This window comes from Streptomyces sp. NPDC002851 (assembly GCF_053591935.1).
Window position 1 is genome coordinate 1 of sequence record NZ_JBSFUT010000013.1, and the last position, 57308, is coordinate 57308.

Sequence of the window (57308 nt, forward strand, 5' to 3'; positions counted from 1 at the left end):
ACGAGCGCGATCAGGCTCGCCGGTATCGACTTGATCACCCGTCCCGCTACGAGCATGAGCACGATCGTGGCTGCTACCACCAGGAAACTGCTCTGTACCTGGTCGAGTTCGCCCAGGATGATGATGAGCGCGATGCCGCCCATGAACCCCGATACCACGGGGTGGGGTATGTAGCGGATGAGCGATCCGATGCGGCAGAGACCGAACAGGATCTGGAACGCGCCCGCCATGATGAACGCCAGGAACGCGCCTTCCAGGCCGTGTGCGGCGATCACTCCGGTGGACACGACCGTGATGGGGCCCGTGGGCCCGGTCACCTGTGCCGGCGTACCGCCGAACACGGCCGCGAAGAACCCCGCGAAGATCGCGCCGTACAGACCGACGAGCGCGCCCTCAGAAGAACCGGTCGCGGCTATACCGAAGGCTATGGCCAGCGGCAATGCCACGATGGCCACGGTGAGTCCGGACAGGATTTCGCTCGCAAAGCGCCGGTACATGGCTCCCATTTCGGTCGAAGGCATGGCGAACTTGCCCCGCTGGGGCATGCCGACCAGACTTCCCGGCGCTCCGGTCCGTAAAGATGCCGTATGGGTTACCTAAAGACAAGGCCAAGGCTCACGATGTGAGATCTGTCGCGTGCTGCCGGTAGTCGGCCTGCGCCCTCCTCTGGCGCTTGTCACGGCTATGACCTGGCATCACGTCGAGATCGTGAAGGGGTGATCCTGGGTCCCGAGGGCGGGTTCGATGCCGCGACACCTCGGCGCATGCTTGCGGTTGGGGCCCCAAGAAGGGTTTGATTCAAGGGAAGGCAAACGAAGGTAAACGGGTAGGTAAATCAGGTGCCGCGGGGACGCGGCCGTGACCATCTGCCATCGCACATCGGGAAGAGGGCCATGACCGCCATTGACGAACTGCTGCAGCGCAACGCCGAGTCGCCGCTGAGCGGTACGCCGACCATCGACACCGCTGTGCCCAGCCTGGGCTTGACGATCGTCACCTGCATGGACGCGCGCATCAAGGTGTTCGACGTCTTCGGCTTGAAGCACGGTGAAGCACACATCCTGCGAAATGCCGGTGGTGTTGTGACGGACGACATCATCCGCTCGCTCTCCATCAGCCAACGCAAGCTGCAGACCCGCGAGGTGATCGTCATGCAGCACACCCGGTGCGGCATGGCGACCTTTACCGAAGACGAATTCAAGGACGAGCTGGAACACGACACCGGCCTCAGGCCCACGTGGTCGGTGGAGAGCTTCCGAGACGTGGCGGCCAGTGTGCGAACCTCGGTGGCCAGGGTGCGGCACGCCCCGTTCCTCCTGCACACCGACCGGGTCCGTGGGTTCGTCTACGACGTGCGCGACGGATCCCTGTCCGAAGTTGCCGACGCCCCGCACGCCCTCTCCGCCTGATCCGTAGCGGCCCGTCCCATCGGGCCGGGCCGCTACAGGAACGTCCACAGGAGCACGCCGCTGAGCAGCAGTGCCGCCCACCAGAACATGGAGTGGGTCGACCACGGCCGGGCCCACCGTGCCTCGGGGCGTAGCTCCGAGGCGGCCCGGCCTCGCAGGTCGGCGGCGCCGCGCTGCATCGGGGCGCCCAGACTCCGGCCAAGGTGGGGTACGGCACGCGACAGCGCGAGCCACGCGGAGGGAAGGACCCGGCGGTAGACCGCGTCGGCGTCGACGTTGACCGAGCGGATCTCCGGCGGGTAGAGGCCGGTACGGACCAGGAGCGTGAAGGCCAGCGAGGCGAGGAGGAGCAGCTGCAGCTGGTTGATGACGTGCGGCGCTGTATAGGGCGCGTACTCAGTGGCGTACGGCAGTAGCTCGTACAGCAGGCCGGGCGCCACTCCGATGCCTACACAGATCAGCGCGGCCATCGTCATGGCGACGCGCATGTTCAGCGGGGCCTCGGCCACGCGATGGCCGCGGTCGTGGGCGAAGAAGGCGAAGTACGGAATCTTGATCCCGGCGTGGTGGAACACGCCTGCGGAGGCGAAGAGCAACAGGAGCCACACCGCGGTCAGATGCTCCTGCGCGACGGCCTCCATGATCAGTGATTTGGTGGCGAACCCGGAGAAGAGTGGAAAGGCGGAGATGGACGCCGCGCCGACCATGCACAGGGCAGCCGTCTGCGGCATGGACTTGTAGAGGCCGCCGAGTTCGGAGCCCTTGGCGGTGCCGGTGCGCAGCAGTACCGCGCCCATGGCCATGAACAGCAGGCTCTTGAACACCATGTCCGCCACGGCGTGCGCGCTCGCCCCGTTGATCCCGAGAGCGCCGCCGATGCCGACGCCCGCGACCATGAACCCGAGCTGATTGATCATGCTGTACGCGAGCACGCGGCGCAGGTCGTTCTCGATCACGGCGTAGAAGATCGGGAAGACGGTCATGGCCGCGCCGACCCAGATCAGCGCTTCGGTGCCGGGGAAGCCGCGGGCCAGCGTGGCGATCGCGAGTTTGGTGGTGAACGGCGAGAGCGCCACGGTCCCGACGATCGTCGCCTCCGGGTAGGTGTCGATCAGCCATGCGTGCAGCAGCGGGAAGGCGCACTTGATGCCGATGGCCGCGAGGATCAGCGCGTCCCCGGCACTGCCCAGACCGAGGTAGTCGAATGCGATGCCCTCACCGGCCCGCACCCGCAGCGCGATTCCAGCCAGCATCAGGAGCCCGGAGAGGAGTTGCGCGACCAGATACCGCATTCCGGCCCGGTAGCTGCGCTCGGTACGGCCCGCCCAGATCAGGAAGGCCGACGAGAGCCCGGCGAGTTCCCAGCACACGAACAGCGTCACGAGGTCCCCGGCCATCGCCCCGCCGACCGCCGCACCCGCGTAGAACAGGACGACCGCCTGCTGCAGCCGGTCGGACAGGTGCAGGGCGTAGACCGTGATCAGCAGCGCGGCGACCAGGAAGCCGGTGGCGAACAGGCGGGACATCGCGTCCACCCGAACCGGCGTCAACTCCAGGCCGAGCATGGTGAATCCGGCACTCGTGCCCTCGGGCAGCAGCCACAGCACGACCAGGCCCGCCACGGGCACCGTCAGCATCAGGACGGCCCGGAGCCGTCCGCGCAGCAAGGGCACGCCGACCGCGCCGAGCATCAGGAGCAGGGCGGGGCTGAGAGCAGGGCTAGTCGTCATCGCGCCTCCGCTCCGAGGGCGTACCGGAGTCCGCGTGCGGCTCGTGCGGCTCGCGCGGTTCGGACGCGTCGTCGTACGGCTCGTAGTAGTCCTCGTCGCGCCGCAGCCAGCGCCGCAGCCCCTTGGCCGTCAGGACCAGGGCCACACTGCCCGTGAAGCCGTAGAGGGCGTAGAACCCGGGCCACCGCTCGACCGAGAAGTGCGGGTGCTTGGTGTAGAAGAAGTCGGCCAGCAGAGCGAGTGCGCACAGCACGGCCAGGCCGTACACGAGGCGGGTCACGTTGCGCGGCTCGTCCAGCCAGCGGCGGTCCTCCCGGCCGGGGTCCTCCCGGCCGGGGTCCTGTCGGCCGGGGTCCTCCGGTCGGCGAGGCCGTCGGTGGTCGTCTGTCACGGCAACTCCAGGATCCCGGCGAGCGGTTCGAGCACGGCATCCGCGCCGAAGAACAGCGCGACGCAGCCGAGCGCGGTCAGGAGCAAAGGACCGGTCATGACCGCCGGGGCTTCGCCGCCCCCCGATGGCTCAGTGGGCGGCCGCAGGAACGCGCGCACCGCGACCGGCAGCAGGTATGCCATGGCAAGCAGGGAGCCCGCGAGCAGCACCACGAGCGGCACGACCTGGCCGGACTCGGCCGTGCCGAGGAGCATCAGCCACTTGCTCCAGGTGCCGCCCGTCGGCGGCAGCCCGATGATCGAGACCGTCGCCGCCAGGAACGCGGCGAACGTCCACGGCATGGCGCGGCCGAGCCCGTCGAGCTCGCTGACGCGGGCCTTCCCGGCGGTGACGGCGATCGCGCCCGCGCACAGGAACAGGGTGATCTTGGCGACCGCGTGGGTGACCAGGTGCAGACCGCCCCCGGCGACCGCGACCTCGTCGGCGAGCGTCACCGCCAGGACGATGTAGGCGAGTTGACTGACCGTGGAGTACGCCAGGCGGCGCTTGAGGTTGTCCGACCGTACGGCGACCACCCCGGCGGCGATCAGCGTGAACGCCGCCACCCACATCATCGGCCACGCCGCCCCGCTCGCCCGCAGCGTGTCCAGGCCGAACACGTACACGGCGATCTTGAGGACCGCGAACACCCCGGCCTTGACCACGGCCACCGCGTGCAGCAGCGCCGACACCGGAGCGGGTGCCACCATGGCCGCGGGCAGCCAGCGGTGCACCGGCATCAGCGCCGCCTTGCCGATGCCGAACAGGTAGAGCGCGAAAAGGAGCGTGAGCACCCCGGTCCCGGTTTCCCCGGACAGGAGCCCACCGGGACGGAAGTCGGTGCTTCCGGTCAGCGCCCACGTCCACACGATGGCGGGGAGCAGCAGCCCGATGGAGGTGGCGAGCAGCACCACCGCATAGGTCCGCGCCCCGCGCCGCGCCGCCGCGTCGCCGTGATGCGCCACCAGGGGCCAGGTCGCCAGGGTCATCAACTCGTACCCGATGAGCAGGGTGACGAGGTTGGCCGAGAACGCGATCCACATCGCGGACGCGATGGTCAGCGCGAAGAAGGCGAAGAACCGGGCCAGGGCGGGCTCCCGCGCGGCACGCAGATATCCGGCGGCGTAGACGGTGGTGACCGGCCAGAGCACGGCGGCCACCGAGGCGAACAGCAGCCCGAGCGGCTCGAGTTGGAATTCCAGGGACAGTCCGGGCAGCCACGCCCACAGCTCGAAGCGCAGCCCGCGCCCGGCCACCGGCCACAGCGCCAGCACCACCCCGGCGAGGGCGAGCCCGCCGACCACCGAGACGGTCTCACGCAGGACCGGCCGGTGCCGCAGCAGCAGCACGCCGCCGCAGACAAGCAGCGGAAGGGCCACCGCGACCGGCAGGGCGATGGCCCGCTCGGGAGTGGCCCAGGAGACGCTCACCTCACTCACCCCCGCTTCCGAGCAGGGCCGCGGCGGCGGCATCGACGAGGTGGGCGGGGAGCGTCGGGTCGATCCCGAAGTAGAGCGAGAGCAGGACGAGGAACCAGACCGCCACGACCATCGACGGCGGCGGACGGCGCACGGGCACGGCATCGGTCGGCGGCTCGCGGAACCAGCCGACCTCGACGACCCGGCCGACGTACACCAGGGCGAGCAGCGAGCCGCCGAGGAGCGCCGCGAGCACGAGCCACCGGCCCTCCTCCACCAGCGCCGTCACCAGCGCCCACTTGCTGACGAATCCCGCAGCGGGCGGCACGCCGACCAGACCGAGCCCGGCGAGGACGAAGGCGCCGAACGTCCACGGCATCCGGCGGCCGAACCCGGCCAGCGCGGTCAGCCGCACCGAGCCGAGCCGGAGCAGCAGCAGCCCGGCCGTCGCGAACAGCGCCGCCTTGGTGACCGCGTGCATGATCATGTGCAGATACGCGGCAGACACCCCGGCCGCGGTGGCCAGGCCGATCCCGGCCATGATGTAGCCGACCTGCGCGACACTCGACCAGGCGAGGACGTACCGCAGATCGTCCTGGAAACACGCGAACGCCGAGCCCACGAGCATGCCCAGGACCGCGAGCAGCAGCACGACCCGGCCGAGCGACATCGCCCCGAACACCAGGGACGCCCCGAAGACGGTGAACGCGAACCGGCAGAACACATAGACCGCGACCTTGGTGCCCGTGGCCGCGACGAACATGCTCACCACGGACGGCGCCTCCCCGTACGCCGCAGGAAGCCACGCGTGCAGCGGGACCACGGCGATCTTCACGGCCAGGCCGACGAACACGAGGGCCACCGCCGCCTGCAGCGCCCGGTTGTGGTGACTGTCCGTCAGGCGCTCTGCTAGATCTGCCATGTTCAGGGTGCCCGTCACCGCGTACGCCAGGCCGATGCCGGTCAGTACGAACAGCGCACCGACCGTGCCGATCACCAGATAGCGGAAGGAGGCGAGCAGCGCCTCCCGACGGCGCCCCATGGCGATCATCGTGTACGTCGCCAGGGAGCTGATCTCCAGGAACACGAAGGCGTTGAACACGTCCCCGGTCACCGCCAGACCCAGGAGCCCGGCCAGGGTCAGGCACAGGCACGCGTACAGCAGTGGGGCCCGCCGGTCGTCGAGCTCGGCCGCGACACTGCCCCGGCCGTAGACCGCCGCGGCCACGGCGCTGAGCGAAACGATCAGCAGGATCGGGGTGTTGAAGCCGTTCACCACGAACTCGATGCCGTACGGCGCGGGCCAGCCGCCCATCGCGTACCGCAACGCACCCTCCTGCGCCACGTGGTCCGCGAGGAGCGCGGCGCAGCCGAGCGAGGCCACAGAGGCGGTGAGGAACAGCAGCCACGCCCCCAGCCGGGACCGCAGCAGCGCGCACAGCGGTGCGCACACCAGCGGCAAGGCCACCTGCAGCACCGGCAGTTGAGCCGTCATGAGCCGCTGCCGTCGCGGTCGGTGGCGGCGTGGTCGGCGGTGTCGTGGTCGGTGGTGTCACGGTCGGTGGTGGCGGAGGTGCTGCTCTCGCCGGTCTCGATCTCGTCCTCCTCGACGGTGCCGTACGCCTCGAAGATGCGCACGGCCAGGGCGAGTCCGACGGCGAGCGTGGCGACGCCGACCACGATGGCGGTGAGGATCAGCACCTGCGGCAGCGGATGGGAGTAGGACTCGACGTCGTCCGAAATGATCGGCGCACTGCCCCCGTCCTTCTTGCCGAGCCCGATGTAGAAGAGGAAGACGCCCACCTGGAACAGGGTCAGGCCGATCAGCTTCTTGAGCAGGTTGCCGTGGCTGATGACGACGTAGAGCCCGATCAGCATCAGGGCGAAGAACGTCCAGTAGACGTACGGGGACGAGATCACCGCGACACCCCCCGGTCGGCGAAGACGAAGAAGATCGTCGTCATGACGGCCGCGACGGTGACGCCGATGGCCGTCTCGACCAGCAGGATGCCGATGTGCTGCCCCGTCTCCGGGTGGCTCGGGTCGAGCACGCTGTAGTCCAGGAACGAGCCCCCGAGCAGCATGGTCGTCACCCCGAGCCCGAGGTAGACGAGCAGCCCGAGCGAGATCAGGAACCACAGGGCGGCGCGCGGTACCACCTGCTGCGCCCGGTTGAGCCCGAAGACGAGCCCGTACAGGACGGAACCCGAAGCGAAGATCACCCCGGCCTGGAAGCCGCCGCCCGGGCCGTAGTCGCCGTGGAAGAGGACGTAGAGCGCGAACAGCAGGATGAGCGGCATCAATGCGCCGCTGACGATGCGGATGATGCGGTAGTCGGTGAGGTGGAAGTCCGCGGGCGGCCTGGTCCGTTCCGGCCGGGCGGGTGGTCCGAGGAGCGACAGGACGGCGAGGCCGGCGGTGAAGACGACAACCAGCTCGCCCAGGGTGTCGAGTCCCCGGTAGCTCGCGAGGACGGCGGTGACGGTGTTGGGGATGCCGATGTCCTCTTGGGACCGGTGCAGGTAGACGTCGGTGACGGGGTGGCGCTGCACGGGGCTGTCGGCGGCGCCGAACTCGGGCAGGTCGAGGGCCGCGTAGCCGAGGGTGGCGCCGAGCAGGACGACGGCGACCGCTCCGGGCAGGCGCCGCCGACGCGGCGTGACCGCCTCCCGCGAGCGCGTCAGGGCGAGCACGCTGAGGAGCAGCACGGTGCTGATGCCGACGCCGACGGCGGCCTCGGTGAACGCCACGTCCACGGCGTCGAGGAGCACGAAGAGGCTCGCGGTGACCAGGCTGAAAAGGGCCGCCAGCATCGTCGCTTCGTAGAGCGCGCGGAGCCGCGTGATGGCCACTGCGGTGGCGGTGAGCATGGCGAGCAGCGAGACGTTGATCAGAGTGAAGGTCATCAGCGACGCCGGTCACCCTCCTGCCAGATGCGCAGCCCGTCCCGTCGCGCGGCGTGCGCCAGGACGTGCGTCGCGGTCGGGCTGGTCAGCGTCAGGAACAGCAGAATGATCATCAGGCGGACCGCGGTGCTCCAGTCAGGCGACCGCAGCAGCAGGCCGAGCAGGATCAGTCCGGCCCCGGCGGACTCGGTGACGCCGACGGCGTGGATACGGGTGTAGAAGTCCGGGAAGCGCAGCAGGCCCACGCCGCCGGACAGCACGGCCAGGGCCCCGGCGGCGAGGAGGATTCCACTGACCACGTCGAGGGCGCTCATTCCCGCTCACCTCCGTTCGTCCCGCCGAGGAGTTCCTGATAGTGGGTCAGGCGCAGTACGGCGATGGTCGCGACGAAGTTGACCAACGCGTAGAGGATGCCGATGTCGAGGAACGCGGGCCGGCCGAAGAGGAATCCGGCGATCGCGATGAACAGCACGGTCTTGGTGCCGAACATGTTGACCGCGAGGATGCGGTTGTAGCGGCCGGGGCCCACGAACGCGCGCAGCAGCGCGAGCACCATGGTGACCAGGAGCGCCGCCATGACCGCGAAGATCATCGTCGGGCCTCCGTCCGCCGGACCCGGGCGAGCATGCCTCCCTCGCGGAGCTCCTTGATGTCGGCCAGCTCCAGGCTGTGCACCTCGATGCGGTCCTCGCCGACGTCAAGGGAGAGCGTGCCCGGCGTCAGCGTGATCGAGTTCGCGTAGATCACCTGTGCCAGCTCCGAGAGCTGCGGTGCCGGGGTCGACTCCACCACGGGCCGCAGGTACTGCCGCGGCGCCCAGACCTTCCGTATCACCGCCCACGCCGCGACGAGCACTTGGGCACTCAGCCACAGCAAGTACCCCGGCAGACGCAGCACGAACGGAAGCGTCACGACGTGCCGGTCGAGTCCGGCCCGCCGCGTGATCCAGCAGACGACGGCGACGGAAACAGCACCAAGGGCCAGCGGCAACGGCTCGTAGTGCCCGGAGAGAACCAGCCAGAACACAGCGGCGAACAGCGCGGTGCGCAGCACATAGCCCTCGCTGCGCACACCTATCCGCATCAGGAAGCACCCTCCACCTTGGCGGCGAGCAGAGCGAGCAGGCGGTTTGCGGTGACGACTCCGACTATCGCGCCCCCCTCCTGCTCGACGAGCGCGAACGGGCACTGTCTTCGGGCCATCGCCACGCCGAGCTCGACGACCGTCGCCGTCGGCCGGACCCTCGGGATCCGGTCGGTCACCCGGCCGAGAAGGTCGCGCACGCTCGTGCCGACCAGTGCGGTGGCGATCCGGTCGGCATGGTTCTCGTCGATCACCTGGGTCAGGCCAGGGTCGTCGAAGAAGTAGTGCGGAAGCGCCGCCTTCAGCAGATGGATCGACGACATACAGCCCAGAACCTGACCCTGCTCGTCGGTGACGACGAGCCCCGGCAGACCGAGCCGGGATACCATCTGGATGGCGGTCAGAGCATCGTCGTCCGGTAGTGCGGTCGGCAAGGTCTCGACAACATCGGCAGCATGCATGAGTGTCTCCCGCCATCGAACCGCTGGTGCGGGCAACGCGATTACCTCGATTGTCTGGCAGCGCGCAGAACAGGCCAACGTTCGAGGCGGCCCATCAACGGTCCGCATTCCTTGCCGACGACCGGCAAAGAGGTAGCCACCGAGTTCGGCCGGTAGCCGGTGTTCCCTACAGCAGGTAGTGGATTCGGCACACGGCATAGCAAGCTGTCCTGTGTGCCGCCGCATAAGAAGAGGATCGATCTCGCCATGACACGGCAGACGACCCCGGATTCCCCTGCCGTGCAGCAGCCCGACCTGACGGAGCTCGCCGCGCGCGCGAGCGACGAGGCACGTGGCGTGCCCGCGGAACTCCTGGACGGCTACCTGTCCGTGCTCGCTGAGGTCAGCACGGGAAGTCGACTCGGCCAGGACGAGATCCGCCGCCGCCGAGCCATCGGCGCCAGGGCCGCCGAGCAGAACGTACCGATGCGCGGTGTCATGGACCTCTACCTGAGCGCTACGTGGCTCGCCTGGCCCGCGCTCCCCGGAGTACGGGCCGCCACCGGCGCGAGCGAACTGCGCCGGATCGGCGAGGAGGTCTTCCACGCGGCCGACACCGCGATCACAGCGGTGGCGGAAGGCTATGAGGAAGCACAGCGCTGGTCGCTGCGCCAAGAGGAGTCGTTCCGCCGCGAGTTCGTCGACGACCTCCTCGACGGCCGCAACGTGGAGACTCTGGTGGGCCGCGCCGAACGGTACGGCCTGCGCCTCGCCGGCAGCTACGTGGTCGTCGTCGCGGCCGGAGCGGAGCCCTTCGTCGACGGGGGACCGGCGACCCGCCAGGTGGAGTCCACCATCGGCCTCGACCCGGCGAGCCGGGACATCCTCGTGACGACCAAGGATGGCTTCCTCGTCTGCATTGCGCCCGATGTACGCGGCACGGTGCAGGAGTTCGTCGTGCGGGTCACGGAGAGCCTGCGCCCGGACGGCTCCTGGCGGGTCGGCATCGGACGCCCGCAGCGCGGCCCCGGCGGCGCCGTACGCTCCTTCGAACAGGCCCGGCAGGCTCTGCACATCGGGCAGAGCCTGCAGCTGCCGGGGCAGGTGCACTGGGCCGCCGACCTGCTTGTCTACCAGGTCCTGATTCGAGACAGGGCCGCGCTCGCCGACCTCGTCGACGTCGTCCTCGAACCCCTGCGCAAGTCCAGGACCAGTGCGGGAACCCTGCTGCACACCCTGGCCACCTACTTCGCCGCAGGGCGGGTGGCGACCGCCGCGGCGCACGAATTGCACGTCGGGGTGCGGACGGTGACCTACCGACTCGACCGGGTCCAGGAACTCACCGGTTACTCGGTCCACGACCCTCAGCAGTGCTTCACCCTTCAGGTAGCCGTCCTGGGCGCACAGCTGCTCGGCTGGCCCGGGGACCCGTGACCGGCCAGTACGCTGGGTGACTTTGTCGCGCACTTGCTACAAGCGGCGAGTGACCGTCAACGGTCACTCGGGCTAGGGTTTGACTGATTTTGGCCCATGAGGGCCGCTGCGACGGCGAAGACAAGGGGGCGGCTGTGGGCCAGGACGAGCGCGACGGCTCGAAGCGCGAGCGGGCCCACCAGGACATGGCGGAGGCGCGCGGCTTCCTCGAACCGGGGCGGCGACCACCGGTGTCGGCCTGATCATCACCGGTGGTGCCGCCGCGCTCGTTGCCCGGACGGCGGCGAAGATGATCGCCAAGTGGTCCGACATCATCAATGCCCTCACGGCCCTCTACACCGCCGTCAATCTGGCCTTCGGCCTCGGCAAGGCGGCGATCGACAGCAACCTCAACGCCGTGAATTCGTTCCCCAAGCCGGGCGGAGCCTATGACCATCAGGCCGTCTGACGTCGGCCGCGCGCTGCGGTGGGGCGGCCTCGCAGGGGTCGCGGGCTTGCTGCTCTTCCGGTATGTGGAGCCCGCGCCGCGCTGGGACGTGCTCGGCTGCATGGGGGTGGCCCTGCTCGGAGTCCTCGTCTCCTGGGCCGCTGCCGTGCGGCAGGGGAGGGCCCCGGCGGAGACCGAGCTTCCGGAGTCCGCCGCGCCGATCGAGCCCACGGGATTCCGGCTGCGCGGGAGATGGCAGCCCGACCGAACGCAGCGGCAGCAGGTGGGCGTACTGCTCGTGCTGATCGCCGTGGCGCTGCTGCTGTTCGGATCGGCCTCGCATGTGACGCCCCAGCTGGCCGATGCCAGGGCCGGGGCGGCGCGGATCGACCCGGTGACGGTGAAGCAGGTCCTGTCGCACAGCTCCCGTGCGGTGCGGGGCGGCGGGATGTCGCACACCTCCAAGCTGGCCGTCGTCGTGGACCGTACGGATGCGGCGGGTACGAACGGCGCAGCCGCTGAGGAGCTGAGCGGGACCATCAAGACGGACAGTTCGGTCGGCCACGGCGACCGGCTGTGGGCGCTCCACAACCCGGACGAACCGGGTCGGCAAGCGCAACTCGCCGAAAATAGTGAAGAGTTGGCGGCCCTGCGCGACGGCATCATCCGGCCGTCCGGAACGCTGCTCGGCCTCTGCGGCGCCGCGGCCGCCGGGGGACTCGTCCTGTTGCTCCGACGCCGTTTCGAACCGCTCGACGACAGCGCGGCGGCCGTGGCCGAGGCACTGCGGAACGGGCGAGCGCAGGCCCTGGCGGTCACCTTGGCGGGCACCGCGCCGGAGGGTCGGCGGGACCTCGGGGTCGGGCTGCGACTCAGCGCGACGGACGGCGAACGGCGGCTCTACCTCAGCCGGTTCGTGGACGTCGAGCGCCTCGCGGACGCCCTCGACGGCCGCGCGGCCTGGCTGTATTGGGAGCGCCCCGGGGACGGGGAGGTACCGCGGGGTCGGCCCGGCCGCGGCGGTGAGCTGCTGCCTGCTGTGCTGGTGGTCGGCAGCGGTGCCGCTACCCGCGGTGTGCGGGGCTGGATGCCGCGGAAGCCCGACTGGCCGGTCGCCCAGGGGCGGCGGCTTGCGGCTATGGCCCCCGAGGCGGGCCCGGAGGCCGAGCCGTTGGGCACCCGGATGCTGCGCCGGCCGCGGCCGCGCGTCGGCGCGGCGGTGTGGCTTGGGCTCGCGGCGCTCACCTCGGCGGCCGCGGCGGCGTTCCCGCTCGGTGGGGGCGACCAGTTGCTGGTGCAGAGCGCCGTCTTCGTAGCCGTACTCTGCACCGTCGTCGGCATGCGGATGACCACTGCCAAGTGGCGCCCCTCCGCGCGGCGCCAGGTGCGCAGGGAGATGGCCGGGGCGCGGTAGGCGGGCAGGGGTCGGGCGACGGGCGACGGGCCGACGAGCGGCATGCGGGTGCCGTCCCTTCGACGGCGGCAGCATCGTGCGGTGCTTTTCCCCTCTCGCCGCAGAGGCTGGGCTGCTCGTGGCTGCATTCCGCGTCGCTCGAGGCCGCCGCCCCGGCAGGCCGCCAGTGGCTGGCCCGCTGCCCCGGCAGGCCGCCCCCGGCAGGCCGCCCTCGGCTGGCCGCTCACGGTCGGGCCACGTGATCCGGGTATGGCGAGATATCGTGAAATGTGCCTTTCTTTGGGCGCGTGGCGATCCAGGGCACGTGGCGATGCAGGGGGTGAGCTGAGCCGTCGCAGGCTCCCCGTCCGGGAAGGAGGTAATCCCGGTGACGGACATCTGGGGTGACCGAGACGCCCTCGCTCACAGTCGCGAGCGCCTCCTGGGCGGTGAGTCGGCCGTGCGGGGCCTGAGAACCCCCATCCTCCGCTCATGGCAGCGCTGCCAGTCCCTCGGACTCGCGCAGGACGTGATCGAGCCGCCGCACCAGCCGGAAGTGGACCTGGAGGGCCGCCTTGGCCGGGCGGCCGAGCCCGTGCTCACGCGGCTCGAATCCGAGGTCGCCGGGACACGTGTCGGCGTGATCCTTGCCGATGGGCAAGGGGTGATCCTTCAATGCCGCGTCGGCGACAAGGCACTGTACAAACACCTCGACGCGGTCAGCATCGCACCCGGATTCAACTACTCCGAGCAGTACGTCGGCACGAACGGCATCGGCACGGCGCTGGAGGAGCGGCGGGACTTCCACGTCTTCGGCGCCGAGCACTTCCTGACGCCCCTGCGGCCCTTCGTGTCGATGGGCGCCGTCATCCGGGACCCGCTCAGCGGACGCGTGGCAGGCGTGGTCGGTCTCACCTGCTGGTGCTCGGACGCGCATGACGTCATGAGGAGCATGATCCGCGAGGCTGCCGAGGCCATCGAACGGCGGCTTCTGGAGCAGCACACGGAGCGTAGCCGTGTCCTGTTCCGGGAATTCCTCGGAACCGGCGGTGGCGCGCAGGAGCCGATGGCGGAGTTGGAGCGGGAACTGGCCCGCTCGGGCGGCGGGACCCTCACCGACAGTGACCAGCGCGTCCTGCGGGAGAAGGCCGCGGAACTGATCTCCGCGGCCCGCAGCGCCACCGTGCAGGTGCCCCTCTCCGGAGGCCGCCTGGCCACGCTCGTGTGTCAGCCGATGACGGGGCCGAGGAAGGACGCTGTTGCCATCAAGCTCAGCTTGCCCAAGGTCAGCCTGCCCGAGGACCTGCCGCGGGACCGCGCGGCCGCCACCGCTCCTGGCCCGACCGCGGGTGCGGACCTGCTGAGGGCCGAGAGGAAGACGTCGGCCGAGGTGACGAGCGCCCCCGCCGAGTGGCTGCTGTCCGTGGGCGACGCGGAGGTGGGGCAGCTCGCGATGGCGGCACGGGAGCGCCTGGGGCTGCTGTACGACGCGGGTCTGCGCATCGGCACCACGCTGGACGTGACGCGCACCGCCGAAGAACTCGCCGAACTGGTGGTTCCGCGGTTCGCGGACTTCATCACCGTCGATTTGCTGGAGCCCGTGCTGCTGCGCGAGACGACGGTCCAGGAAACCGTCGTCCTGCGCCGGGCCGCGGTGGGCGCCCGGGAGGCCGACTCTCCGTTCCACCCGGCGGGCCAACGCGTCAGCTTCGCCTCCTCCGCTCCGCAGACGCGGTGCTTCAGCACCGGACAGGCGGTGCTCGAGCCGGACTTGAGCGATGTCTCCGAGTGGCTGGCGCAGGATCGCGTCCGCCTCGAGGAGATCCTCCAGCACGGTGTGCACTCGCTCATCACCGTCGCGCTGCGCACCCGCGGGATGGTCCTCGGCGTGGCGAGCTTCTACCGCTCGGGGCGGTCCAAGCCCTTCGAAGAGGACGACCTGCACCTGGCGGAGGAGCTCACCGCCCGTGTCGCCATGTCCATCGACAACGCCCGCCGCTTCGAACGCGAGCACGGCATCGCGCTCGCTCTCCAGCGCAGCTTGCTGCCGGACGTCTTCCCTGAGCAGACCGCCGTCGAAGTCTCCCACCGTTACCTGCCCGCCCAGGCCGGCGCGGGTGGCGACTGGTTCGACATCATCCCGCTGTCCGGAACGCGCGTCGCCTTGGTCGTCGGCGACGTGGTCGGCCACGGCCTGCACGCCACCGTCACCATGGGGCGCCTGCGCACCGCGGTGCACAACTTCGCCGCCCTCGACCTTTCCCCCGACGAACTCCTCGGGCGGGTCGACGACCTGGTGATGGACCTCGACCAGGAGGAGGCCACCAGGCCGGACGGAGGCGACGTCATGGGCGCCACCTGCCTGTACGCCATCTACGACCCGGTCTCCCAGCGCTGTACCGCGGCCCGCGCCGGGCATCCGCTGCCCGCCGTGGTCACGCCCGACGGCGCCGTGCAGTTCCCCGAACTGCCCGCGGGCCCGCCCCTCGGCCTGGGCGGCCTGCCTTTCGAGAGCGCCGAGTTGCGCCTGCCCGAAGGAAGCCAGCTCGTCCTCTATACCGACGGTCTCGTCGTGGACCGCGACCGGGATCTCGACGTCACCCTCGAACAGTTGCGTTCTGCCCTTGCCCACCCCGACCGACCTCCCGAGGAGACCTGTAAGGCCGTCATGGACGCCTTGCCGACGCCCCACGCCGGTGACGATGTGACGCTGCTCGTCGCCCGCACCCGTGCCCTTGCCGCCGAGAGCATCACGTCCTGGGACGTGCCCGACGACCCTGCCGCTGTCGCCGACGTACGCGCGGCCGTCGCCGGGCAGCTGAGCGCATGGGGCCTGGAGGAGCTGGCGTTCACCACCGAAGTGGTCGTCAGCGAGCTGGTCACCAACGCCATCCGGCACGCGAGCGGCCCCATCCAGCTCCGTCTGCTCCGCGACCGCACGCTGATCTGCGAGGTCTCCGACGCCAGCAGCACCTCACCCCACCTGCGTCGTGCCACGGACACCGACGAGGGCGGGCGCGGTCTGTTCCTCGTCGCCCAGCTCGCGGGGCGCTGGGGCACCCGCTACACGGCCCGCGGCAAGGTCATTTGGACCGAGCAGCCACTCTCCCCGAGGTGATCGCATGCACGCCGAGGAACGCCAACGAGAGATCGTCGCCCTGGCCCGCCGTGAAGGGCTCGCGGACGTCGAACGGCTGGCAGCGATGTTCTCGGAGACGCGGGAGACGATTCGGCAGGATCTGGCCCTGTTGGAGCGTCAGGGTCTGCTGCGGCGCGTGCATGGCGGAGCCATCCCGCTGAGGCGACTCGGATTCGAACCGGACGTGTCCGCCCGTGGTGAGCTCATGGAGGTGGAGAAGAAGAGGATCGCGCAAGCGGCGTTGAACGAGGTTCCCGCCGAGGGTGCGATCCTCCTCGACGCCGGTTCGACGACCTTTCGCCTGGCCGAGTTGCTGCCTGCGAACCGCGAGCTGACGGTGATCACCAACAGCCTGCCCATCGCCCAGATGCTGGCCGTGCGGCCCGAGCTCACGGTCATCACCCTCGGTGGCCGAGTGCGGGCCCGTACCCTGGCCGAGGTCGACGTGATCGCCATCCGCACCCTGAGCACCTTCCTGATCGATGTGTCCTTCCTGGCGACCAACGGGGTTTCCGTGAAGCACGGCCTGACCACGCCCGACCTGGCCGAGGCAGAGGTCAAGCGGTCGATGTGCCAGCGAGCGCGGCGGCGGGTGCTGCTCGCCGACAGCAGCAAGATAGGGAACGACACGTTCTGCCGGTTCGCCGATCTACGGGACTTCGACGTCGTGATCACCGACACCGGTCTGGAGGACGAGGCCGCCGACGATTTCGCCGCGGCCGGACCACGCGTCGTGCGCGTCTGACCACGCCGATCTGCTCCGACGACCTCTACACATAACGACCTCTACACATAAAGGGCAAATAAGCGCAGAATGTCCCCAGCGGCGCTTGCCGCATCACCGCGCCAAACGCGGTCAGGCCTGCGAGTCAAAGGAGACTGGTCATGGCCAACCTGCATCCCACCAGACGGGACATAACCGCCCACCCTGATGTTTCCGAAATGCGGGATCGCTACGCCCGTATGCTCGGAGGTCACGACGTGGCGCTCGTGGACGGGCCGGTGTTCCTGCTCGGTCTGTACTGCGCCGCATCCCCTTGGATACTTCACTACACGACGAGCCAGCCCGCACTCGTGGCCCACAACCTGATCATCGGTGTCGCCATCGGACTGCTGGCTCTTGGGTTCACCCGGGCTCCGGAGCGCATGTACGGCCTCAGCTGGGCCTTCTGCGCGATGGGCGTCTGGATGATCATCGCGCCGTGGATCGTCGGCACCAACCCGGACGCCGGTGTCATCCTCAACAACGTCATCGTCGGCGCGGTGGCCGTGATCCTGGGGATGGTGTGCGCCGGTACGGCGGCGAAGAGCGTCCCCAAGGCGTAGGAGCACACCGGAGAGGAAGCCATGTCGGCCGGTCCGCACACGCGGACCGGCCTTTTCACGTCCGCTCCCGAAGCGGGCGACGTCTCCGTCACCTCCTGTACCACAAAATGTCAACGGAAGTCAGCTCTCCGTTTCCTCGGCTTGGCTGGTTATGATCGGCACCCCCACATCTCGCCAAGGCCGAACCGGACTTCCCCCGGTCCACACCCCAGGACTGCGTCCGGCTCCGGCTGTTGGGCTGTCCCCGCTGTTTCCCCCCGCTCCCGAGGACTGATGTCTCCCATAGAACCCGAAGGCCCACAAGGGCAGTCGACGATGCGTCGGCTGCGTACCGTGCGCCTGCGAACGCTGCTCATTTGGCTGGCAATCGTCCCTATTCTGGCGATGAGTGCCCAAGTGGTCCTGACCGCACAGCCGTTGCTGGACCAGTCGGAGCACCTGCGCACCGACGTGGCGGTCGGTGAGCGGGTCGGCATACCCCTGTCCAAGCTGATGGTCGAAGTGCAGGCCGAGCGGACAGCGACCGCCGCACGGTGGACGGGCGGCTCCGCGTCCAAGGACGAGCTGCGCGACCAGCGCGCGGCCACGGACCGGGCCGTGGACGAACTGCTCCGGTCGGCGGACCGAGCCCCGGCGGAGCGGCGCGAGGACCAGCGTCACATCGAGAAGCTGAAGCGCGACCTCGCGGACCTGGCCACGTACCGCGAGCGCGCCGACGCCCGCAGCGGAGGCGCGGAACGGACGATCGGCTACTACTCCGGCCTGATCGACCACATGATCCATATGTACATGGACGACTTCAGCCACACGCAGGACGTCGAGTTCGTCCAGGAGAACGGCGTGGTCGTCACGATGTTCTCGGTGTCCGAGATGCTGTCGCGCGAGACCGCCATGATCCTGTTGGCCGGGCCGTCCGGGCGGCTGAGCTCCTCCGGGTTCACCGAATTCGTCAACTCCGTCGGATCCCAGCGGTACCAGTACTCCGAGTGGGTCGAGCCGTTTCTGGCGGCCGAGGACAGAGCGGCCTACAACAAGATCTTCGGCTCGGACGCCTGGAAGACGAAGGTCCGCATCGAGAACGCGGTCATCTCCGACCACCAGAACATCGAGTCCGGCATCAGGCTGCCCGAGGAGGTCGACGACTGGCAGGCCGCGCACGAAAAGTTCGTGGACCGCCTTGACGCGCTCAACGTGAAGCAGGCGCGCGGCGTGATCGCACGCGCCGACGCCAAGGCCACGGACCTCCAGACCGAGGCCATCTGGCTGATCGTCGGAAACGGCGTAGCCGTGCTCGCGGTGGTGGCCGTCATCGTGCTCACCACCCGCTCCGTGCTCCGCCGCCTGCGCGGTCTGCACCAACGCACCGTGGTCATCGCCGAGGACACGCTGCCGGATGTCGTCTCCCGGCTCCAGCGCGGACAGCCTGTCGACGACGACGCGCTGCCCGCGGTGAGCGGGGACCAGGACGAGGTCGGACGGGTCAGCGACGCGTTCGCCCGGGTCGTATCCGTATCCGTCGAGGGGCACGCGCAACTCGCGGCCGAGCGTCATGGCTTCGGTAAGTTCGCCGCGGGCATCGCCTCGCGCACCGGAAACCTCGTCAGCCGTCAGTTGACCCTCACCGACGAACTTCAGGACACCTTCGGCCACGACAAAGAGCTTCTCGTCCAGTTGATGCGATCCGACCAGTTGACGGTGGGCATGCGGCGGCAGATCGAGAACCTGCTCATCCTGGCGGGCGGCGAGATCCCCGATCCGCACACCGAGCCCATGCGCGTCGCCGACCTGCTGCGCGAAGCCGCCGCGGAAGTCGAGGACTTCCGGCGGATCGAGCGCCAGGCCCTGGACGAGATCAGCGTGGAGCCGCGGGTGATCAGCCAGATCAGCCACCTCCTGGCGGAGCTCCTCGACAACGCCACCCGGTTCTCGCCGCCGAGGTCGAAGGTGGTCGTACGTGCCGAACTGGTCACGGACGGGCTGTTGGTGGAGGTCGAGGACCGCGGGCCTCGGGTGACCGCCGCGACGTACGAGGAGATGAACGGGCGTCTGCACTCGGCCCCGCCGTATTCCGTCCTGGCGGAGAACGCGCACCGGCTCGGACTCTTCGTGGTCGGCCACCTCGCCGAACAGCTCCGCGCCACCGTGACGCTGCGCCGCTCGGTGTACGGGGGTACGTCGGCCGTGGTCATCCTTCCCGAGAAACTCCTCGTACCGACCGAACCGGTCCGGGCAGGGAAGGAAGCGGTCCGGGCGGGAAAGGAAGCGTCGCGCGCGTCGGCGCCGTCCGCCCCGGCACCGGCCCCGGCACCGGGCCTGCTCGATGAACGCAAGCCCGAGCTGGTCCCGCACCCGAAGACCGACGGACTGCCCAGCCGGAGGACGCCCGAGCGCTCGCCCGAGCGGCCGGTGGAGTCGGTGAAGCCGGTGGAGCCAGCGGTGCCGGTGGAGAGTAAGGCTCCGGCTCCTTCCGTGACGCGGGACGCAGGCGCGAAGCCGACCCTCCCCGAGCGGGTTCCGCAGGCCCACATCGCCGAGCAGCTCCGCGCGCCACGCGCGGCGGAAACCGTCACCGATCAGGACGCGGCGACACCCGAAGAGGTGGCCGACGCCTGGGCGGACTACGAACACGGGACCCAGACAGTGGAACAAGAGCTCCGACAGGATCAGCCATGACGACGACAACGAACGACATGATCTTCAGCGTCCTGGACAACAACCTGAGCAGGATCGCCGGCATCCAGGGAGCCGTACTCCTGTCCAACGACGGGATCAAGCTCAGCTCGTACGAGCTGGAACGGGACCGGGCGGAGCGCATAGCCGCCGCGTCCTCCGGCATCGCGGCCACGATGAAGGCGATATCCAGGGAGGTCGGCGGCGGCCGGGTGATCCGCCAGCTGGTCGAGATGGACGAGAGCTATCTCTGCATCGTCGGGTGCGGGGAGGGCAGCACACTGATCGTGGTGACCTCCCGCAAGGCGCGGCTCGGGGAGCTGGGCGGCGAGGCCGTGCGGACCGCCCAGGCGCTCGGTGAGTGGCTGAGTACGCCTGAACGCGGCCAGACGCAGCCGTCGTAATGGCGGACGAGCCCGAGCCGCAACAGGGCGGCCCCGAGCCGCAACAGGGCGGCCGCCGCCGGACGCGGCTGTACGCGCTGACCGATGGACGTACGGCGGCTGCCCACACCGCCCTCACCATGGACACCACGATCACGGCGGTGGCCGTCGCGGACGGCTACGAGGGTCTGCCCACCGAGTGGCAGGCCATCCTCGCCATGTGCCCGTCGCCGGGCGGCCTGGCGGTCGCCGAGATCGCGGCGCGTATGCAGATGCGCCTCACTCCGATGACGCTTCTTCTCGGCGAACTCGCGGATCGGGGGCTGATCGAACACCGGCCGCCCCTGGAAGGGGCCGAGACCACCAATGTCCACCTGCTCATGAAAATCAGGGACAACCTTGCCCGGATATGACACCCCTGCCCAGGAAGCGGACCCCGTCAAGATCCTCATCGCCGGGGGATTCGGCGTCGGCAAGACGACCCTGGTCGAGACGGTCTCCGAGATCGAGCCCTTGCGCACCGAGGAGCGGCTGACGAGCGCGGGCGTCGGCGTCGACGACCTCGACGGCATCGAGTCCAAGGCGGTCACCACCGTCGCGATGGACTTCGGCCGCATCACCCTCACCGACGCACGGGTGGTCCTCTACCTGTTCGGCACGCCGGGCCAGGAACGCTTCTGGTTCATGTGGGACGACCTGCTGAACGGGGCACTCGGGGCGATCGTCCTGGTCGACACGCGACGCCTCGACCGCAGCTTCCCGGCCGTCGACTTCTTCGAGAACCGCGGGCTTCCGTTCGTGGTCGGCGCGAACTGCTTCCACGGCGAACAGCCGTACACCGCCGCGGAGATCAGGGCGGCTCTGCATCTGCGCGACCCGAACACCCCCATCCTCATGCTCGATGCCCGCTCCCGCGACGACGTGCGCGGTGCGCTGCTCTCGCTGCTTGACAAGCTCATTGCCCAAGCAGGGGCCGCGGTGACCGGCTGATCGGGCCGGGCGGCTGGCCCGGCTGACCGGCTGACCGGCTGACCGGCTGGGCGGCCGGGCGGCCGGGCGATCAACGATCGACGACCCCTGCCAAGGGAACCTCATGCCCAAGTGTTGACCCACATTCTGGGCCCGTGCTCATAATGCGAGTCAGGAACGGGCCCGTCCGCTTCGCGTACAGGTCACTCCACGACGAAACGGACGGTGGGCATGTCGAACAGTGTGGTTCTGCTCAACACCGCGATCACCGTGATCGCCATCGTGTTCCTGATCGTGCGATTGCGGGTGAACCCGGTGGTCGCGCTGGTTCTCGGCTCCTGCTACCTCGGTCTGGCGACGGGGCTGGGCGTCGAGAAGACGGTGGAGACGGTCAGCAAGGGATTCGGCGACATCATGGCCGAGCTCGGGCTTCTGGTCGCGTTCGGCGTGCTCATCGGGGCCCTGCTGCGTGACCTCGGGGCGATCGAGCGCCTGGTCGATACGTTGTTGCGGGTCGCGGGGCCCAAACGAGTGCCGTACGCGCTGGCCCTGACCATCGCCACGTTCCTGCAGTCGATCTATCTCGACGTACTGCTCGTGATAACCGGCCCGTTGGCCAAGGGCATCGCCGGGAAGCTCGGTCGGTTCGGCACCGCCCGCATGGCGACGGCGCTGGCCATCGGGCTCGAGTGCGGCATCGTGTTCATGGTCCCCGGAGTCGGCGCGCTGGCTCTGACGGCGCTCCTCGATGTTCCGCTGGGTGAGTACCTGCTCTTCGGACTGATCGTGGTCATTCCGACCGTCTCCCTGGCCATTGCCCTCATGAGCTTCGTCCTGACGCGCGGTTGGTGGCGGCCGGGTCTGGACGAGGAGGATGGCCCGGATGAGGGGGATGGTGCGGCCGCCGCGGAACCCGTCGGTTCCGGTGGGCGTACCGACGGTGCGGACACCCCCGCGGCGGGCGGTGCGCGTACGGCGGTGAAGCCCGCGCCACCAGGCGGTGTACGGACGGCGGTTGAGCCGGTGGTGAGCCCCCGGCCCAAGCTGCCCGTGTTGTTCTCGCCCCTGCTCGCGTCGCTGCTCCTCATCGCCGCCGGAGCGCTTGCCGATGTCGCGAAGTGGCACAACCCGGTCGTCGAGTTGGTCTCCAGCCCGGTCGTGGCCCTGCTGCTCGGTCTCGTCGCCACCTGCTTCCTGACCCGGCGCATCCTGGGACAGCCCGCCGTGGACGCTTCGCTGGCCAAGGGGCTGCGGGACAGTGGGCAGATCCTTCTCCTGAACGGTGTGGGTGGCTGCCTCGCCGCGGTGATCGCCGCCGCTGGGCTGGGGGACATCCTTGGGAGGTACTTCACGGCGAGTACGTGGGCTCCGTTGCTGATGGTGTGGCTGGTCGCCGCCGTGCTCCATGTCGCGGTCGGTTCCGTGACGATCTCCGCGATCACCGCGGCCGGGCTGCTCGCTCCCGTGGCTCCCTCCCTGGGCATCGATCCCGTACTGATCGCGCTCGCCGCGGGTGCCGGATCGCTGTTCCTCGTCCACCTCACGAGCAACACGTTCTGGCTGTTGCAGACCCTGATGGGCCAGACCACCCGGGGCACCCTCAAGACCTGCTCGGTCGGTGTCTCCGTCGCCTCCGTCGTGGCGATGGGGCCGATCCTCGCGCTCAGCGCCGTCCTCTGAACCGCCAAGCTCCCGCAACCCCAAGGACCTCATGAAGGACCTCATGACTGACCCCATGACTGCCCGGACCAAGCAGTTGCCGCTGCACGGCGTGCGCGTGCTCGAGCTCGGCAACTACATCGCGGCCCCCACCGCCGGGCGCCTGCTTGCCGACTTCGGCGCTGAAGTGATCAAGGTGGAACGACCAGGAACCGGCGACGAGTTGCGGAACTGGCGGCTCTACGCCGGTGACGTCTCCATGCTGTTCCGCACCATCAACCGGAACAAGAAGTCCGTGGTGCTCGACCTCAAGAGCGAGCGCGGCCGCGACACCGTGCTCGACCTGGTGCGTCACTGCGACGTCGTGATCGAAAACTTTCGGCCCGGCACGCTGGAGCGTTGGGGTCTTGGCCCCGCGGTTCTGGAAGAGACCAACCCCGACATCGTTCTGGTCCGTATCTCCGGGTTCGGCCAGACCGGGCCCCTCTCGGACCGCCCGGGATTCGCCGCCGTGGCAGAGGCCATGGCCGGTATGCGCCATCTCGTCGGGGAGGCCGACCGCCCGCCGTCCCGCGTCGGCGTCTCCCTCGGCGATTCGATCGCGGGCCTGTACGCCGCACTTGGCGCCGTGATGTCGCTGCTTCAGCGCGAACGCTCCGGCGTACGGCCACCGTTGGGTGAACGCACCGTCGATGTCGCCCTCCACGAAGCGGTGTTCTCCATGATGGAGTCCCTCGTGCCGGACTACCTCGCCTACGGCCTGGAACGGCAGCGGGTGGGCGGCCGTATGGAGGGCATCGCACCCACCAACGCGTACGCATGCGGCGACGGCCACAGCGTCGTGATCGCGGGAAACGGCGACTCGATCTTCCGCCGCTACATGCGCGCCATCGACCGCCCGGACCTGGCCGAGGACCCCGCGCTGCAGACCAACGCGGATCGCTGGGAGCGGCGGGACGAACTGGACGCGGCCATCAGCGCCTGGACCGGAACCCGTTCTCGTACCGAAGTCCTCAAGACCCTCGACGCGGCCGGGGTACCCGCCGGGCCGATCTACACCGCGGCCGACATCTGCGCGGACGAGCAGTTCGCCGCCCGGGACATGGTCCAACGCCTGCCGGTCACGGTTGCCGAGGGCGACATCCGCGACATCGGCTTCCCCGGAATCGTCCCGGTCCTCGGCGACCGTTCCCTGCCGGTGCGCTCCCTCGGCCCCGACCTCGGAGAACACACGAGGCAGGTGCTCGCAGGGGTTCTCGGCAGGAGCCCCCACGCCATCGACACCCTGGTCAAGGAGATGGGACAGCAGTCATGAGTACGACGATGCCCATGAGTACGACGATGCCCTCGACGCACGACGTCACGATCCGCGACGTCACCCTGCGGGACGGGCTACAGCTCACCGGCAAGCCGCTCGCCACCGAGCGGAAGGTCGCCGTCGTCCGCGAACTCCTTTCCCTCGGCTTCCCCAGCGTGGAGATCGGATCGCTCGCCCATCCCACCCTGGTGCCGCCCATGGCCAACACCCTGGAGGTCCTCCATCAGCTCGAGCCGGACGAACTCGCCCGGTCCTGGGTGTGGGTGGCCACCCCGCGGCACGTGGAGAAGGCCGCCAGGGCGGGAGCGGTGAACTTCCAGTACTGCCTGTCGGCCTCCGACCGGCACAACCAGGCCAACATCGGCCGGAGCACCGACGACAGTCTCGCCGCCATGCCCGCGGCCATCGAGCACGCACGAGCGGTCGGCGGCCGTATCCAGCTGTGCATCGCGACGGCCTTCACCTGCCCCTTCGACGGTGTCGTCGCGGAGGAACGGGTCCTTGAGATCGCGGCCGACCCGCGCACCCTCGGAGCCCACGACATCGTCCTGTGCGACACGCTCGGACAGGCCGTCCCGCAGCAGGTGTTCAGCCTGACCGCCAAGGTGGCTGACCGCTCTCCGGCACGGCGGATCGTCTACCACGGTCATGACACCTGGGGCATGGGCATCGCCAACTCGCTCGCCGCGATCGCCGCCGGGGCACGCGAGGTGGACGGCGCCCTCGGAGGGCTCGGCGGCTGCCCGTTCGCCCCCGGGGCCAGCGGTAACGCCGCCACCGAGGATCTCCTGTTCGCGCTGCGCCCCGACTGGCTCACGCCCAAGATTTTCGGCGCCGTCGTCGGCCTGGCCGACGCACTCCTCGCGGAACTCGAGGAGCCGGGCCGCTCCCGCGCGGGCCAGGCGGCCCACCTGAGCACCACCGCGTTCCCCTGGGCCACCGCACCGGACAGGGGGGCCTGCCGGTGAGGTTCCTGGTCACCACCCCCCTTCCCGAACCCGGAATGCACATCCTGCGGACCGCGGGCGACGTACACGTACCGGACCGGAAGCTGTCCGCCGAGGACCTGCGCCTGCACTGCGCTTCCGGCTCGTTCGACGTCGTCGTCGCCCAACTGACGGATACGTTCGACCAGGCGGCACTGGAGAACGCGCAGATCAAGGGCATCTCCAACTACGCCGTCGGCCACGACAACGTCGATGTCCCGACGGCGACGCGGCGCGGCATTCTCGTGGGCAACACGCCCGGTGTCCTGACCGACGCCACCGCCGACCTCGCCATGCTCCTCATCCTGGCCACGGCCCGGCGCTGCGTCGAGGCGGACGGATTCCTGCGCGCGGGCCTGTACCAGGGCTGGCAGCCCGAGCTCCTGCTCGGACAGGACGTCAGCGGCGCGACGCTCGGCCTCGTCGGCTTCGGACGGATCGCCCGGGCAACGGCCAGGCGCGCCCTGGGCTTCGGCATGACGGTCCGTTACACCGTCCGCGGCGGTCCCGTACCGGCCGAGCAACTCGGGGACCTTGCCGGGAAGGTGCAGTACGCCGACCGGGACGACCTGGTGCGTACGAGCGACTTCCTGTCGCTGCACGTCCCGCTCACCGACGAGACCCACCACCTCGTCGACGCCGAGACGTTGCGCGCGATGAAGCCGACGGCCTGCCTCATCAACACCTCCCGCGGGCCGGTGGTCGACGAGGCAGCCCTCGTCGCGGCGCTGCGCTCCGGAGAGATCGCCGGAGCGGGCCTCGATGTGTACGAGGACGAACCGGCGCTCGCGGACGGCCTCGCGAAGCTGCCGAACACCACACTGCTGCCCCACGTGGGCAGCGCGACGCGCTCCGTGCGGTCCACCATGGCCGAGCTGTGCGCCGACAACGCGGTGGCCATGGCCCGCGGCCAGGTCCCGCCCCACCTCGTGAACCCGGAGGCCCGGCGGTGAAGGTGCTCGTCGCGCCGGACAGCTTCAAAGGCACGTACACCGCACGCCAGGTGGCCGACGCGATCGGCGCGGGCCTGACCGAGAGCCGGGTGACAGCGGTACGGATGCCCGTGGCCGACGGAGGCGAGGGAACACTCGCGGTACTCGCCGAACCACTGGAACTGCGCCACCGCACCGTGCCCGCCCGGAATCCCTGGGGAACGGCGTGCGAGGGCCGCATCGCGCTCGCGCCGGACGGGACGGCGTACCTCGAACTCGCCGACGTATGCGGCATCGACGTCCCGTACGACGGCGCCCGGGATCCCGTGGCCGCCGACACCTATGGCGTAGGCATGCTCATGGCCGAAGCGGCGCGGCACGGGGCCCGCGACATTGTCGTCGCCACCGGGGGATCGGCCACCAGCGACGGTGGTATGGGCGCGCTGCGCGCGATCGACGAGCGCGGTGGTCTGCGCGGCGTCAAGGTGACGGTGCTCACCGACGTCACCACCCCCTACGTCGAAGCGGCACGGGTGTTCGGCCCGCAGAAGGGCGCCGACCCCGGACAGGTGGCGATCCTGACGCTCCGCCTGCACCACAACGCCAAGCGGCTGCCACGCGACCCGTCGTACGTTCCGCGGACCGGAGCGGCCGGTGGCTTCGCCGGGGCCATGTGGGCGCGGTACGACGCCGAACTGGTGTCAGGCGCCGACTACGTCCTCGACGCGCTGCACTTCGACGCTCACGTGGTCGGCGCGGACGCCGTGATCGTGGGGGAAGGCCGCCTCGATGCGCAGAGCAGCCAGGGAAAGATCGTGTCGGCCGTACGGGCCCGTTCCCGCGGCGTACCGTGCTTCGCGGTGGTCGGGTCGGTCGGTGCCGAACTCGGCGCCTTCCGGGGCGAGTTCGCCGACATCGTCGTAGCGGGTGACCGGACGGCGATGCGGGCCGCGGGCCGAGCCATCGGCCTGCGGCTACGGCTGCGGCTCAGCTCGGATACCGTCCGCCGATCGCGCGGGTGATCTGCTCGGCATGCTCCACGACCACATCAACCCATTCGACACACTTCTCGTACGGCATACGCAGGGTCGGGCCGTGCGCCATCAACGCGCCGACGAGGTCCCCCGCCGCGTCGAAGACCGGTGCGGCCAGGCCGGACGCGCCGTCGATGCGCTCCCCGACCGTGATGGCGTACCCCTCGGCATGGGTCTGCTTGACCAGCCTGCGCAGTTCGTCCCGGTCGGTGACGGTGCTCTCGGTCAGCTGCGGCAGCTCTTCCCGCAGCACGCGGTCGGCGAGCGCCGGGTCCCAGGCAAGCAGGACGCGCCCGGACGACCCCACGGTGACGGGCGCGATCTTTCCTACCGACATCTCGCGCCGCAGGGCGTGCGGGGTCTGAGCGACCGCGATGCACACCCGCTGGGTTCCCTCGGCACGGAAGAAGCACGCCGTTTCCCCGGTCCGGTCCCGGAGGTTCTTCAGGACCGGGTTGACCACCTTGAGGACATCCAGGTCCTTCGACGCGGCCGCCGCCCAGTAGGCCATCTTCACGCCGATGCGCACCTTGTCGTCGGCCCGGTCGAGGAATCCGTGTGCGACCAGGTTGGTCACCAGACGCTGCACGGTCGAGGAGGGCAACCCGGTCCGCTCCTGGATCTCTCGCAAGCTCAACGTCGGCCGGGCCAGCGTGAAGGCGTTGAGGATCTCGGTGATCTTTCCGAGGACGAGCAGCGGGGCCTGCTTCGATCCCTCGTTGGCCTCGCCGCCGGACGGCGTGGACTTACCTCGGGCTGCCATGTGCACAACGATACGACAGGCGGAGTCCACGCCGATGGCAGGCTGTCGTCAGCGCTTGTTCCACTCCTTCGCGCAGGTCGTCAGGTCGGCCTTGACGCGCTCGCCGCGGTCGACGACGACGGGGACCTGTTCCAGGACCCGGCCGTCCTTCTCGCAGGAGAGCGTCCAGTTCTCGATGAGCCCGCCGACCTCGCGCTCGGACGCCTCGTGGAGGGAGGCGGTGAGCTGCCAGGAAGGCGCGGCGGAGGCCCAGTTCTCCACCCGCAGGACGTACGTGCCCTGGGCCGGGTCCTCGAGGAGCACGCGCTCCTTCTCGCCGACGGAGCCGGTGGAGCTGCCGACCTCGGTCAGCGTGCCGTCGGCGTTCTCGCGCAGCACGTACAGGTCGAGGTCGTCCGGCGTCGGCCAGTCGAGTGTGACCTGGAGGAGGTCGGCGCTCCGGTCGACGGTGAATTCCTGATCGGTGGGCCGGGTGGGCAGGGTGGTGCCGGTGTACGTCTGCCGCTTCAGCGGGTCGGAGGAGATCACGCGGATCTGGCGGGCCTTGACGGCGGGCCGCGTGGAGGGGTTGACGTGCCAGGTGTAGGCGCCGTCCGCGCCGACGGGCAGCGTGGTGTCGAGGGTGTCGCTGATGCTGCCGGACCAGGTGGGGGTGTCGAAGCGCTTCTTCAGGCGAAGGGTGGCCCCGGCGGGCGCCTTGCCCGTGATGACCGAGTGGGCCCGCGGGTCGACGGCGTTCTCCAGCGCCAGCAGGAACGCCTCACGGTTGCCCTTCCCGGCGTACGCGCCCGCGCCGACGTACTCGTTCACGACCTCCGGGAAGGGCGGGTGGAACTCGCGCGGCCCGATCTCGAAGGTGTAGCCGTAGCCGCCGGTCGCGTGGTACGACCAGTCCTCGGTGGTGCCGGTGGTGTCGTACAACTCCCAACTGTGCTGGCTCGTATAGCCGTTCTGCGCGGCCATCCGGTCGCCGAGCTCCTTCAGCGCCGCCTCGTCCGGCGGGTTGCCGACGGGCTGTCCGTCGGGGCCGAGGGTGTCGGGGGCGACGCCGTTCGGGCGCAGCACCAGGTTGGAGAAGGTGTGGTTGGTGACAAGGCCGGTCACCTGCCGACCGCTGATCAGTTCGCGGATGTTCTGCGTCTCCGGCTCGGAGAACGGCGCGGCGCCGCGGTAGGTGGCGTGCACGGGCTCCGCGGCGGCACCGGGACCGCCCCACAATCCGCCGTAGTTGCGGTTCAGGTCGACGCCCGCGCCGAAGCCGCCGGGGCTGCTCGCGAGGCCGCATTCACCGGCCGCGGGGGTGAGTCCGTCGACGATGCGGCAGTTCTTGCGCTTGTACGCGTTGCCGGGCGTGGCCAGGATCGACCCGGTGCCGCCGTCGTCGAGTTCGCGCAGGTCGATCAGGTGCCCGTCGTTCACGGACTTCTCGAAGCCGTCCGGGTTGACGACCGGGACGACGAGCACGCGTGCCTTCTTCAGGAGGGCGGTGATGCGGTCGTCGCTGCCGTGGTTGCGTACGAGGTCGAAGGCGAACTCGATGGCGTGCTCGCCGGAGGGCCATTCACGGGCGTGGTGCAGGCCCATCATGAGGAACACCGGGCGCCCGTCGTCCGCGGCGTCGACGTCGTGCGCGATCTCCACCCCGTGGATCCGCTTGCCCTCAAGACTCTTGTGGGGCAGGGCGAACTTCCTGACGAGGCCCGGGTGTTCGGCCGCCAGGCGGTCGAGATCGGCGTCGTAGTCGGCGAGCCGCCGGTAGCTGGTGCGGCCGGACGGCAGCGGGGAGGTCTCGGTGGCGGCCGCGTAGGCCCGGTTCGCGGCGTTCACCTCGGACTCGCGCTGGACCAGGTCGGGGATGCGGACCGTCCAGTCGAACCCTGCGGTACGCAACGCCAGGGCGTCGCCCGCGTGGTGCAGCACGACTTCGACGTAGTCGTGCCCGGCGTGCTCGGTCACATCGAGGCCGAGCGCGACGAGCCGTTCCTTGGCGGCGCGGGTGGGGGTGTCCACCGTCACCAGCTGCGGGCGGAAGTCCTCCGCCGTGGCCGTGCGGGGCGCGGCGCCCGCGGGAGAAGGGCCCCCGCCGACGGCCGCGGCGGCGACAACGGTGACGGTGCAGGCGATCGCCCTGAATCTACGAGATCGTCGGGATGAAGCGACCACATGAACTCCTGTCGGAAGGAGCCCCGCCAGGTGCGCACGGCACGTCTGTGGACCGCCTGCTCACCGGGCGTTGCCCGATTCACGTGGGGGGAGGCGCACGGAACATACCGCAGTCGTGGCATGTACACGAGAGGTGTGCGATCGCTGCTCGCCCACCGCTGCGCCGCAGCGGGCGCTCACGTCACCGTGATCGAGGCTGGCGGTCCGGCGGTCCGGCGGTCCGGCGGTCCGGCCGCCCGGCACCTCCAGCGCCACGTTCTCCATCGATGTCACCCACCTCAAGACCCCGCACACGTACTACGAGTTGAACCGGCGCGGCGCCGAACTCGGCGGTGCCGACTGGCGCCACCCCGTGCCGCTGGTCCAGTGGGGTCACACCGAGCAGGAGCAGCGCGAGATCCGCGAGCGCGCGGCGCGGCTGCGCGACTGGGGCCACGCCTGCACCTCCGCCGACCGCGCCCCTCTTCCGGGTGCCCGGTCTCGTCGGCGAGAGCACCCGCCTGCGGCAGCGCGAACACCTGGACGCCATCCTGGCCACCCCCGGCGTCGACCTGTGCCCGGCCCCCGACGGCTGCGTGGTCTCCATCTCGTGGCCGGTCGACCGAGGTGGCTCGCGGGTGCCGGATGGGGCATTTATGGTGTCTTGATGAGGCTTGTACCTTGGTGGGCCGTGCTCTCGTCCGGGTGTGCGCCTGTGCTGTTGGTCGGGGGCTGGACGGTCGCGGCGATCATCGAGGGGCCCAGTTACGACCCGGCCGCGGAGACCATCAGCGTCATGGCGGCCGACGGAGCTGCCGCACGTTGGGTGTTGACCGGAGCGCTGGTCGCGCTGGGGGTCTGTCACCTCGTCACCGCTTGGGGACTGCGGGTGGCCGCGCTCGCCGGGAGGTGGGCGCTGGGCTGCGGCGGGGTGGCGGTGATCGGAATGGCGCTGTCGCCGGTTCCGAAGGGGAGCGGGGGCTCCCTGCTGCACGGTTGGGTGGTCGGGATCGGGTTCGCTCTCATGGCGTTGTGGCCGGTGCTGGCGTCCGATGGCGATGGGGCCGCACCGTGGGGGCTTCGGCCCGTGTTGTCGGTTGTCGTGTGTGTGCTCATAGGAGTCGGCGCGGCGTGGTTCCTGATCGAACTGCAGCGTGAGGGCGCCGCGGGTGTGGCCGAACGCATCCTGACGACCGCTCAGACGGTGTGGCCTTTTGTGGTGGTGGCCTCGTGCCTGGGTCACCGTCCTCGGACGCTCCCGCCCGTTGGCTCTGGGGCGGTTGACTGATTCGGTCCACGCGCCGGGCGTGGGCGGCCGTATTCTGCGATGGTGCCGATGTGATGGGGCTCGGCAGGGCGAAGGGGGAACGGTGGACAGCGAGTTGGCCGCGTCGGCGGCTACGGGGGCGGACCGGGCCTGAGGGACGGGGAGCGCGGCGATGCGGCGGGGGAAGGACGGGCCCGGGTGGCACGATCCGGAGCGTTCCGAGAGACGTAGCGCGACGCGAGCCGGGCAGGATACGCATCTGGAGATCTCCGGGGGAGAGTTCCACGGCCCGGTCGTCATGGCGAGGAGCGTGGGCAGCGTTCAGGTGCCGACGCGGCCCGCCACGGCGGACTATGTCTTCGCCGCGGTGGCAGGGGCCGTGCTCGTCGCGATCGGCGTGTTCCTCGGCATCGGCGGCGGCGCGCTCATCACCGGTGCGAAGGCGCGTACGGCGGTGGCCGTGGCCTGTGTGTGCCTGGCGCCGCCGCTGGTCGCGGCGTTGGTGTCGCGCCGCCGCCGGGAGCTGCGCAAGCTCCTCGTCCAGGTCCCCGGACCCGACCTGACCGATATCGCGAACCGGCTCGGCCACGTCCTGAAGCCGCAGTACAAACGCGAGGAGGAACTCGGCAGGATCGGCGACCCCATGCCCCTGACCGTCCGATGGACGCCCGCGGCCGCCGGACTCGGCGACCACGCGGCGAGCCTCGCGGCGGCGGAATCCGCCCGGACCGACGGAGCTGCTGCCGCGAGCCGCCCCATCAGCCTGGAAGGCGAATTCCACCGGGTCGTCGACCAGTACAAACGACTGCCACGAGGCCGCCTCGTGGTACTCGGCGCACCGGGAGCCGGAAAGTCCGTACTCGTCCTCCGGCTAGCGAAAGAGCTGCTCGCGAGCCGCAGAGAGACGGAACCCGTCCCGGTCGTACTGCCGCTCGCGTCCTGGAATCCGCGCACCCAGCCGCTCCTGTGGTGGTGGGCGGCGGGCGTCCTGGCCGAGGCGCACCCGGCCGTGCTGACCGTGCCCGACGTGCCACGCCGCGCCGTCGCCCACCAACTGATCACCTCGGGGCGGGTGCTGCCCACCCTGGACGGCTTCGACGAGCTCCCCGGCCGGGTCCGGGTGACCGCGCTACGGCAGCTGCGCGAGGGCCTCGGCGACGACGGCCGGCTCATCCTCACCAGTCGCAGCGCGGCCTACGCGGCCGCGGTCGAAGCGGGGGACGTACGGCTGCCCGGCATGGCCGCGGTCGAACTGCGCCAACTGGATCCCAGGGACGTACGCGCGTACCTGACCGCCTCCGCCCGCCCGCTCTCCGACGGCGACGGCGATGACGGCGTACGCACCAAATGGGACCCCGTCCTCGCCCGCATCGACGACAGCGCCGACACCACATCTGAAGTGCGCGCCGTGCGCGCGGTGTTGCGGACCCCGCTGATGGTGACCCTCGCGCGCGCCGTCTACAGCGACACCACCGCCGATCCCGCGGAGCTGCTGCCACCGGCCGGGTTCCGCACCCCGCGTGCACTGGAGCGGCACCTGCTCGGCGGTTACGTCGACGCCGCGTATGCGAGGGACGGCACGGCCGTTCCGGGCTCCGGGCAGCGGTGGGCCGCCCGCGAGGCGCGCCGCTGGCTCGGTGAACTCGCCCTGCGACAGGAGCAGACGGAACAGCCGGACATCGCCTGGTGGCACCTCGACCGGATGGTCCCGCGGCGTGCCCGGATGGTGCTGCCCCTGCTGCTGCCCGTGCTCTGGGCGGCCATGGTGTGGCTCGCGGCCGTGCCGCAGACGCTGTACGGACTGCGGCTGCCCGTACCCATGTGGCTGGTCGTGCTCGTCGGTGGCGCGGCGGCGGTCGTCGTGGACTGGTACGGCGTGGCGGAGCACGAACTCCCCTTGCCCCAGCGCCTGTTACGCCCGTCCCTGGACCTGGTCCGCAGCGGCCTGCGCCGCCCGGTCCTGCGCATCCTGCTCGTACTCGGCTGCCTGATCATCGCGGTTCTGTGGGCCCTGGCCGTGCTGTCCGGGGGCGGGTGGGAAGCGCCGGTGGCCTGGACGGCGGTGCTGCTCGTCGTGGGCCTGATCGGGCTGCGCAACGGCATACGGGTTCCGGCCGAGCCCGAGGATCACGGGCCCCAGGAGCTGCTGCGCGGCGACCGGCGCGCCGCGCTCCTCCTCGCGCCGGTCGCCCTGCCCGCCAGCCCCGTACCGCTGCGCCTCCAGAAGGCCGGACTGGCAACGGTGCTCGTCACCGTGGTGCTCTGGGGAACGCGGCAGGGCCAGGGCCTCATGTCCGGCGGCCGCTGGGTCGCCCTCGCCCTGCTCCTGCTCACCGGTGTCGCCGTGTGGAGCTGTACCGCCTCCGCCTGGGGGCGGTACTGCGGCGCGCGCCTGTGGCTGGCCGTCCGCGGCACGCTCCCCCTGCGGCTGACGGAGTTCCTTCAGGACGCACACCGCCGGGGCGTGCTGCGGCGGACCGGGGGCTCCTACCGGTTCCGGCACCTGGAGCTGCGGAACGAGCTCGCGGCCGAAGCGGCGGAGCGCAGGGCCCGGAAGCCCGGCGGGTCCGCAGGGTCCGGAGGTCCCGGAGAGGACGTGGCACCCCTCGACGAGGAAACCCTCCGCCCGCTCAGCCGCAGTGGCGCCCGGCAGGGGAAGGTGATCGTGGCAGGCGCATCGCTGCTTGCCCTGACCGCCGCGTTCACGTTGCTCGGCGGCGGCACGGCGGGCCTCCCGCCGGACGGCCCCATACGGACGCTGCCCCCGGCCTGCGAGCTCCTGGACGCACGGGAGTTGCGACCCGCGCTCCAGGACCCCGTCGCCGTACCGATGGAGGAGGCGAAGGGCAGCGACAGCGACGCCCCGCGCGCCGCACAGGGCCTGAACGCCTCATACCCCCGCCTCAAGGACAGGAGCACCTGCGCCTACGCGGAGCGGGCGCCGTTCAGACCCGCCACCACGGTCACCATCGGCGTGGGCTATATGCCCCCGACGGTGGAAGGGGACGGCACCGCGTCGGCAGACCGCTGGGTGCGGCAGACCTGGGGCGCGAGGAACATCACCGCGGTTCGGGGCCTCGGAGATGCGGGGACGGTGGCCGACGGTGAAATCGATGAAGCCGACCCTGTTGCCGTCCGGTTCGGCCATCAGTACACGGTCCCGATGGGTGTGGCCCGGGGTCGAGTCGGGAACGCCGTGGTCACCGTGGACATCAGCAGGAAGTTCACCCGGCCCGCGCAGCTGCGTGAGACCGCGCGGATCATCGCGGGCGACGTGCTCCGCAACGCCGGGCTCCTCGACCGGCCCTCACCGAAAGCACCCACGCTGAAGGAGCTGCCCCCGGTAGACCTGGCGAAGGAATCCCGCTTCGGCTTCTACCGCGCGAGCTCCCCGAAACGCCTTGAGGGCGCGGTGTGGCAGGGCCACGAGCGGTCGACCATCGTCGCATTGGAGCTGGACCCGTGGCTCTGGCTCGCCCTGCGCCTGCCACCCGGCGTGACGTGCGAGGGCGGTCCCCCGGAGGCGCACTATGACGACGAGGGAAGCTACCGGTGCACGGCCGAGACCCGGGACGGTCCGGTGACGGTGGGCCTGGTGGCGTACGAATGCGACAGGTGTCCGCCCGAGAAGAGCGATGCCTTCTACGCCCGCCGTCCGGGCCCGTACGTGGGCACGTGGCAACGCCACAACCGGTTCACGCTGTACCAGCTCGACGACACCGCGGACGGCGCTCGGCACACCTATCTGGCCCGCTCCCTGCGCACTTGGTGGCAGCTCTCCGACGAAGGCGAGAAGACCCCCTTCGACTACTACCTGTGGATGCGGGTGACCGCCCCCGAGGGGCAGGGCGAGACAGCCGAGAAGATCATGAACGACGCGTTCACACAGCAGCCCTTGAACGGACGCTGACGGGGCCACGGTGGTGCACAGCCAACGGTCTGACGGTCGTCATGGACGCTCGAACCGGGCTGCCAAATCCTCGGGGAGTGCATCCCGGTTCGCCCGGGTCACCACGACGAGGTCGATATCGCCGCGCCGCTTGAGGGCGTCGGTGAACGGGTCGCTCTTCGCGTGGACCGTGGCGACGATGTCGATACCGGACTCGAACAAGGTCCGTACCGTGTCCCGGAACGCGGTGCACTCCAGCTCCATACGCCCGAGCTCGTCGATCACCACGAGTTGCCCCGGAACCGGGTCCGCTGCCGCCGACCTGAGCGGCGGCAGTGCGAGCCGCTCCATGACGCCCAGGTCGACGCCGTACCGGCCCACCCTGGGTGGACCTGGGAAGTCGACATGGGCGAGCACGGCGCGCTGTCCGTCCTCCAGGGTTTCCAACGCGAAACCGGTGCGGGTGCCGCCCTGCCGGATCTCCTCCGTGGTGAAGCCGATGGCGCTGCGGGTGGGCAGAAGCGCGGTCAGTCGACGGACGACGGTCGTTTTGCCCGAGCCCGGGCGTCCTTCGAGGAGGATTCTCGTCGGCATGTGTGCTCCGTATCGGTCCGTCTTACGGTTCCCGGCACGCTGGTCCGCAGTGCTCGGCCGATCGGGTGCTCTGCTCGCCCGGACCGGTGCCGACCAGGCCGTTCCGGGTAGGGCCGCGCGCATGACGGCAATCGAGCTCAAGAGCCAGGCGTTCGACGACCGCGGGGCGATCCCGCGCCGCCACACGGGGGAGGGTGACGATGTCTCGCCACCCCTGACCTGGTCGGGAGTGCCGGACGGTACGTCGGAGCTGGTCCTGCTCTGCGAGGACCCGGATGCCCCGGGCGGGTCGTTCCTGCACTGGCTGGTCACCGGGATCGACCCGCGCAGTGCCGCCGCGGCGGAGGGAGAGCTGCCTCCCGGCGGCAAGGAGTGGCCCAACGGATTCGGCCGGATGGGCTGGAGCGGCCCCATGCCCCCGCCGGGACACGGGACGCACCGCTACTTCTTCCGCCTCTGGGCCGTGACGGAGCCGATTCCCCTGCACACCAAGCCGACCTGCGATGCGGTGCATCAAGCCGTGCAGGGGCGGGAGTTGGCGAGCGGCACGCTCGTGGGGACGTACCAACGCTGACTCGACGCATCGGCGCTGGACCACTCGCCGCCGGTCAGCCGGTGACCTCGCCGTTGCCCCCGTCGAAGACCAGGTCCGAACAGGAGAAGAAGTTCTCCTCGCTGTCCGAGCGGATCCACTGGATGAACAGCATGTGGCGGCCGGTACGTTCGGGCAGCTGCAGGTCCCAGTAGTAGTGCCCCTCCTCGGAGCCCGGGCCGCCCTGCTGCGGCGGGTCCTGGACGGTCTGCACGTGCTCCAGGTCCGACCAGCCCAGTGCCTGCTCCGGGTCGAAGCCCTCCTTGGTGACGTACACCTCGAACTTGCCCGGGTGGTGCGCCCAGTTGCTGTACTTCACCGCGACGGTGGCGCCGGACGTCACATGCGTGACCGGCCAGTCCATGCGGGCGGCGTTGTACGGAGAGAACTCGTACGGGCTGCGGTCGCCCGCGCTGCACAGCTTGCCGTCCTCGACATAACCCTCGCCGCGGCCACCCGCGTTGGGGTCGAGCACCGCGAACCAGTTGTAGAGCGGGGTGGTGCCTGCCGCCTGTACGGCCGCCTTGCAGGCGGGGTTGGTCGGCATCTGGGTGTCGGAGTTGGCGAGCAGGTCCTTGTAGCACAGGTAGGTGCGCGACCCGGGCAGCATGGCCACGCCGTGCGCGGCGGCCGTACTTGGGAAGGCCATGACGGCGGCGCCAGCGATGCCCATGGCACCGGCGACGGCGGCCACCCGCCTGGTGCGCGCCGCATTCCGCAGGCGGGTTCGTAATCGGACAGCCATGAGGCGGTGGGGAACATGCATGGAACGTCTCCTTCAGGGAGTCTCCGATGTCGCCGATGAACGGTTCACCTGTCGCCGATGAACGGCTCACTTCCTGGTCGGCGCCGCGCCGGTGATGGTTGCCGCGGGGGCCCCGCTTGCTTCTTGCCGTTCCGTCTTCCGCCTTGTTCACCGGGCGCCCTGACATCCGGGCCACAGTTGAAGTGGGACGAACTCGTCTGGAGCCGGGCACCGTCCCTGTCCGGCACCCGGGGCCCCGCACCCGGGGCACGTGTGTTCGCTTAATCTGGCTGTGTCGGGTGGTCCTGACCAGGGGGCCGTACCCGGAAGGCCACGGATGCGGCTGTACTCTGCGACGGGCTGGGGGACCGGTGCCGCCCCGGCACGCAGGCAGGGGCAGAACCGGCAGAAGCAGATGCAGGTGAGGTATGGAGACCAGGCTCGTGCCCGTCGCGTGCCCGCTACGACGCGCACCGCGAAACCGGGTGACGGGAGCAGCGGGCCACGGCCGGGGCTGCCCGGCGCCGAGGGTGAGGCGTCGTGGATAAGATCGCGCTCACGGCCGCCGGTCTCTACGTGATCATCCTGCTGCGGGCCGGAGGGACCTTCGCCGTCGGGTGGCTCGCGGGTGCCGGGATCAGGCGCAGCAGGTTCGCCGAGCGGATCTCCTCGGCCAAGATCCAGCGCGTGGAAGGCGCCATTCAGCGGTGGGGAGCGCCGGTGGTGGCCGTCTCCTTCCTGACCGTCGGTTTCCAGACCGCCGCCAACTTCCTCGCGGGCAGCATGCGCATGCCCCTCACGCGCTACCTCCCCGCACTGTTCGTGGGGGGAGCGGCCTGGGCGGCGATCTACGCGACCGCCGGGATCGGCGCACTGGAACTCCTGGGCAGGCTGTTCGCCACGCACGCGGTCCTCGGCGTGGCCGGGGTCCTGGTGCTCGTCCTCGCGGTGTGCGGGGTGGTGGTGTACCGGCGCAGGAAGGCTGCCTCGGCGACCCGGGGCCGATGAGCGCCCCGACCGCCGGTTCGAGGCTGGTCTGGATGCCGAAGACGCGGGGTGGCCCGCGGCGCAGCGCCTCGAGATGGAAGGTGTACGGCGGAGCGCCGGGGCGTAGCCGCAGGCCCCTGGCGTCACCCCTGGTATCACCCTGGCGTCACCCGAAGTCGTGGCCGATCGCGTCGAGCATCGTCGCCAGCTTGAACTCCGTCTCGGCGAATTCGGCGTGGGGGTCGGAATCGGTGACGATGCCCGCTCCGGCGTACAACCGCAGGCGGGTGGTGGTGAGTTCGGCGCAGCGTAGGGCGATGTCCCATTGACCGTCGCCGGATTGGTCCATCCACCCGACCAGGCCCGTGTAATAGCCGCGGGGTACGGGTTCCAGTTCGCGGATCAGGGCTTGTGCCGTGGTGGTCGGGGTGCCGCAGATGGCCGGGGTGGGGTGGAGGAGCAGGGCCAGGGCGAGGGCGTTGGGGGCGGGGTGGTGCAGGCGGGCGCGGATGGTGGTGGACAGGTGCCACAGGCGGCGGGTGCGGCGTAGGCCCGGTGACGCGGGGATGGAGAGGGTGCGGCACAACGGGGTGAGTCGGTCGCGCAACGCCTCGACTACGAAGCGGTGTTCCGTACGGTCTTTCCGCGAAGCGAGGAGGGTGGCCGCGCGGGCGCGATCCATGGCCGGGTCCGGGTGGCGAGGTGCGGTGCCGGCCAGTGGGTTGAGGGTGAGGCGGTCGCCGCGGCGGATCAGGAGGGTTTCGGGGGTGGCGCCGAAGAGCACCGGGGGTGGGGTGTCGGGGAGTCCGGGCAGGGTGGTGGCGAAGAGGTGGGTGTGGCTGTCCTGGCGCGCGAGGGTGGTCAGGAGGGTGCGGGCGACGGGGGTCGGCTCGGTTCCGTGGGGAACAGGGATGTTCAGGGTTCGGGCCAGGACGACCTTCTTGGCCACCCCGGCGCGGAGTTCGCGTACGGCTCGGGCGACGGCGGTCAGGTAGTTCTCCGGCGTCGGTTCCGGGCGTGGTGTGCCGAAGCGGGGGAGGGGCGCGGGGTTGAGCAGGTGTGGTGCCTCGTGCGGTGCGTGTGAGCGGCGCAGGGTCGTGAGGGTCAGGTGTGCGGGGGTGGTTTCCTCGTACGGCACGACGCCGGTCAGTGCGGTGCCGGGCGGGAGGTTGCGGAGGGCGTGGGCAGCGGTCTCGGGCAGGCGGGCGAACTGGCCCGGTCCGGGGTGGGTCGGCAGGGGATCGCCCCCTTCGGACCAGAGGACGCGGCCGGGTGTGGACAGGAGCCAGCCGGGAGACTCGGTCCCCACCGCGCGCACGTCCTTGATGCCCGTCGGATGCACCTGGCCTCCCGCGATGACTCCGCCGCCCCGCTACCGCCTGCGGTCCGTACGGCAGGGGTCACGGTTCATCATCACGCTAGGTCGATCACCTGGCGCGCGCATGTCTCCGCGTATCGGGCAATCGGTACCGGGCAATCGGTACCGGGCAATCCGTCCCGGGCAACCGTCCCAGGCGATCCGTACCGGACGATCCGTCGGCTTCCCCGGCCAGGTCTCCGCCGCGCGGCTTCGTGCCTCGGCACTCGGATGCCGTACTCCGAGCGACACCGCGCCGACCGCACGCGACGCTGATGCCGTATCCACCCCTCCCCAGTCCACCCCTCCCCAGTTCCCCCAGGCGAAGAGGCCATTCATGATCCACGTCAGCGAAACCATCGCCCTGCACACCGTCGAGGACTTCCTCACCGAAGAGGACCTCTCCCAACTCAACAAGATCGTCGACAACGAGTCCTGGCCCGAGGCCGACGCCGGGACTCTCACCCGGTACGTCCAGGCCCCCGACGCCGCACAGGCGATCCTGCGGCAGGCCGTCGAGCGGGCCCTGCCGTCCATCCGCCGCGTGATGCCGTCCATCGTCGACGCCGCACCTTGGCTCTACGCCGAGCTCAACCCGGGCGACAGCGTCCCCGTTCACGTCGACGGCATCCCGGACCCCGCCGTCGCCCCGCGACGCATCGGCCGGATCGGCGTGACGATCAGTGCTCCGGAAGCGGGCGGGGAGTTCTACCTCGCCACCACCTCGAGCCCGGAGCTGTGGACCGACACCCGGCTCGGCGAGGCCGACGGCTACACCCCCGGCACCCGCCTGACCCGCCGACTCCCGCACGAGGCGGTCCCCGACGCCGTGCCCCACCACTCCGGACCGACCTGGACCGACACCCTCCCCAAGACCCGCTGGACGGCCGACGACCGGCCGGGCGTCGCCCTCGTCTACGGCGCCCAGCTCATGCACGGCGTCACCCCCGTCGCGCGGGGCGTGCTGCGGAAGTTCGTCACGGACCTCCTTGACACCCCGGTTGACGCCCCGGCTCGCCTCACTGAGGGCTGATTTTCCCGTCGCGGATGAGGTACGCGTACGGATCCGAGTAGCCGATGGACGGCGTGATCAGGAGGCTGACGCGGATCGGTGCGGGCTCGGTGCTCGCCGTGGAGAACTCGCGCACGGCCCGGCTTCCGGTCAGCGGGTTCCAGAACCAGCCCTCGGCCGCGCCCACCCGCGTCCGGTCGGACTCCTTCCAGGCGCCACCCTCGTGCACCAGGACTTGCAACCGAACGGACGCCGTGTATGGGTCAGTTGAGGAACGCAGTGCGGTGAGCGTCACCTTGTAGTCCGTGCCGAGGGTGGCGCTAGCGATCTGCCGCGTGGTGGATCGCGGCTCCTGGTCACCCACGGCGCTCGCCGCAGGAACCGCGGTCAGTGCGAGTACCGCCGCACCGAGCGCCACCGTCCGTCTCCGCGTCATTCTGAGAGCCATTCTGACGGGCCCGAACACGGGTGCTGATGCCTTCTTGGACGTCATTTCGGCCTCCTCGCCGCTCCGTCCTCCCTGCACAGGGGAGACCCACGGCGGTGCGGGATGGTTGTGGCCCACCCCGCTCGGGTCCCGTCAGTCCTTTCGTTCGATCCACTCGCCGCCACCCAGCGGGTAGTCGTAGCCGGGGCGGCCGACGTTGGCACTGGTGCGGAACGGGGTGTCGTTGTTGTCGATGTGGACGGTGCCGTGGCGGTTGCCGCTGGACCAGTCCAGGGTGAGGTCCCAGCGGACGTCGTGCGCCGTGCTGTGCGCCGTGATGTAGAAGACCTCCGGGTCGGACTCGCTGACCTTGTACGGGAAGTCGCGCTGGCCGTTCTTGACGGTGACGGTGGGGCTGCCGTTGTCGAGGTCGATGTCGAACGACTTGGTCTCGACGCCGCCGCCGCAGCCGACGCCCATCGCGTAGTCGTTCCAGGCGAGCGGGGCGTTCTTGCTCACGACGCGTACGTGCAGTGCTTCCAGTACGACGGTGTCCTTCCCGGTGCCCTGGACGGTGAGCGCGACGCGCTGTTCGCCCGAGGAGACCGCGCCGTAGGCCGCGGCCCAGCGCGGGGCGTCCTGCTCGTTCGCGGGCGGTCCGACCTGTTCGGGTGCGCTGTCCACGAGGAAGTGCTGAGCGCACGGGTCGTCGTAGACGTATGGGCGCGTGGCGACGTTCAGCGGTACGGCGGTGCCGTTACCCGTGGGCTCGCCCCCGCCCTGCTTGCCGCCGTCCTTCCCGGCGCCCGGCGTGGCCTTGCCGGACTCGGCCGCGGAACCGGAGGCCGATGCGAATGGTTTGCCGCCCTTGCCACCCTTGCCGCCCTTGCCGGTCGGGGACGGGGCGGCGGAGTCCGATGACGACGGCCCCTTGGCGTCCGCCCCGGCGGTGGTGCCTGCTGCCGGGTGGTCGCCTGCTTCGCCCACGCCCCCACCGGACGGTGGATTCATGGCGAGCGCTACGGCTCCCAGTACGGCGGCGGCCGCCGTGGCGGAGGCGAACAGTGCGGTACGGCGGCGTCGTGACGGTGGCGCGAGCGGACGCGGTACGTCGACGGCAACCGGCTCCGACTCCGACTCCGGCTCCGGTTCTGGATCTGGATCTGGATCTGGATCTGATTCTGGTTGCGGGTGCGGGTCCAGGCCCGACGTTTCCAGGGGCCCCGGAGCGCCAGTCGCAGCAGCCGCCCCCGCCTGCTCCCCCCGACGCCCCCGAGCCGCATCCGCCAGGATCCAGCGGCGGTGCAGCTCCACCAGTTCCTCCGGCGTCGCCCGGCACAGCCGGGCCAGGCGCTCCGCCGGGGCGTACTCGTTCGGCACCGCGCTGCCGCTGCAGTAGCGGTGCAGCGTCGACGTGCTCATGTGCAGCCGCTTGGCCAGCGCCCCGTAGCTCAGCCCCGAACGGTCCTTGAGCTCGCGCAGCAGCGTCGCGAAGTCACTGTTTCCCCCGGCCCCTGTTGCCCCTGACACCCGTTCCTCCGTCCCCCCGTGTCCCAGTCACGCGTTCCAGGGGCACTGGCTCTCCCCTGGTCAGAGCCCGCTTCGGCGTTCCATCGTCCCCAACTCCCCGCCATACGTGGCGGTTGGGACGGATCACCCCACAAGCTCCAGTCATCCAAGCATCACCGCGAGCCGAACACCGAAGGGGCACATCCAGATGTCCGTCCACATGTCCAGAATCCGCACCTCCCGTACCCGTCTCGTCGGCGCCGCCGCGACCACCGTTCTCGCCGCGCTCTCGCTGACCGCGTGCGACGACGGAACGGGGGTCTCGGACGAGGGCGCCTCCTCGGCCACGTCGTCCTCGGCGAGCGATTCCGGGTCCAAGGCCCCCGCCTCCGGCAAGCCGGTCACCTGCGAGGGCTCCCACACCAAGACCGTCGCGGCGCCGCTCAACCGCCCCATCAACCACATGCTGCTCACCGTCACCAACACCGGCAGCAGGACCTGCCACCTCTACGGCTACCCGGCCGTCCGCTTCGGCGAGGCCCAGTCCGTGCCGCCGGTGATCGAGGACTCCAAGCCGCAGGCCGTCGTCACACTCGAGCCGGGCGAGTCCGGTTACGCCTCCATCGCCCTGTCCGGCGCCGACGGCAGCTCCAACGGCCGTACGGAGAAGTCCCTGACCGTCCTGTTCCACGGCCCCTCCGGCAACGAGAGCGTCGGCGCGGCCGCCCACCCGTCACTGCCCGCCAAGGGCGCGTACGTCGACGACTCGCTCCAGGTCACGTACTGGCAGCAGTCGATGAACGACGCCGTCGTCTGGTGACGCCGCTCTGAAGCCCGCCCGCCCGCGCGCCGTCGGCGTCCACCTCAACTCCGCCCAGCCACTGGCAGGCCGAGCGTGGCGAGGAAGGCGGTCGCCGCGGGTGCGCGGCCTACGCGGCTCCAGATGACGTATTCGACGCGGGTCGGCGCGTCCGTGACCTCGATGGTGGTGACGCCGGTGAGTTGGGGCACGTACGCGGAGGGGAGCATGGCGATGCCGAGGCCCTGCTCGACCAGTCGGTTCATGAGCACGTCTACGGTGGTCACTTCGAAGGCCACGTCGCGCGTGCGACCGGCGGCCGAGAAGGCCAGGTCGGATTGGGTGCGTCCGGCGGTCCCGGCCGGGAGGTCCACGAACACCTCGGACGAGAGCCGCTGAAGGTCGACCGCGGATTCGTCGGCGAGCGGATGGTCCGGCGCGACCACGGCGACGAGTCGGTCACGGGCGAGTTCGTGGGCGGCGACGCCTTGCGGTCGTGCGGTGGTCGGAAGGCCGAGGAACGCCACATCGATGGAGCCTTGCTTGACCTGTTCGACCAGGTCCTCGCTCGCGGCCACCCGCAGGCCGATGCGTACGTGCGGATACTCCTGCCGGAATTCCCGCAGCGCAGCCGGGATGTCGACCGCGGCGACCGTGGGGATCAGGCCCACGGCAAGGCGTCCCCGTACCTCCCCGACCGCCGCGGCGACCTCGGCGGCCGCGCGCTCGGCGGCGTCCACGCACTGGCGGGCGGCGGGCAGAAAGGCCGCGCCGGCCGGGGTCAGCCGCACCCTTCGGCTGGTGCGCTCGAAGAGTCGCGCTCCCAACTCCCGTTCCAGGCGCGCGATTTGGTGACTGAGTGCGGACTGGACGACCAGACAGCGTTCGGCGGCCCGGGTGAAGCTGTTCGTCTCGGCGACGGCGATGACGTAGCGCATCTGCTGGAGATCCACGGATCCATCTTGTATCGCGATCGATGAGGTGACAAACATGTGTTGGACTCATCGATCGCTGCGGCATGAGACTGGCGAGCATGACAAGTCCAGCGAAAGCCGCGAACACGACGAGTGCGATAGCGCCGGAGGGGGGTCCCGGCGGAACTCCCGGTGGAATTCCCGGTAGAACTCCCCGCGGAAATCTGCCCCGCACCCTCCTGACGGCGCTCCCTCCCATGGCCTGGGGTACGACCTATGTCGTCACCACCGAGCTGCTGCCGCAGGGGCACCCGCTGTTCGCGGGACTCGTCCGTGCTCTGCCCGCGGGCCTGATCGCGCTGGCGCTCACGCGGACGCTGCCGCGCGGCGCATGGTGGGGCAAGGCCGCCGTGCTCGGCGTGCTGAACATCGGGATGCTCTTCCCACTCCTGTTCATCGCGGCCGAGCGGCTGCCGGGAGGCGTCGCGGCCACCTTGGCCGCGGCCCAGCCGCTGCTCGTCGCCGTCCTGGCCGTGGGAGTCCTGCGCGAGCGGCTCTCCGGGTGGCGGCTCGCCTGGGGGGTGGTGGGTGTCGCGGGCGTCGGCCTGGTGGTGATCGGGCCGAGTGCCGCCTTCGACGTCGTCGGGATCGTGGCGGGCCTGGGGAGCGCGGCCTCGATGGCGCTCGGGGTGACGCTCACCAAGCGCTGGGGCCGTCCCGCCGAGGCCGGCCCCACCGCTTTCGCGGGCTGGCAACTCACCGCGGGCGGACTGTTCCTGCTGCCGCTCACCTTTCTCGCGGAGGGGCCGCCTCCGGCCATCGACCTGCCCGCCGCCCTCGGCTACCTCTGGCTGGGCCTGGTGGGCGGTCTGATCGCGTACGTCCTGTGGTTCCGGGGCCTCACGACGCTGCCCGTCGGCTCGGTCGCGGTACTCGTGCTGCTCTCGCCGCTGGTCGCCGCGGTGCTCGGTGCCGCCGTGCTCGGCCAGACCTTCGGTCCGGTCCAACTCGTGGGCTTCGGACTCGCACTGGCCGCGATCGTCGCGGGACAGCTTCCCGCACCCGCTCCCTCCCGCGTACGCCGTTGAAAGGACCTCACAGTGCCGAACGAGAGGAACGAGATGAACAAGACGAATAAGAAGAACGAGAAGAACCACAAGAACGGGGAGAACGAGAAGAACACGAAGACCATCCTGGTCACGGGCGCAACTGGCGCCCAGGGCAGCGCCGTTACCCGCAGGCTGCTCCACAACGGCTGGGCGGTACGCGCCCTCGTCCGCGACCCGGACAAGCACACGGCGAAGGACCTCAAGGCGCTCGGCGCGGAACTGCGCACAGGCAACCTCGACGACCCGGAGTCGCTGCGCGCGGCAGCGCATGGCGCGTACGGCGTCTTCAGCGTGCAGCCCGCCGACTTCACCCGCCCGGACCCCGGAGCCGAAGTACGGCAGGGCAAGAACGTCGCCGACGCGGCCAGAGCCGCGGGCGTCGCGCACCTGGTCTACAGCTCCGTCGGCGCCGCCCCACGTAAGTCCGGCGTCGCGCACTTCGAGACCAAGGCGGAGATCGAGGCGTACGTCGATACCGTCCGCGTGCCCGCGACGGTGCTGCGGCCGGTGTTCTTCATGGAGAACTGGTCCTCCATGGTGCCGGAGGCGCACAACGGTGTGCGGGTCAGCTCGGTCGCGCTGGACGCGGATACCTCGTTGCAGATGATCGCGCTGAGCGACATCGGCCGGATCGTCGCGGACGCGTTCGACAAACCGGCCGAGTTCATCGGCAAGAAGATCGAGATAGCCGGTGACGAGCTGACCGTGCGGCAGATCGCCGAGGCATTCACCAAGGCCGACGGCATCCCGACCCGCTTCGAGCGACAGCCGATCGACGAGCTGCGAGCCACGGCCGAGGAGGTGGCCACCATGTACGACTGGCTCAACGAGAAGGGGCACCAGGCCGACATCGCCGCGCTCCGCGAGCGGTACCCGGACCTGCTGACCTTCGAGGCGTGGCTGAACAAGAGCCGGTAGACCGCGGCCCTGGACCGCGGTCCCCGACCGCGACCCGGGACACCCGCCTACAGTCCACGGGACACCCGCCTACAGTCCGTACGTCTTGCCGATGATGTCCCGCTGGATCTCGCTCGTCCCGCCGTACACCGTGGATACGACCGTCGAGCGCAGCAGGGCCTCCATGCCGTACTCCGTGGCGTACCCGTAGCCGCCCATCATCTGCATGCCTTCCAGGGCCACGTGCTTGGCGAGCTCGGTGCACTTGAGTTTGGTCATGGAGGCCTCGCGGGCGAAGACCCGGTCGGGTTCGGCGTCGATCGCGGCCGCGGTGTCGTCCAACAGCAGCCGGGCGCACTCGAGTTCGGTGGCCATGTCCGCGATCCGGTGCTTGAGGGCCTGGAACGAGCCGATCGGACGGCCGAACTGCTCCCGCTGTCGTACGTACGTCAAGGTGTCGTCGAATGCGCGCCGGGCCACGCCCAGCATCAGTGCGGCGAGGATCATCCGCTCCAGGTTCAGACCGGCCATCAGCTGCGACCAGGCCTGGCCGGGCGTACCGACGACCGCCGCGTCCGGGACGAAACAGTCCGTGAAGTACAGGTCGTTGACCTCCCGGCCGCCCATCGTGTCGATGCCCCTGATCCGCAGGCCCTCCGCGTCGCCGGGAACCATGAACTGGGTGAGGCCCTGGTGTTTCGACTCCTCCTGCGACGTACGGGCGATGAGCAGGATGTGGTCGGCGAAGTGCGCGTTGGAGCACCAGGTCTTCTGGCCGTTGACCAGGTAGCCGCCATCGGTGCGCTCCGCGCGGCACGTCAGCGCGCCCACGTCCGAACCGGCACCCGGCTCGGACATCGAGATGGCCTCGACCCGGCCCTTGACCACACCCTCGAGGACGGTGCGCTTCTGCTCTTCGGTGCCGAACTTGTCGTACGCCGCCGCGGCGATGATCGTCGTACTGAAACCGCTGATCGGCGCGCGCCCGTACGCGGTCTCCTCCAGGAACAGGCAGAGGTCCGTCATGCCCTGGCCCGCGCCGCCGTACTCCTCGGGCAGAGCGATGCCCAGCCAGCCCAGTTCCGCCATCTTCTCGTAGAGCTTCTGGTTGTGCGGCTCCTGGCCGTGCGCGGTCAGCTTGTCCCGCTGCTCCTTGGTGCCGCACTCGCGGCGGCAGAAGTCGCCTATCGCCTTGACCAGGTCGCGGCGCTCGTCTGTCAGGACTCGGGGCATGAGGGCGCGTTCCTCCTTGATGCGGTGCCGGTAACGCTTCGCCTGTCTTGCTCGCCTCGCTTGTCTTGCTCGTCTTGCTCGTCTTGCTCGCCTTACGAGTCGTCGTCCCGTACGGCTGGAAAGACCGTGTTCACCAGGTGGAGCACCGTGCGCGTCAGCATCACGTGCAGGTCGCCGCGGCTGAGCGTGCCGCGCACCAGCCACTCCCGGGAGGCCGCCTTGAGCATGCTGCTGTGGGCGCGGATCATCGCCCGGAGCACCTGCCGTCCCTCGGTGACGTCGGTCATCATCGCGGCCTCGAGGACGCGGTCGGTCGCGATCTCGTCGGCCTCCAGCATGATCCGGTCGATCTCCGGATCGTTTCCGACGGCCTCGAGGCCGATCGCGGACAGCCACATCTCCCGGTTGCGCTCCACGACTTCGAGCCACCGGTCGACGCAGACCGACAGGCGCTCCTCGGGCGTGGTCGGGGGCAGCCGCTCCGAGACGGAGGCCGGAACCACCATCATCTGCCGCACCACTTCGAGGTAGAGCTGCCGCTTGCTGCCGAAGTAGTGGTTGATCAGCGCACGGGCCACCCCCGCCTCGGCCGCGATGTCCGAGGTGGACACCGCGGCGTAACCGCTCGCCCCGAAGAGTCGGCGTGCGACGCTGAGGATCTCGGCACGCCGGGCGTCCGGCTCCATCCTGCGTCGCTGTGCTGTCCGCCGCTGACCGGTCATCCCGTCATCCCTGCCTACGCGTACATCGACTCGATCGTCTCGGCGTGCAGTTCTGCGATGGCCTTCCGCCGCAGGCTCAGTTTCGGTGTCAGCTCCCCGGACTCCGGGGTCCAAGGTCCGGCAAGGACCCGGAACTTCTTCACCTGCTCCGCGCGCGAGAGCATCGCGTTGGCCTCCGTGACCGCCTTGTCGAGCGAGGCCAACACCTCGGGGTGGCGGGCCAGTTCGGCCAGGTCGGTGGCGGCGATGCCGTTCGCCCGCGCCCAGAGCGGGGCCGCCTCCTCGTCGAGTACGAGCAGTGCGGTGACGTACCGACGACGGTCGCCGATCGCGACGGCCTGGGCGACCAAGGGGTGTGCCCGCAGCGGGGATTCGATCTTCGTGGGGGCGATGTTCTTGCCCCCGTCGGTGATGATGAGCTCCTTCTTGCGGTCCGTGATGGCGACGATGCCCCGCTCGTCGATGGTGCCGACATCACCGGTGGCCAGCCAGCCCTCCGCGTCCGTCGCGGCCTCCACACCGCCGTCGGCGCGGAGGTATCCGGAGAACACCACGGGCCCGCGCACGAACAGCTCCCCGTCCGCACCGGCCCTGACCTCGATGCCCGGCCCCGGGTGTCCCACCGCGCCCAAGGCGAACACCTCGGGCGTACTGACCGTCGCCGCCCCGGCCGTCTCGCTCAGGCCCCACACTTCGAACACGGGCAGCCCCAAACCGGCCAGGAACTCCAGGACGGTCGTCGGGATCGGCGCCGCTCCGCTGAAGGCCCGGCTGCATGTGTCGAGCCCGACGGCGGCCCGGACCGGCCGCAGCACCCGCGCATCGAGTTCCTCGACACGTGCCGCGAGCTCTGCCGGAACGTCCTTGCCCGCGGACCGCAGGCGGAACGCCTCCAGCGCGGCCTCCTGCGCCTGGGCAAGGGCCGCGGCCTGCTCCCCGGGCAGCGTGCCGAGCTGCGCACGCAGCCCCGCGGCGAGCTTCTCCCACACCCGCGGGACCCCGAAGAACCCGTGCGGGCGGGCCGCGAGGAGCGTCGGCAGGAGCTGTGCCGGGTCCGGGCAGATCGTGACGTGGCCGATGTTGCAGATCGGCATATAGATCCCGAGCACCCGTTCCGCGATGTGCGCCATCGGCAGATACGCCACCGTCCGCGGATGCTCCGGGACGTTGACGAGGTGATCCTGCATCAGGCACTCGTGGATCACATTACGGTGGGAGAGCACCACGCCCTTGGGGTCGCCGGTGGTGCCCGAGGTGTAGACGACGGTCAGCGGCTGGTCAGGGGTGGCCGCGTCCGTGAGCGCCTCGAACTCGGCGTCAACGACGGTCTCGGTCTCGGTGTCCCCACCTGGGTAACTCCCGTCGGCATCCGCGTAGTTGACGAACCGCCCGTCCCCCTCCGGCACCACATCCGGATCCAGGACCACAACAGCCCGCAGCCGCGGCAGCTCATCCAGGACCGGCCGCCACCGCCGCATCTGCTCCTCGCCCTCCAGGACGAGGACGGTGGCCGCGCTGTGCCGGGCCACGAACCGTATCTGTTCGGTGCTCAACGTGTCGTACGTGCTGCACGGCAGGGCGCCGAGGTGGATCGCGGCCAGGTCGGCGATCCAGTGCTCCACCCGCTTGGACATCGCGATGAGCATCCGGTCGCCCCGGCCCAGGCCGAGCGCGGAGAGGCCGTGGGTGAGGGCGGCGACCTCGGTACGCAGCCGGGACCAGGACAGGGTCACCGCGTCCGGCCCGATGCCGGTGGTGAGCGCGGGGTGATCGGCGTAGTCCTGGGCGTTGCGGCGCAGTAAGCCGGTGATCGTGAGGCTCTCGGCGGACTGGTGCAGCTGCTCTGCTGCTGTGGCCACGGCGGGCTCCCTCCCTCGCGAACCGTGAGCGGCGCCACAGTGGACTCTTATTGGCGGAGTGTCAATAGGCCTTGCGGCCGCGCGGATACGTCAAGAGCCATTGCTGCCACGGGACTTGGCACGCCTGCCACCGCCTGCTATTGCTGGTACGCAGAATCGGCAAGCGTTTCTTCGTATCAGTTTGAGGAGAAGGAGCGAACCATGGACCGACCCAGCAGGCGCAAGGTGTTGAAGGCGGGCGGGGCGTTGGGCGCACTCGGTGCGCTGGGCGCCGCGATGCCCGCGCATGCGCAGAGCCCGCCGACGTGGACGTGGTCGCCCCAGGGTTCGGTGGCGGGCAGTGGCGCGGGCGCCGACCCGCGGTGGGTGTGGGACAAGGAAGCCGACCCACTGCTCGCCTCGCTGCTCGACCGGGGCGCCGTACCCGAGGTCAACCGGGCGCTGTGGGACTGGAATCGCAACGATCAGCCGCTGCCGCGTGAACTACCCGCGGATCTACGGGACTTCATGACGGAGGCCCGTCGGCTGCCGTCGTGGGCGGACCGCGACAAGCTGGAGGCCGCGGCCGAGTTCAACAAGTCCCGGGGGCTCTATCTCAATCTGCTCAACGGCGTGGGTGGCGGCATGCTCAGTACCGCCATTCCCCTGGAGGCCCGCTCGGTGTACTACTCCAAGGGCGGCGCCGACATGGAGGACCGGGTCGCCAAGACGAGCCTCCTGGGTTTCGCCGTCGGCTCGCTCAACGCGTACCGGCCCGACGGCGCCTGTGTGGTCAACGCGGTGAAGACCCGGCTTGTGCACGCGGCGGTACGGCATCTGCTGCCGCAGTCTCCGCACTGGAGCGGCGACATCCCGATCAGCCAGTACGACATGCTGGTCACCTGGCACACGCTGCCGACCTTCGCGATGCGCAAGATGCTCGAGTGGGACGTCCCCATCTCCACCGAGGAGTCGGCGGCGTATCTGCATCTGTGGCAGGTGACCGGGCACATGCTCGGCATCAGGGACGAGTACATCCCCGGCACCTGGGAGGCCGCCAACGCCCAGTCGGACGAGGTCCTTCCACCTGCGATGGGGCCGACGCGCGAGGGCGTCGAGCTCACCGACATCCTGCTCGGCCAGCTTGCCGAACAGACCAGTCCCGGCAGCATCAGCCGACCCATGTGCAACGCACTGGCCCGGTATCTGGTCGGCGACAAGGTGGCCGACTGGGACGGCATTCCGCGCGAGCCGGTCTGGGAACCGGCGGTCGCGACCGCCTGGCCGGCCCTGGTGAAGTTCCGCGAGGGCGTCATCGACAAGCCGCTGGTGCCCGAGGCCGCCTGGCTCCTCGACGAAGCGGCCCGGCAGTACATCTTGTTCTATCTGACCAAAGGCAAGGAGACTAAGATCGAGATCCCAACCATCAACCGTCCGGAGTGAGTTGGATGCAGAGGCAGCCCTGGCGTGGATCGGCCGGGGGACCGACGGAGGCTTTCGGGCGGCGGCGGTTCCTCGGGTACGTGCTGGCGGCGCCGACGCTGGTGGCCGCCGCCGAACTCGGCCTGGCGCCGACGGCCGCGGCCGGGCCTTCGGGAGCCGGGCTTGCGGAAGCCGGGGTGCCCTCGCCGGACGTCACGGAAATCGTCGATCTCAACGACCTGATGACCGCGGCGGCCCTGCCGACCTCGGCGCTGATCAAGGTCGAGGTGAACTCGGACGGCACCGTGTCGTTCGCCCTGCCGCGGGCCGAGGTGGGCCAGGGCATCACCACCTCCACGGCCATGCTGATCGCGGAGGAACTGTCCGTACCGCTTGACCGGGTACGCGTCACGCTGGCCGACGCCCGGCCGGAGCTGATGTTCAACCAGCTCACCGGCGGGTCGAACACCACCATCTCGACGTACACCCCGATCCGGGTCGCCGCCGCCATCGCCCGACGCCGGTTGCTGGAGGCCGCCGCGACCGAACTCGGCTCTCCGACGGCAGACTTGACGCTGAAGGACGGGGTGATCACCGACGGCTCCGGCGGCAGCGTCGATATCGGCGTGCTCGCCGAGAAGGCCGCGAGCTTGCGGACCGAGCGGGTGAACGTCGAGCTCACCCCGCGCGAGAACCTCACCGTCATCGGCACACCCACCAACCGGATCGACGCCCTGGACGCGGTGACCGGGCGCAAGAAGTTCGCGATGGACCTCGACGTCCCGGACGCGAAGCCGACGATGGTGTGCCGCCCACCCACCATCAACGGCAAGGTCGGCTCGGTCGCCAACCTCGCCGAGGTCCGCGCCCTGCCGGGCGTCACCGATGTCGCGGTGATCTCCACCGGTGTCGCGGTGCGCGCCGAGACCTTCGGCCAGTGCATCGACGCCGGACGCGCCCTGAACGTCTCCTGGAAACCCGGAACCGCGGAAGGCAAGTCCGACGACTCCGTGCTCCGCGAACTGGCCGCCGCGGAGCCACCGATGGGCCTGCCGCCGCTGACGCCATCCGTGGAAGGCAAGTTCACCTTCTACTTCCGCAGCAACAGCGCGCTCGAACCCAACTGCGCGATCGCCGACGTACGGTCCGACCGCGCCGAGATATGGGCGTCGATGAAGTCACCGATCGTCGCCAAGCAGACCATCGCCGCCAAGCTCGGCCTTCCGCTCGACAAGGTCGCCGTGCACGTCACGGAGGGCGGCGGTTCCTTCGGGCGCAAGCTGTTCTTCGACGCCGCCCTTGAGGCCGCCGAGGCGTCACAGACGATCGGCAAGCCCGTGAAGCTCATGTGGCACCGCACCGACGACTCCCGCCAGGGCCGCACCCACCCCATGGCCACCTCGCGGGTACGCGCCGACTACGCCGGTAACACCGTCCTGAGCTACAAGCAGCGGCACACCAGTGTCTCCACGGACCTCGGCCACGGGCTCGGGGAGATCATCACCGCCATGGCCGCGAAGCTCCCGGTGGGGGACATGGCCCACTCCCAGACGTTTTTCCACCTCACCCAGAGCATGTCGTACGACTTCGGCGCGAGCAGCCGTCTCCTCAACGAGACGGACAAGGGCTTCAACACCGGCAGCATGCGCAACGTCTACTCGCCCGACGTGACCTGCGCCCGGGAGCTCATCGTCGACCAGCTCGCCGCGAAGATGGACAAGGACCCGTACGCGTTCCGGCGGGACTTCCTTCGGAACGACCGCTCCCGTGCGGTCCTGGAGAAGGTGGCCGAGGTCGGCGAGTGGGGCTGGTCCATGCCCACCGACACCGCGCAGGGCATCGCCTTCCACGCCGAGTACAAGGCCGTCAGCGCCGCGCTGGTGGAGGTCGACTGCCGACCCGAGACCGTCAACCGCCCCATCCGGAACGGTGTGGCCGGACCCCGCGTCACCAAGGCCGTCTTCGCCGTGGACGTCGGTCTCGCCGTCAACCCGCGCGGTCTGGAAGCGCAGATGATGGGCGGCATCATGGACGGCATCGCCCTGGCGCTGACCTCGAGCCTGCACCTGCGCGACGGCTACTTCCTCGAAGGCAGCTGGGACAACTACTTCTACACCCGGCAGTGGAACTCCCCGCCCGAGCTCCGGATCATCGTCATGCCGAACACCTCCGAAGAGCCGGGCGGCGCGGGGGAGTTGGGCGTCGCCGCGTCGATGGCGGCGGTCGCCTGTGCGTACGGCCGCGCGACCGGCACGATGCCGACCAGCTTCCCGATCAACCACGGCACGCTCTCCTTCGAGCCCAAACCGACCGTCCCGCCCATCCCGCAGTCCCCGACGGACGGCCTGGACCACGCCCGCTGAGTCGCCGGTTGTCGCCGCCTGCCGAAGCTGAACCAAGGAGAATCCGAGTGCCCGAGCACACTTTCCGCGTCAACGGCGAACAGGTCACCGTCGACGTCGCCGACGATGTGCGCCTGCTGTGGGTGCTGCGCGACATCCTCGGCATCACCGGACCGAAGTACGGCTGCGGCATCAACGTCTGCAAGGCGTGCACCAGCCACCTCAACGGCAAAGCGGTCAACCCCTGCGCGATTCCGGTCAAGGAGCTCACGGAGACCGACGAGGTCACCACCATCGAAGGTCTCCCGGCCACGGTCGGCAAGGACCTGCACCCCATGCAGCAGGCCTGGCTCGACCACGACGTGGTCCAGTGCGGCTACTGCCAGCCCGGCCAGATCATGGCCGCCGTGGCACTGGTACGCCGCGCCGCCGAGGAAGGCCGCGAGATCACCGACGCCGACCTCGACGGGCTCCGCAACATCTGCCGCTGCGGCACGTATTTCCGTATCCGCGAGGCCATCAGGACCGGGGCCGAGAACATGTGAGGCGGCACGGGCCCCCGGTGGTCAGTCCTCGGAGTGCGTCGCCGGTTCCAGCATCGGCACGAGGAACTGCCGGGCCACCGCGGCGAGTTGCTCGTCGTCGTCGAGGTCGATGACATGGCTGGGGAACGCCAGGAAGGAGGCGGAGACCCGGACCATCAGCTCCGCCACGAGGTCGGTGTCCACCTCGCCCGATACGTTGCCCGCGCCCTGCTCGCGGCGGAGCTGGCCCGCGACGAACTGCCGCACGGTGGCCAGGGTCCGTCCCCCGTCACCGGTCATGGAGGCCATGAGCAGGTTCGGCTCGGTCTCGATCAGGCCGCCGATCAGCGGGTTGCCCCGGATCGCGCGCAGCGAGCTGACAAAGCCGAGAACCACGCGGTCGGCGGTGGTCTCGGCCTCCTGGATGTCGACGAGGAACTGGTCGAAGTAGCGGCGGAATTCCCGTCGTACGACCTGCTCGACCAGCGCGTCCTTCGTGGTGAACCGCCGGTAGACGGTGATCCGCGAGACCCCGGCCCGTCGGGCCACGTCCTCCATGGTGGACCGCTGGATGCCCATGCGACTGAACAGGTCGTAAGCGGCGTCGAGCACGCGTGCACGGGTCGCGTCCGTGTCGTCGTCGGCAGCGACCCGCTCCACGGCGTCGATGTACGCCCGCTCAAGGAGTGACTCCGAGCCGGGCGGCGTGATGAGGACGGACAGCGTAGGTTCCACGATCTCCCCCTGAGACTCCCGACTCTACCTCAATCGCCAACTGCCCTTACCGCACGAGGACTTGGCACGACCGGTCCGTGGTGCTACTGCTGGTATGAAGAAGCAGGATGCGTTTCACCGTATCAAGACCGTACCAACCGTACCAGGAAGATGCGCTCGGCCTCGAGGAGGAGGAACGAAGCATGGACAAGCCCAGCAGGCGCAATGTGCTGAAGGCGGGCGGGGTGTTGGGCGCGCTTGGGGCGCTGAGCGTCGCGACGCCCGCACAGGCGGTCCCGCCGTGGACATGGTCACCCCAGGGCTCGGTGGCGGGCCGAGGAGCGGGTACGGACCCGCGGTGGGTGTGGGACGAGGAGGCCGACCGGCTCGTGGCCTCGCTGCTCGACCGCGGCGACGTACCCAAGGTCAATGAACTCCTTCGACAGTGGACCAAGAACGGCCAGCCGCTGCCCGACGGACTCCCGGCCGACCTGCGTGACTTCATGGAGCGGGCCCGGCAACTCCCCTCCTGGGCCGACCGGGACAAGCTGGCCACAGCCGTCGAGTTCAACGAGAAGCGGGGCCTCTACCTCGGGGTGCTGTACGGCCTCGCCAGCGGCATGATGAGCACCGTCATCCCCAAGGAGGCGCGCGCGGTCTACTACTCGCAGGGCGGCGCGGACATGAAGGACCGCATCTCCAAGACCGCCAAGCTCGGCTACGACATCGGGTCACGGAACGCCTATCAGCCCGACGGCGAAATGATCGTGACCTGCGTCAAGACCCGCCTGGTGCATGCGGCGGTACGTCACCTGCTGCCGCAGTCCCCGCACTGGCCGGACGTCGCCGAGGAAGAGATCCCGATCAGTCAGCGGGACATGATGGTCACCTGGCACTCCCTGCCGACGACCGTCATGCGGAAGCTGACCGCCTGGGAAGTCCCCATCCCCGCCGAGGAGTCGGCGGCCTTCCTGCACTCGTGGCAGCTGAGCGCGCACATGCTCGGCATCAAGGACGAGTACATCCCCGCGTCCTGGGACGAGGCCAACTCGCAGGCCGAGCAGGTCCTCGACCCGGTACTCGCGCCGACGACCGAGGGCGTCAAGCTGGCCCACATCCTGCTCGAGCTCGGACCCGACGGGGGCCTCCTCAGCAAGCACATACTCGGCGCGTTCACCCGCTACATGCTCGGCGACCGGATCGCCGACTGGCTGGAGATCGACAGGGAGCCGGTCTGGGACTCGCTCCTCGAGGTGAGCTGGCTGCCCTTCGTCGCCGTCCGCGAGGGCCTGCTCCCCTTCCCGGCCGCGCCGGAGGCCTACTGGACCTTCGACGAGTTCCTCCGCAAGACCATGCTCTTCTATCTGTCCGAGGGGCGGCCGATCAGCATCGAGATCCCGGAGACCAACCGCCCGTCCTGACCGGACCGTTGCCGCGGGCCCACCGGCCAGGGTCCGCAGCAGCAACACCACCATCACCGAGGCGCGGCTTCACGGACGTGGCGGGCCGCACCGTCGCCGTGGACAGCGGGACCAACCAGGAGAAGATCCTCATGGACTGGAGCCGACAGGCGGAGAAGGCGGGCCTGAAACCCGTGAACGGCTTGGTGAAGCCCCTCGCCACCGGCGGTACGACGGCCCACGTCCTGGCCATCGACTACGCGCTGCGTCCGGTGCTCAGCTCCATGGGCGCCACGCACATCACCCCGGGTTGGTTCACGCTCGACAAGGACCTCACGGTCGCTCCCGGCGCGGCCGAGGCCCTGGCTCATGTCACGGACCAGTTCTCGCTGGCGCTCGGGGGCCGTCCCGCGCTGCTCGCCGCCGCGGGCTGACCTGCCTCGAACCGGCCGTCGGGAGAGCTGAACTCGCCCGGCTCGCCTGCTGGTTGGGCGAAGGTTCGGCGGCACCCTCCGCCCATTGCGCGAGACGGGCAGTCCGCATGGTGAATACCCCCTTGCTCAGGGGTTCTTGTGCCGCCACTATTCCTATCAATCCCGTGGGGAAACTAGGAAACTTGAGGGGTAGTGGCCGTGAGAACGCTGATCCTGTTGGCCCTGGCCGGGCTCGGTGCCCAATTGGTGGACGGGAGCCTGGGCATGGCCTACGGCGTCACGTCCACGACGCTGCTGCTCGCCGTCGGTACGAATCCGGCCGCGGCGTCCGCCACCGTGCACCTGGCGGAGATAGGCACCACGCTCGCATCCGGCGCGGCGCACTGGCGGTTCGGCAATGTGGACTGGCGGGTGGTGGCGAAGATCGGCATCCCGGGGGCCGTCGGCGCCTTCGCGGGCGCGACCTTCCTCTCCAAGCTCTCCACGGAGCTCGCCAAGCCCGTAATGGCCCTGATTCTCCTTGGCCTTGGCCTCTACGTCCTGTCCCGCTTCACCTTCGTAGGCCTGCCGAAGGGCAACCTCGGCAAGCC

At 70.0% G+C, this 57308-nt stretch carries 52 protein-coding genes and 2 pseudogenes (1 of these 54 running past the window's edge); 31 read left to right on the plus strand and 23 right to left on the minus strand.

Annotation, left to right across the window (positions count from 1 at the left end):
• Positions 1-545 (minus strand): SulP family inorganic anion transporter (locus tag ACWD10_RS15745; RefSeq protein WP_451091100.1); only part of this gene is annotated, 545 nt, incomplete at its 3' end.
• A gap of 348 nt (positions 546-893) precedes the next feature.
• Between ACWD10_RS15745 and ACWD10_RS15750 the strand changes: the two genes are divergently transcribed.
• On the plus strand, positions 894-1409 hold the full coding sequence (locus ACWD10_RS15750; RefSeq protein ID WP_451091102.1) for a beta-class carbonic anhydrase: 516 nt from the start codon (positions 894-896) through the stop codon (positions 1407-1409).
• A gap of 32 nt (positions 1410-1441) precedes the next feature.
• Here the strand turns inward: ACWD10_RS15750 and ACWD10_RS15755 are convergent, their stop codons facing one another.
• Genes ACWD10_RS15755 through ACWD10_RS15800 form a run of 10 tightly spaced genes read right to left on the minus strand, consistent with a single transcriptional unit; the run spans position 1442 to position 9437 of the window.
• Positions 1442-3139, minus strand: a complete 1698-nt coding sequence (locus ACWD10_RS15755) for a Na(+)/H(+) antiporter subunit D (protein WP_451091104.1) — start codon at positions 3137-3139, stop codon at positions 1442-1444.
• Positions 3129-3530 (minus strand): hypothetical protein, encoded by a 402-nt coding sequence (locus ACWD10_RS15760; RefSeq protein ID WP_451091106.1) that lies wholly within the window; start codon positions 3528-3530, stop codon positions 3129-3131. The genes ACWD10_RS15755 and ACWD10_RS15760 overlap by 11 nt, the downstream gene beginning before the upstream one ends.
• Positions 3527-5008: a proton-conducting transporter transmembrane domain-containing protein gene (locus ACWD10_RS15765; protein ID WP_451091108.1), complete on the minus strand. Its 1482-nt coding sequence runs from the start codon at positions 5006-5008 to the stop codon at positions 3527-3529. Before ACWD10_RS15765 ends, ACWD10_RS15760 begins: the two co-directional genes overlap by 4 nt.
• Positions 5001-6482, minus strand: coding sequence for a monovalent cation/H+ antiporter subunit D family protein (locus ACWD10_RS15770; RefSeq protein ID WP_451091110.1), 1482 nt, complete (start codon positions 6480-6482; stop codon positions 5001-5003). Before ACWD10_RS15770 ends, ACWD10_RS15765 begins: the two co-directional genes overlap by 8 nt.
• Complete coding sequence (locus ACWD10_RS15775; protein WP_451091112.1) at positions 6479-6907, minus strand: cation:proton antiporter subunit C; 429 nt, start codon at positions 6905-6907, stop codon at positions 6479-6481. Before ACWD10_RS15775 ends, ACWD10_RS15770 begins: the two co-directional genes overlap by 4 nt.
• Positions 6904-7893, minus strand: a complete 990-nt coding sequence (locus ACWD10_RS15780; RefSeq protein ID WP_451091114.1) for a DUF4040 domain-containing protein — start codon at positions 7891-7893, stop codon at positions 6904-6906. Before ACWD10_RS15780 ends, ACWD10_RS15775 begins: the two co-directional genes overlap by 4 nt.
• Positions 7893-8207, minus strand: coding sequence for a monovalent cation/H(+) antiporter subunit G (mnhG, locus tag ACWD10_RS15785; protein WP_451091116.1), 315 nt, complete (start codon positions 8205-8207; stop codon positions 7893-7895). Before mnhG ends, ACWD10_RS15780 begins: the two co-directional genes overlap by 1 nt.
• Positions 8204-8485, minus strand: a complete 282-nt coding sequence (locus ACWD10_RS15790) for a monovalent cation/H+ antiporter complex subunit F (RefSeq protein ID WP_451091118.1) — start codon at positions 8483-8485, stop codon at positions 8204-8206. Before ACWD10_RS15790 ends, mnhG begins: the two co-directional genes overlap by 4 nt.
• On the minus strand, positions 8482-8976 hold the full coding sequence (locus tag ACWD10_RS15795) for a Na+/H+ antiporter subunit E (RefSeq protein WP_451091120.1): 495 nt from the start codon (positions 8974-8976) through the stop codon (positions 8482-8484). The genes ACWD10_RS15790 and ACWD10_RS15795 overlap by 4 nt, the downstream gene beginning before the upstream one ends.
• Positions 8976-9437, minus strand: coding sequence for a CBS domain-containing protein (locus ACWD10_RS15800; protein ID WP_451091122.1), 462 nt, complete (start codon positions 9435-9437; stop codon positions 8976-8978). The genes ACWD10_RS15795 and ACWD10_RS15800 overlap by 1 nt, the downstream gene beginning before the upstream one ends.
• A gap of 246 nt (positions 9438-9683) precedes the next feature.
• Between ACWD10_RS15800 and ACWD10_RS15805 the strand changes: the two genes are divergently transcribed.
• The 15 genes from ACWD10_RS15805 to ACWD10_RS15875 all read left to right on the plus strand — a co-directional run bounded on the left by ACWD10_RS15805 (position 9684) and on the right by ACWD10_RS15875 (position 27074).
• A complete protein-coding gene (locus tag ACWD10_RS15805; RefSeq protein WP_451091124.1) occupies positions 9684-10850 on the plus strand; it encodes a PucR family transcriptional regulator in 1167 nt (388 codons plus the stop codon).
• Between the two features lie 289 nt (positions 10851-11139).
• Entirely contained in the window at positions 11140-11298 is a 159-nt protein-coding gene (locus ACWD10_RS15810) for a hypothetical protein (RefSeq protein ID WP_451091126.1), read from the plus strand.
• Positions 11279-12691: a hypothetical protein gene (locus ACWD10_RS15815; protein WP_451091128.1), complete on the plus strand. Its 1413-nt coding sequence runs from the start codon at positions 11279-11281 to the stop codon at positions 12689-12691. The genes ACWD10_RS15810 and ACWD10_RS15815 overlap by 20 nt, the downstream gene beginning before the upstream one ends.
• 367 nt (positions 12692-13058) lie before the next feature.
• Positions 13059-15788: a SpoIIE family protein phosphatase gene (locus tag ACWD10_RS15820; protein ID WP_451091130.1), complete on the plus strand. Its 2730-nt coding sequence runs from the start codon at positions 13059-13061 to the stop codon at positions 15786-15788.
• A gap of 4 nt (positions 15789-15792) precedes the next feature.
• Positions 15793-16554, plus strand: coding sequence for a DeoR/GlpR family DNA-binding transcription regulator (locus ACWD10_RS15825; RefSeq protein ID WP_451091132.1), 762 nt, complete (start codon positions 15793-15795; stop codon positions 16552-16554).
• 140 nt (positions 16555-16694) lie between these two features.
• Positions 16695-17135 (plus strand): SPW repeat protein, encoded by a 441-nt coding sequence (locus tag ACWD10_RS15830; protein ID WP_451091134.1) that lies wholly within the window; start codon positions 16695-16697, stop codon positions 17133-17135.
• A gap of 384 nt (positions 17136-17519) precedes the next feature.
• The gene (locus ACWD10_RS15835; protein WP_451091136.1) at positions 17520-19808 is read left to right on the plus strand and encodes a nitrate- and nitrite sensing domain-containing protein; all 2289 of its coding nucleotides are present in this window, start codon (positions 17520-17522) and stop codon (positions 19806-19808) included.
• The gene (locus ACWD10_RS15840) at positions 19805-20209 is read left to right on the plus strand and encodes a roadblock/LC7 domain-containing protein (protein WP_451091138.1); all 405 of its coding nucleotides are present in this window, start codon (positions 19805-19807) and stop codon (positions 20207-20209) included. Before ACWD10_RS15835 ends, ACWD10_RS15840 begins: the two co-directional genes overlap by 4 nt.
• Positions 20209-20601, plus strand: a complete 393-nt coding sequence (locus ACWD10_RS15845) for a DUF742 domain-containing protein (RefSeq protein WP_451091140.1) — start codon at positions 20209-20211, stop codon at positions 20599-20601. Before ACWD10_RS15840 ends, ACWD10_RS15845 begins: the two co-directional genes overlap by 1 nt.
• Positions 20588-21178, plus strand: a complete 591-nt coding sequence (locus ACWD10_RS15850; protein ID WP_451091142.1) for a GTP-binding protein — start codon at positions 20588-20590, stop codon at positions 21176-21178. The genes ACWD10_RS15845 and ACWD10_RS15850 overlap by 14 nt, the downstream gene beginning before the upstream one ends.
• A 210-nt stretch (positions 21179-21388) precedes the next feature.
• On the plus strand, positions 21389-22837 hold the full coding sequence (locus ACWD10_RS15855) for a GntP family permease (protein ID WP_451091144.1): 1449 nt from the start codon (positions 21389-21391) through the stop codon (positions 22835-22837).
• A 43-nt stretch (positions 22838-22880) separates the two neighbouring features.
• Entirely contained in the window at positions 22881-24131 is a 1251-nt protein-coding gene (locus tag ACWD10_RS15860; protein ID WP_451091146.1) for a CaiB/BaiF CoA transferase family protein, read from the plus strand.
• A complete protein-coding gene (locus tag ACWD10_RS15865; RefSeq protein WP_451091148.1) occupies positions 24128-25102 on the plus strand; it encodes a hydroxymethylglutaryl-CoA lyase in 975 nt (324 codons plus the stop codon). The genes ACWD10_RS15860 and ACWD10_RS15865 overlap by 4 nt, the downstream gene beginning before the upstream one ends.
• Positions 25099-26073 (plus strand): 2-hydroxyacid dehydrogenase, encoded by a 975-nt coding sequence (locus ACWD10_RS15870; protein ID WP_451091150.1) that lies wholly within the window; start codon positions 25099-25101, stop codon positions 26071-26073. Before ACWD10_RS15865 ends, ACWD10_RS15870 begins: the two co-directional genes overlap by 4 nt.
• A complete protein-coding gene (locus ACWD10_RS15875) occupies positions 26070-27074 on the plus strand; it encodes a glycerate kinase family protein (protein WP_451091152.1) in 1005 nt (334 codons plus the stop codon). The genes ACWD10_RS15870 and ACWD10_RS15875 overlap by 4 nt, the downstream gene beginning before the upstream one ends.
• Here ACWD10_RS15875 and ACWD10_RS15880 read toward each other — a convergent pair.
• Positions 27040-27849 (minus strand): IclR family transcriptional regulator, encoded by an 810-nt coding sequence (locus ACWD10_RS15880; RefSeq protein ID WP_451091153.1) that lies wholly within the window; start codon positions 27847-27849, stop codon positions 27040-27042. The two genes, ACWD10_RS15875 and ACWD10_RS15880, sit on opposite strands and share 35 nt — an antisense overlap.
• 48 nt (positions 27850-27897) lie before the next feature.
• Positions 27898-29859: a M14 family zinc carboxypeptidase gene (locus tag ACWD10_RS15885; RefSeq protein WP_451091155.1), complete on the minus strand. Its 1962-nt coding sequence runs from the start codon at positions 29857-29859 to the stop codon at positions 27898-27900.
• A gap of 623 nt (positions 29860-30482) precedes the next feature.
• Between ACWD10_RS15885 and ACWD10_RS15890 the strand changes: the two genes are divergently transcribed.
• The 3 genes from ACWD10_RS15890 to ACWD10_RS15900 all read left to right on the plus strand — a co-directional run bounded on the left by ACWD10_RS15890 (position 30483) and on the right by ACWD10_RS15900 (position 35168).
• Complete coding sequence (locus ACWD10_RS15890; protein ID WP_451091157.1) at positions 30483-30659, plus strand: hypothetical protein; 177 nt, start codon at positions 30483-30485, stop codon at positions 30657-30659.
• The gene (locus ACWD10_RS15895) at positions 30659-31279 is read left to right on the plus strand and encodes a DUF998 domain-containing protein (RefSeq protein ID WP_451091159.1); all 621 of its coding nucleotides are present in this window, start codon (positions 30659-30661) and stop codon (positions 31277-31279) included. The genes ACWD10_RS15890 and ACWD10_RS15895 overlap by 1 nt, the downstream gene beginning before the upstream one ends.
• A 289-nt stretch (positions 31280-31568) precedes the next feature.
• On the plus strand, positions 31569-35168 hold the full coding sequence (locus tag ACWD10_RS15900; RefSeq protein WP_451091161.1) for an NACHT domain-containing protein: 3600 nt from the start codon (positions 31569-31571) through the stop codon (positions 35166-35168).
• Positions 35169-35207: 39 nt separating this feature from the next.
• On the opposite strand, the gene ACWD10_RS15905 is transcribed toward ACWD10_RS15900, so the two are convergent.
• On the minus strand, positions 35208-35741 hold the full coding sequence (locus ACWD10_RS15905) for a nucleoside-triphosphatase (RefSeq protein ID WP_451091163.1): 534 nt from the start codon (positions 35739-35741) through the stop codon (positions 35208-35210).
• Between the two features lie 121 nt (positions 35742-35862).
• Here ACWD10_RS15905 and ACWD10_RS15910 point away from each other — a divergent pair, with 121 nt between their 5' ends.
• Positions 35863-36315, plus strand: coding sequence for a YbhB/YbcL family Raf kinase inhibitor-like protein (locus tag ACWD10_RS15910; protein WP_451091165.1), 453 nt, complete (start codon positions 35863-35865; stop codon positions 36313-36315).
• A 37-nt stretch (positions 36316-36352) separates the two neighbouring features.
• Here ACWD10_RS15910 and ACWD10_RS15915 read toward each other — a convergent pair.
• A pseudogene (locus tag ACWD10_RS15915) lies at positions 36353-37078 on the minus strand (lytic polysaccharide monooxygenase auxiliary activity family 9 protein); the annotation flags it as partial.
• Positions 37079-37618: 540 nt separating this feature from the next.
• On the opposite strand from ACWD10_RS15915, the gene ACWD10_RS15920 reads away from it, so the two are divergent.
• A complete protein-coding gene (locus tag ACWD10_RS15920) occupies positions 37619-38086 on the plus strand; it encodes a DedA family protein (RefSeq protein ID WP_451091167.1) in 468 nt (155 codons plus the stop codon).
• 145 nt (positions 38087-38231) lie between these two features.
• On the opposite strand, the gene ACWD10_RS15925 is transcribed toward ACWD10_RS15920, so the two are convergent.
• A complete protein-coding gene (locus tag ACWD10_RS15925) occupies positions 38232-39407 on the minus strand; it encodes an isochorismate synthase (RefSeq protein WP_451091169.1) in 1176 nt (391 codons plus the stop codon).
• Positions 39408-39759: 352 nt separating this feature from the next.
• On the opposite strand from ACWD10_RS15925, the gene ACWD10_RS15930 reads away from it, so the two are divergent.
• Positions 39760-40455: a hypothetical protein gene (locus ACWD10_RS15930; RefSeq protein WP_451091171.1), complete on the plus strand. Its 696-nt coding sequence runs from the start codon at positions 39760-39762 to the stop codon at positions 40453-40455.
• On the opposite strand, the gene ACWD10_RS15935 is transcribed toward ACWD10_RS15930, so the two are convergent.
• Together ACWD10_RS15935 and ACWD10_RS15940 are read right to left on the minus strand one after the other, a co-directional pair.
• The gene (locus ACWD10_RS15935; RefSeq protein ID WP_451091173.1) at positions 40442-40870 is read right to left on the minus strand and encodes a hypothetical protein; all 429 of its coding nucleotides are present in this window, start codon (positions 40868-40870) and stop codon (positions 40442-40444) included. The genes ACWD10_RS15930 and ACWD10_RS15935 overlap by 14 nt on opposite strands.
• A gap of 144 nt (positions 40871-41014) precedes the next feature.
• Entirely contained in the window at positions 41015-42391 is a 1377-nt protein-coding gene (locus ACWD10_RS15940) for a helix-turn-helix domain-containing protein (protein WP_451091175.1), read from the minus strand.
• 199 nt (positions 42392-42590) lie between these two features.
• On the opposite strand from ACWD10_RS15940, the gene ACWD10_RS15945 reads away from it, so the two are divergent.
• Positions 42591-43190 carry a DUF4232 domain-containing protein gene (locus tag ACWD10_RS15945; protein ID WP_451091415.1) on the plus strand — a complete coding sequence of 200 codons (600 nt, stop codon included), beginning with the start codon at positions 42591-42593 and terminating at the stop codon, positions 43188-43190.
• Positions 43191-43234: 44 nt separating this feature from the next.
• Here ACWD10_RS15945 and ACWD10_RS15950 read toward each other — a convergent pair whose 3' ends face one another.
• Entirely contained in the window at positions 43235-44122 is an 888-nt protein-coding gene (locus ACWD10_RS15950) for a LysR family transcriptional regulator (protein ID WP_451091177.1), read from the minus strand.
• Positions 44123-44307: 185 nt separating this feature from the next.
• Between ACWD10_RS15950 and ACWD10_RS15955 the strand changes: the two genes are divergently transcribed.
• Together ACWD10_RS15955 and ACWD10_RS15960 are read left to right on the plus strand one after the other, a co-directional pair.
• Positions 44308-45171, plus strand: coding sequence for an EamA family transporter (locus ACWD10_RS15955; RefSeq protein WP_451091417.1), 864 nt, complete (start codon positions 44308-44310; stop codon positions 45169-45171).
• A 33-nt stretch (positions 45172-45204) separates the two neighbouring features.
• A complete protein-coding gene (locus tag ACWD10_RS15960) occupies positions 45205-46110 on the plus strand; it encodes an NmrA/HSCARG family protein (RefSeq protein WP_451091179.1) in 906 nt (301 codons plus the stop codon).
• Positions 46111-46179: 69 nt separating this feature from the next.
• On the opposite strand, the gene ACWD10_RS15965 is transcribed toward ACWD10_RS15960, so the two are convergent.
• From ACWD10_RS15965 to ACWD10_RS15975, 3 genes are all read right to left on the minus strand, one after another.
• A complete protein-coding gene (locus ACWD10_RS15965; protein ID WP_451091181.1) occupies positions 46180-47322 on the minus strand; it encodes an acyl-CoA dehydrogenase family protein in 1143 nt (380 codons plus the stop codon).
• 92 nt (positions 47323-47414) lie between these two features.
• On the minus strand, positions 47415-48044 hold the full coding sequence (locus ACWD10_RS15970) for a TetR/AcrR family transcriptional regulator (protein ID WP_451091183.1): 630 nt from the start codon (positions 48042-48044) through the stop codon (positions 47415-47417).
• Positions 48045-48058: 14 nt separating this feature from the next.
• Positions 48059-49903 (minus strand): AMP-dependent synthetase/ligase, encoded by a 1845-nt coding sequence (locus ACWD10_RS15975; protein WP_451091185.1) that lies wholly within the window; start codon positions 49901-49903, stop codon positions 48059-48061.
• A gap of 201 nt (positions 49904-50104) precedes the next feature.
• On the opposite strand from ACWD10_RS15975, the gene ACWD10_RS15980 reads away from it, so the two are divergent.
• The 3 genes from ACWD10_RS15980 to ACWD10_RS15990 are packed head-to-tail and all read left to right on the plus strand — an operon-like array spanning position 50105 to position 54191.
• Entirely contained in the window at positions 50105-51325 is a 1221-nt protein-coding gene (locus ACWD10_RS15980) for an oxygenase MpaB family protein (RefSeq protein ID WP_451091187.1), read from the plus strand.
• A gap of 5 nt (positions 51326-51330) precedes the next feature.
• The gene (locus tag ACWD10_RS15985; RefSeq protein ID WP_451091189.1) at positions 51331-53667 is read left to right on the plus strand and encodes a molybdopterin cofactor-binding domain-containing protein; all 2337 of its coding nucleotides are present in this window, start codon (positions 51331-51333) and stop codon (positions 53665-53667) included.
• 47 nt (positions 53668-53714) lie between these two features.
• On the plus strand, positions 53715-54191 hold the full coding sequence (locus ACWD10_RS15990; protein WP_451091191.1) for a (2Fe-2S)-binding protein: 477 nt from the start codon (positions 53715-53717) through the stop codon (positions 54189-54191).
• 21 nt (positions 54192-54212) lie between these two features.
• Here the strand turns inward: ACWD10_RS15990 and ACWD10_RS15995 are convergent, their stop codons facing one another.
• Complete coding sequence (locus tag ACWD10_RS15995; RefSeq protein WP_451091193.1) at positions 54213-54905, minus strand: TetR/AcrR family transcriptional regulator; 693 nt, start codon at positions 54903-54905, stop codon at positions 54213-54215.
• 182 nt (positions 54906-55087) lie between these two features.
• Between ACWD10_RS15995 and ACWD10_RS16000 the strand changes: the two genes are divergently transcribed.
• The 3 genes and pseudogenes from ACWD10_RS16000 to ACWD10_RS16010 form a co-directional block, all read left to right on the plus strand.
• Complete coding sequence (locus ACWD10_RS16000) at positions 55088-56305, plus strand: oxygenase MpaB family protein (protein ID WP_451091195.1); 1218 nt, start codon at positions 55088-55090, stop codon at positions 56303-56305.
• Positions 56306-56490: 185 nt separating this feature from the next.
• Positions 56491-56718: pseudogene (locus ACWD10_RS16005) on the plus strand (NADPH-dependent FMN reductase); the annotation flags it as partial.
• Between the two features lie 198 nt (positions 56719-56916).
• On the plus strand, positions 56917-57308 hold the 5' end (the start) of the coding sequence (locus ACWD10_RS16010; RefSeq protein ID WP_451091197.1) for a sulfite exporter TauE/SafE family protein. 547 nt of this gene lie beyond the right edge of the window; the window shows 392 of its 939 coding nt (coding positions 1-392); the start codon lies at positions 56917-56919; its stop codon lies off the right edge, out of view.

Bases quoted from the DNA above. Each gene is read 5' to 3' on its own strand.
- ACWD10_RS15750 (WP_451091102.1), top strand. From the start codon at position 894: ATGACCGCCATTGACGAACTGCTGCAGCGCAACGCCGAGTCGCCGCTG.
- ACWD10_RS15755 (WP_451091104.1), bottom strand. From the start codon at position 3,139: ATGACGACTAGCCCTGCTCTCAGCCCCGCCCTGCTCCTGATGCTCGGC.
- ACWD10_RS15770 (WP_451091110.1), bottom strand. From the start codon at position 6,482: ATGACGGCTCAACTGCCGGTGCTGCAGGTGGCCTTGCCGCTGGTGTGC.
- ACWD10_RS15780 (WP_451091114.1), bottom strand. From the start codon at position 7,893: ATGACCTTCACTCTGATCAACGTCTCGCTGCTCGCCATGCTCACCGCC.
- mnhG (WP_451091116.1), bottom strand. From the start codon at position 8,207: ATGAGCGCCCTCGACGTGGTCAGTGGAATCCTCCTCGCCGCCGGGGCC.
- ACWD10_RS15790 (WP_451091118.1), bottom strand. From the start codon at position 8,485: ATGATCTTCGCGGTCATGGCGGCGCTCCTGGTCACCATGGTGCTCGCG.
- ACWD10_RS15795 (WP_451091120.1), bottom strand. From the start codon at position 8,976: ATGCGGATAGGTGTGCGCAGCGAGGGCTATGTGCTGCGCACCGCGCTG.
- ACWD10_RS15800 (WP_451091122.1), bottom strand. From the start codon at position 9,437: ATGCATGCTGCCGATGTTGTCGAGACCTTGCCGACCGCACTACCGGAC.
- ACWD10_RS15805 (WP_451091124.1), top strand. From the start codon at position 9,684: ATGACACGGCAGACGACCCCGGATTCCCCTGCCGTGCAGCAGCCCGAC.
- ACWD10_RS15810 (WP_451091126.1), top strand. From the start codon at position 11,140: ATGATCGCCAAGTGGTCCGACATCATCAATGCCCTCACGGCCCTCTAC.
- ACWD10_RS15815 (WP_451091128.1), top strand. From the start codon at position 11,279: ATGACCATCAGGCCGTCTGACGTCGGCCGCGCGCTGCGGTGGGGCGGC.
- ACWD10_RS15825 (WP_451091132.1), top strand. From the start codon at position 15,793: ATGCACGCCGAGGAACGCCAACGAGAGATCGTCGCCCTGGCCCGCCGT.
- ACWD10_RS15830 (WP_451091134.1), top strand. From the start codon at position 16,695: ATGGCCAACCTGCATCCCACCAGACGGGACATAACCGCCCACCCTGAT.
- ACWD10_RS15835 (WP_451091136.1), top strand. From the start codon at position 17,520: ATGAGTGCCCAAGTGGTCCTGACCGCACAGCCGTTGCTGGACCAGTCG.
- ACWD10_RS15840 (WP_451091138.1), top strand. From the start codon at position 19,805: ATGACGACGACAACGAACGACATGATCTTCAGCGTCCTGGACAACAAC.
- ACWD10_RS15845 (WP_451091140.1), top strand. From the start codon at position 20,209: ATGGCGGACGAGCCCGAGCCGCAACAGGGCGGCCCCGAGCCGCAACAG.
- ACWD10_RS15855 (WP_451091144.1), top strand. From the start codon at position 21,389: ATGTCGAACAGTGTGGTTCTGCTCAACACCGCGATCACCGTGATCGCC.
- ACWD10_RS15860 (WP_451091146.1), top strand. From the start codon at position 22,881: ATGACTGACCCCATGACTGCCCGGACCAAGCAGTTGCCGCTGCACGGC.
- ACWD10_RS15865 (WP_451091148.1), top strand. From the start codon at position 24,128: ATGAGTACGACGATGCCCATGAGTACGACGATGCCCTCGACGCACGAC.
- ACWD10_RS15880 (WP_451091153.1), bottom strand. From the start codon at position 27,849: ATGGCAGCCCGAGGTAAGTCCACGCCGTCCGGCGGCGAGGCCAACGAG.
- ACWD10_RS15895 (WP_451091159.1), top strand. From the start codon at position 30,659: ATGAGGCTTGTACCTTGGTGGGCCGTGCTCTCGTCCGGGTGTGCGCCT.
- ACWD10_RS15905 (WP_451091163.1), bottom strand. From the start codon at position 35,741: ATGCCGACGAGAATCCTCCTCGAAGGACGCCCGGGCTCGGGCAAAACG.
- ACWD10_RS15910 (WP_451091165.1), top strand. From the start codon at position 35,863: ATGACGGCAATCGAGCTCAAGAGCCAGGCGTTCGACGACCGCGGGGCG.
- ACWD10_RS15930 (WP_451091171.1), top strand. From the start codon at position 39,760: ATGATCCACGTCAGCGAAACCATCGCCCTGCACACCGTCGAGGACTTC.
- ACWD10_RS15935 (WP_451091173.1), bottom strand. From the start codon at position 40,870: ATGACGCGGAGACGGACGGTGGCGCTCGGTGCGGCGGTACTCGCACTG.
- ACWD10_RS15945 (WP_451091415.1), top strand. From the start codon at position 42,591: ATGTCCAGAATCCGCACCTCCCGTACCCGTCTCGTCGGCGCCGCCGCG.
- ACWD10_RS15960 (WP_451091179.1), top strand. From the start codon at position 45,205: ATGAACAAGACGAATAAGAAGAACGAGAAGAACCACAAGAACGGGGAG.
- ACWD10_RS15965 (WP_451091181.1), bottom strand. From the start codon at position 47,322: ATGCCCCGAGTCCTGACAGACGAGCGCCGCGACCTGGTCAAGGCGATA.
- ACWD10_RS15970 (WP_451091183.1), bottom strand. From the start codon at position 48,044: ATGACCGGTCAGCGGCGGACAGCACAGCGACGCAGGATGGAGCCGGAC.
- ACWD10_RS15980 (WP_451091187.1), top strand. From the start codon at position 50,105: ATGGACCGACCCAGCAGGCGCAAGGTGTTGAAGGCGGGCGGGGCGTTG.
- ACWD10_RS15985 (WP_451091189.1), top strand. From the start codon at position 51,331: ATGCAGAGGCAGCCCTGGCGTGGATCGGCCGGGGGACCGACGGAGGCT.
- ACWD10_RS16000 (WP_451091195.1), top strand. From the start codon at position 55,088: ATGGACAAGCCCAGCAGGCGCAATGTGCTGAAGGCGGGCGGGGTGTTG.